General features: G+C 72.7%; 57 protein-coding genes and 3 tRNA genes (2 of these 60 running past the window's edge). 31 read left to right on the top strand and 29 right to left on the bottom strand.

What is annotated here, in order from left to right; all coding sequences use genetic code 11:
• The 3 genes from BIV28_RS08630 to BIV28_RS08620 form a co-directional block, all read left to right on the top strand.
• Positions 1 to 217: the end of a hypothetical protein gene (locus BIV28_RS08630; RefSeq protein WP_207555859.1), read on the top strand. The gene continues 593 nt to the left of window position 1, outside the view; only the last 217 of its 810 coding nucleotides appear in the window; its start codon lies off the left edge, out of view; the stop codon is at positions 215 to 217.
• A 211-nt stretch (positions 218 to 428) separates the two neighbouring features.
• A complete protein-coding gene (gene leuA, locus BIV28_RS08625; RefSeq protein WP_076260992.1) occupies positions 429 to 2,198 on the top strand; it encodes a 2-isopropylmalate synthase in 1,770 nt (589 codons plus the stop codon).
• 16 nt (positions 2,199 to 2,214) lie between these two features.
• Positions 2,215 to 3,819: a hypothetical protein gene (locus BIV28_RS08620; protein WP_076260991.1), complete on the top strand. Its 1,605-nt coding sequence runs from the start codon at positions 2,215 to 2,217 to the stop codon at positions 3,817 to 3,819.
• Positions 3,820 to 3,865: 46 nt separating this feature from the next.
• On the opposite strand, the gene BIV28_RS08615 is transcribed toward BIV28_RS08620, so the two are convergent.
• Both BIV28_RS08615 and BIV28_RS08610 read right to left on the bottom strand, forming a co-directional pair.
• Positions 3,866 to 4,708: a maleylpyruvate isomerase family mycothiol-dependent enzyme gene (locus BIV28_RS08615; RefSeq protein WP_076260989.1), complete on the bottom strand. Its 843-nt coding sequence runs from the start codon at positions 4,706 to 4,708 to the stop codon at positions 3,866 to 3,868.
• 52 nt (positions 4,709 to 4,760) lie between these two features.
• A complete protein-coding gene (locus BIV28_RS08610) occupies positions 4,761 to 5,411 on the bottom strand; it encodes an alpha-ketoglutarate-dependent dioxygenase AlkB (RefSeq protein WP_076260988.1) in 651 nt (216 codons plus the stop codon).
• A 154-nt stretch (positions 5,412 to 5,565) separates the two neighbouring features.
• On the opposite strand from BIV28_RS08610, the gene recO reads away from it, so the two are divergent.
• Positions 5,566 to 6,294: a DNA repair protein RecO gene (gene recO / locus BIV28_RS08605; protein WP_076260986.1), complete on the top strand. Its 729-nt coding sequence runs from the start codon at positions 5,566 to 5,568 to the stop codon at positions 6,292 to 6,294.
• A gap of 34 nt (positions 6,295 to 6,328) precedes the next feature.
• Entirely contained in the window at positions 6,329 to 7,120 is a 792-nt protein-coding gene (locus tag BIV28_RS08600; protein ID WP_076260985.1) for an isoprenyl transferase, read from the top strand.
• Between the two features lie 24 nt (positions 7,121 to 7,144).
• Here the strand turns inward: BIV28_RS08600 and BIV28_RS08595 are convergent, their stop codons facing one another.
• The 6 genes from BIV28_RS08595 to BIV28_RS08570 all read right to left on the bottom strand — a co-directional run bounded on the left by BIV28_RS08595 (position 7,145) and on the right by BIV28_RS08570 (position 11,933).
• Positions 7,145 to 8,095: an SMP-30/gluconolactonase/LRE family protein gene (locus BIV28_RS08595; RefSeq protein ID WP_076260983.1), complete on the bottom strand. Its 951-nt coding sequence runs from the start codon at positions 8,093 to 8,095 to the stop codon at positions 7,145 to 7,147.
• Between the two features lie 183 nt (positions 8,096 to 8,278).
• Positions 8,279 to 8,701 (bottom strand): Fur family transcriptional regulator, encoded by a 423-nt coding sequence (locus tag BIV28_RS08590; protein WP_076260982.1) that lies wholly within the window; start codon positions 8,699 to 8,701, stop codon positions 8,279 to 8,281.
• Positions 8,698 to 9,738 carry a metal ABC transporter permease gene (locus BIV28_RS08585; protein ID WP_083707180.1) on the bottom strand — a complete coding sequence of 347 codons (1,041 nt, stop codon included), beginning with the start codon at positions 9,736 to 9,738 and terminating at the stop codon, positions 8,698 to 8,700. Before BIV28_RS08585 ends, BIV28_RS08590 begins: the two co-directional genes overlap by 4 nt.
• Positions 9,738 to 10,604: an ATP-binding cassette domain-containing protein gene (locus tag BIV28_RS08580; RefSeq protein ID WP_083707161.1), complete on the bottom strand. Its 867-nt coding sequence runs from the start codon at positions 10,602 to 10,604 to the stop codon at positions 9,738 to 9,740. Before BIV28_RS08580 ends, BIV28_RS08585 begins: the two co-directional genes overlap by 1 nt.
• The gene (locus tag BIV28_RS08575; protein WP_076260980.1) at positions 10,601 to 11,599 is read right to left on the bottom strand and encodes a metal ABC transporter substrate-binding protein; all 999 of its coding nucleotides are present in this window, start codon (positions 11,597 to 11,599) and stop codon (positions 10,601 to 10,603) included. Before BIV28_RS08575 ends, BIV28_RS08580 begins: the two co-directional genes overlap by 4 nt.
• A gap of 46 nt (positions 11,600 to 11,645) precedes the next feature.
• Positions 11,646 to 11,933: a DUF6703 family protein gene (locus BIV28_RS08570; protein ID WP_076260979.1), complete on the bottom strand. Its 288-nt coding sequence runs from the start codon at positions 11,931 to 11,933 to the stop codon at positions 11,646 to 11,648.
• Between the two features lie 91 nt (positions 11,934 to 12,024).
• Between BIV28_RS08570 and BIV28_RS08565 the strand changes: the two genes are divergently transcribed.
• Entirely contained in the window at positions 12,025 to 13,419 is a 1,395-nt protein-coding gene (locus tag BIV28_RS08565) for a glycine--tRNA ligase (RefSeq protein ID WP_076260977.1), read from the top strand.
• 194 nt (positions 13,420 to 13,613) lie between these two features.
• On the opposite strand, the gene BIV28_RS08560 is transcribed toward BIV28_RS08565, so the two are convergent.
• On the bottom strand, positions 13,614 to 14,675 hold the full coding sequence (locus BIV28_RS08560) for a hypothetical protein (protein WP_076260975.1): 1,062 nt from the start codon (positions 14,673 to 14,675) through the stop codon (positions 13,614 to 13,616).
• 231 nt (positions 14,676 to 14,906) lie between these two features.
• Between BIV28_RS08560 and BIV28_RS08555 the strand changes: the two genes are divergently transcribed.
• Positions 14,907 to 16,106 carry a S1 family peptidase gene (locus tag BIV28_RS08555; protein WP_076260974.1) on the top strand — a complete coding sequence of 400 codons (1,200 nt, stop codon included), beginning with the start codon at positions 14,907 to 14,909 and terminating at the stop codon, positions 16,104 to 16,106.
• 158 nt (positions 16,107 to 16,264) lie between these two features.
• Complete coding sequence (locus BIV28_RS08550; RefSeq protein WP_083707160.1) at positions 16,265 to 16,828, top strand: HEAT repeat domain-containing protein; 564 nt, start codon at positions 16,265 to 16,267, stop codon at positions 16,826 to 16,828.
• Positions 16,829 to 16,896: 68 nt separating this feature from the next.
• Here BIV28_RS08550 and BIV28_RS08545 read toward each other — a convergent pair whose 3' ends face one another.
• Positions 16,897 to 17,793 (bottom strand): sulfurtransferase, encoded by an 897-nt coding sequence (locus BIV28_RS08545; protein ID WP_076260972.1) that lies wholly within the window; start codon positions 17,791 to 17,793, stop codon positions 16,897 to 16,899.
• A gap of 25 nt (positions 17,794 to 17,818) precedes the next feature.
• Here BIV28_RS08545 and BIV28_RS08540 point away from each other — a divergent pair, with 25 nt between their 5' ends.
• Positions 17,819 to 18,562, top strand: a complete 744-nt coding sequence (locus tag BIV28_RS08540; protein ID WP_242652848.1) for an alpha/beta fold hydrolase — start codon at positions 17,819 to 17,821, stop codon at positions 18,560 to 18,562.
• Between the two features lie 19 nt (positions 18,563 to 18,581).
• The gene (gene dusB, locus BIV28_RS08535; RefSeq protein WP_076260971.1) at positions 18,582 to 19,808 is read left to right on the top strand and encodes a tRNA dihydrouridine synthase DusB; all 1,227 of its coding nucleotides are present in this window, start codon (positions 18,582 to 18,584) and stop codon (positions 19,806 to 19,808) included.
• A gap of 15 nt (positions 19,809 to 19,823) precedes the next feature.
• Here dusB and BIV28_RS08530 read toward each other — a convergent pair whose 3' ends face one another.
• Positions 19,824 to 20,558 carry a hypothetical protein gene (locus BIV28_RS08530; RefSeq protein ID WP_242652846.1) on the bottom strand — a complete coding sequence of 245 codons (735 nt, stop codon included), beginning with the start codon at positions 20,556 to 20,558 and terminating at the stop codon, positions 19,824 to 19,826.
• Between the two features lie 46 nt (positions 20,559 to 20,604).
• On the opposite strand from BIV28_RS08530, the gene BIV28_RS08525 reads away from it, so the two are divergent.
• Positions 20,605 to 21,243, top strand: coding sequence for a YdeI/OmpD-associated family protein (locus BIV28_RS08525; protein WP_076260969.1), 639 nt, complete (start codon positions 20,605 to 20,607; stop codon positions 21,241 to 21,243).
• 70 nt (positions 21,244 to 21,313) lie between these two features.
• Here the strand turns inward: BIV28_RS08525 and BIV28_RS20425 are convergent, their stop codons facing one another.
• Positions 21,314 to 21,445: a hypothetical protein gene (locus tag BIV28_RS20425; RefSeq protein ID WP_278247767.1), complete on the bottom strand. Its 132-nt coding sequence runs from the start codon at positions 21,443 to 21,445 to the stop codon at positions 21,314 to 21,316.
• A 174-nt stretch (positions 21,446 to 21,619) separates the two neighbouring features.
• On the opposite strand from BIV28_RS20425, the gene BIV28_RS08520 reads away from it, so the two are divergent.
• From BIV28_RS08520 to BIV28_RS08495, 6 genes are all read left to right on the top strand, one after another.
• The gene (locus BIV28_RS08520; protein WP_076260967.1) at positions 21,620 to 22,159 is read left to right on the top strand and encodes a SigE family RNA polymerase sigma factor; all 540 of its coding nucleotides are present in this window, start codon (positions 21,620 to 21,622) and stop codon (positions 22,157 to 22,159) included.
• A complete protein-coding gene (locus BIV28_RS08515; RefSeq protein ID WP_076260966.1) occupies positions 22,156 to 23,442 on the top strand; it encodes a hypothetical protein in 1,287 nt (428 codons plus the stop codon). The genes BIV28_RS08520 and BIV28_RS08515 overlap by 4 nt, the downstream gene beginning before the upstream one ends.
• A 26-nt stretch (positions 23,443 to 23,468) precedes the next feature.
• Positions 23,469 to 24,698, top strand: coding sequence for a deoxyguanosinetriphosphate triphosphohydrolase (locus BIV28_RS08510; RefSeq protein WP_076260964.1), 1,230 nt, complete (start codon positions 23,469 to 23,471; stop codon positions 24,696 to 24,698).
• Positions 24,699 to 24,748: 50 nt separating this feature from the next.
• A complete protein-coding gene (gene dnaG, locus BIV28_RS08505) occupies positions 24,749 to 26,677 on the top strand; it encodes a DNA primase (RefSeq protein ID WP_076260963.1) in 1,929 nt (642 codons plus the stop codon).
• Positions 26,677 to 27,192 (top strand): hypothetical protein, encoded by a 516-nt coding sequence (locus tag BIV28_RS08500; protein ID WP_076260961.1) that lies wholly within the window; start codon positions 26,677 to 26,679, stop codon positions 27,190 to 27,192. Before dnaG ends, BIV28_RS08500 begins: the two co-directional genes overlap by 1 nt.
• A gap of 151 nt (positions 27,193 to 27,343) precedes the next feature.
• Positions 27,344 to 27,416 (top strand) — tRNA-Asn (locus tag BIV28_RS08495).
• A 168-nt stretch (positions 27,417 to 27,584) separates the two neighbouring features.
• Here BIV28_RS08495 and BIV28_RS08490 read toward each other — a convergent pair.
• From BIV28_RS08490 to BIV28_RS08465, 6 genes are all read right to left on the bottom strand, one after another.
• A complete protein-coding gene (locus BIV28_RS08490; RefSeq protein WP_076260960.1) occupies positions 27,585 to 28,478 on the bottom strand; it encodes an amino acid ABC transporter permease in 894 nt (297 codons plus the stop codon).
• Positions 28,475 to 29,152 (bottom strand): amino acid ABC transporter permease, encoded by a 678-nt coding sequence (locus tag BIV28_RS08485; protein WP_076260958.1) that lies wholly within the window; start codon positions 29,150 to 29,152, stop codon positions 28,475 to 28,477. Before BIV28_RS08485 ends, BIV28_RS08490 begins: the two co-directional genes overlap by 4 nt.
• Before the next feature lie 80 nt (positions 29,153 to 29,232).
• On the bottom strand, positions 29,233 to 30,063 hold the full coding sequence (locus BIV28_RS08480) for a glutamate ABC transporter substrate-binding protein (protein ID WP_076260956.1): 831 nt from the start codon (positions 30,061 to 30,063) through the stop codon (positions 29,233 to 29,235).
• Between the two features lie 128 nt (positions 30,064 to 30,191).
• Positions 30,192 to 30,920 carry an amino acid ABC transporter ATP-binding protein gene (locus tag BIV28_RS08475; protein WP_207555868.1) on the bottom strand — a complete coding sequence of 243 codons (729 nt, stop codon included), beginning with the start codon at positions 30,918 to 30,920 and terminating at the stop codon, positions 30,192 to 30,194.
• A gap of 242 nt (positions 30,921 to 31,162) precedes the next feature.
• Positions 31,163 to 32,482 carry a M23 family metallopeptidase gene (locus BIV28_RS08470; RefSeq protein WP_076260953.1) on the bottom strand — a complete coding sequence of 440 codons (1,320 nt, stop codon included), beginning with the start codon at positions 32,480 to 32,482 and terminating at the stop codon, positions 31,163 to 31,165.
• A gap of 274 nt (positions 32,483 to 32,756) precedes the next feature.
• Positions 32,757 to 33,428 carry a winged helix-turn-helix domain-containing protein gene (locus BIV28_RS08465; RefSeq protein ID WP_076260952.1) on the bottom strand — a complete coding sequence of 224 codons (672 nt, stop codon included), beginning with the start codon at positions 33,426 to 33,428 and terminating at the stop codon, positions 32,757 to 32,759.
• A gap of 60 nt (positions 33,429 to 33,488) precedes the next feature.
• Here BIV28_RS08465 and BIV28_RS08460 point away from each other — a divergent pair, with 60 nt between their 5' ends.
• The 3 genes from BIV28_RS08460 to BIV28_RS08450 all read left to right on the top strand — a co-directional run bounded on the left by BIV28_RS08460 (position 33,489) and on the right by BIV28_RS08450 (position 35,263).
• Positions 33,489 to 34,082: a dienelactone hydrolase family protein gene (locus BIV28_RS08460; protein WP_076260950.1), complete on the top strand. Its 594-nt coding sequence runs from the start codon at positions 33,489 to 33,491 to the stop codon at positions 34,080 to 34,082.
• 111 nt (positions 34,083 to 34,193) lie between these two features.
• Entirely contained in the window at positions 34,194 to 34,670 is a 477-nt protein-coding gene (locus BIV28_RS08455) for a hypothetical protein (RefSeq protein ID WP_076260949.1), read from the top strand.
• 185 nt (positions 34,671 to 34,855) lie between these two features.
• A complete protein-coding gene (locus BIV28_RS08450) occupies positions 34,856 to 35,263 on the top strand; it encodes a DUF7144 family membrane protein (protein ID WP_076260947.1) in 408 nt (135 codons plus the stop codon).
• A 112-nt stretch (positions 35,264 to 35,375) separates the two neighbouring features.
• Here the strand turns inward: BIV28_RS08450 and BIV28_RS08445 are convergent, their stop codons facing one another.
• Together BIV28_RS08445 and BIV28_RS08440 are read right to left on the bottom strand one after the other, a co-directional pair.
• Complete coding sequence (locus BIV28_RS08445; RefSeq protein ID WP_076260945.1) at positions 35,376 to 36,560, bottom strand: IS481 family transposase; 1,185 nt, start codon at positions 36,558 to 36,560, stop codon at positions 35,376 to 35,378.
• Positions 36,561 to 36,670: 110 nt separating this feature from the next.
• A tRNA-Ile gene (locus BIV28_RS08440) sits at positions 36,671 to 36,747 on the bottom strand.
• Positions 36,748 to 36,949: 202 nt separating this feature from the next.
• Here BIV28_RS08440 and BIV28_RS08435 point away from each other — a divergent pair.
• The 6 genes from BIV28_RS08435 (at position 36,950) to BIV28_RS08415 (ending at position 40,838) form a co-directional block, all read left to right on the top strand.
• Entirely contained in the window at positions 36,950 to 37,291 is a 342-nt protein-coding gene (locus tag BIV28_RS08435) for a non-heme iron oxygenase ferredoxin subunit (RefSeq protein WP_076260944.1), read from the top strand.
• A gap of 218 nt (positions 37,292 to 37,509) precedes the next feature.
• Positions 37,510 to 38,022, top strand: a complete 513-nt coding sequence (locus BIV28_RS08430; protein ID WP_076260942.1) for a DUF3145 domain-containing protein — start codon at positions 37,510 to 37,512, stop codon at positions 38,020 to 38,022.
• Positions 38,023 to 38,293: 271 nt separating this feature from the next.
• Positions 38,294 to 38,440: a hypothetical protein gene (locus tag BIV28_RS19970; RefSeq protein WP_207555858.1), complete on the top strand. Its 147-nt coding sequence runs from the start codon at positions 38,294 to 38,296 to the stop codon at positions 38,438 to 38,440.
• 109 nt (positions 38,441 to 38,549) lie between these two features.
• On the top strand, positions 38,550 to 39,128 hold the full coding sequence (locus BIV28_RS08425) for an HNH endonuclease (protein WP_083707158.1): 579 nt from the start codon (positions 38,550 to 38,552) through the stop codon (positions 39,126 to 39,128).
• Positions 39,125 to 39,493: a WhiB family transcriptional regulator gene (locus BIV28_RS08420; RefSeq protein ID WP_076260941.1), complete on the top strand. Its 369-nt coding sequence runs from the start codon at positions 39,125 to 39,127 to the stop codon at positions 39,491 to 39,493. The genes BIV28_RS08425 and BIV28_RS08420 overlap by 4 nt, the downstream gene beginning before the upstream one ends.
• Before the next feature lie 136 nt (positions 39,494 to 39,629).
• Positions 39,630 to 40,838 (top strand): RtcB family protein, encoded by a 1,209-nt coding sequence (locus tag BIV28_RS08415; RefSeq protein ID WP_076260939.1) that lies wholly within the window; start codon positions 39,630 to 39,632, stop codon positions 40,836 to 40,838.
• Positions 40,839 to 40,905: 67 nt separating this feature from the next.
• Here BIV28_RS08415 and fabF read toward each other — a convergent pair whose 3' ends face one another.
• From fabF to argG, 8 genes are all read right to left on the bottom strand, one after another.
• A complete protein-coding gene (gene fabF / locus BIV28_RS08410; RefSeq protein WP_076260938.1) occupies positions 40,906 to 42,156 on the bottom strand; it encodes a beta-ketoacyl-ACP synthase II in 1,251 nt (416 codons plus the stop codon).
• 19 nt (positions 42,157 to 42,175) lie between these two features.
• Entirely contained in the window at positions 42,176 to 42,349 is a 174-nt protein-coding gene (locus BIV28_RS19965; RefSeq protein ID WP_207555857.1) for a hypothetical protein, read from the bottom strand.
• Positions 42,350 to 42,361: 12 nt separating this feature from the next.
• On the bottom strand, positions 42,362 to 42,610 hold the full coding sequence (locus BIV28_RS08405) for an acyl carrier protein (protein ID WP_076260936.1): 249 nt from the start codon (positions 42,608 to 42,610) through the stop codon (positions 42,362 to 42,364).
• A gap of 75 nt (positions 42,611 to 42,685) precedes the next feature.
• Positions 42,686 to 43,741, bottom strand: a complete 1,056-nt coding sequence (locus BIV28_RS08400) for a beta-ketoacyl-ACP synthase III (RefSeq protein ID WP_207555856.1) — start codon at positions 43,739 to 43,741, stop codon at positions 42,686 to 42,688.
• Between the two features lie 31 nt (positions 43,742 to 43,772).
• Complete coding sequence (locus tag BIV28_RS08395; protein WP_076260935.1) at positions 43,773 to 44,780, bottom strand: ACP S-malonyltransferase; 1,008 nt, start codon at positions 44,778 to 44,780, stop codon at positions 43,773 to 43,775.
• Positions 44,781 to 44,924: 144 nt separating this feature from the next.
• Positions 44,925 to 46,088 (bottom strand): PucR family transcriptional regulator, encoded by a 1,164-nt coding sequence (locus BIV28_RS08390; RefSeq protein ID WP_076260933.1) that lies wholly within the window; start codon positions 46,086 to 46,088, stop codon positions 44,925 to 44,927.
• Between the two features lie 102 nt (positions 46,089 to 46,190).
• Positions 46,191 to 46,907 (bottom strand): class I SAM-dependent methyltransferase, encoded by a 717-nt coding sequence (locus BIV28_RS08385; protein WP_076260931.1) that lies wholly within the window; start codon positions 46,905 to 46,907, stop codon positions 46,191 to 46,193.
• 91 nt (positions 46,908 to 46,998) lie between these two features.
• On the bottom strand, positions 46,999 to 48,423 hold the full coding sequence (gene argG, locus BIV28_RS08380; RefSeq protein ID WP_076260930.1) for an argininosuccinate synthase: 1,425 nt from the start codon (positions 48,421 to 48,423) through the stop codon (positions 46,999 to 47,001).
• Between the two features lie 12 nt (positions 48,424 to 48,435).
• Between argG and BIV28_RS08375 the strand changes: the two genes are divergently transcribed.
• Complete coding sequence (locus tag BIV28_RS08375) at positions 48,436 to 49,611, top strand: type IV toxin-antitoxin system AbiEi family antitoxin domain-containing protein (RefSeq protein ID WP_083707157.1); 1,176 nt, start codon at positions 48,436 to 48,438, stop codon at positions 49,609 to 49,611.
• Positions 49,612 to 49,762: 151 nt separating this feature from the next.
• Here the strand turns inward: BIV28_RS08375 and aceE are convergent, their stop codons facing one another.
• On the bottom strand, positions 49,763 to 52,534 hold the full coding sequence (aceE, locus tag BIV28_RS08370) for a pyruvate dehydrogenase (acetyl-transferring), homodimeric type (protein ID WP_076260926.1): 2,772 nt from the start codon (positions 52,532 to 52,534) through the stop codon (positions 49,763 to 49,765).
• 304 nt (positions 52,535 to 52,838) lie between these two features.
• On the opposite strand from aceE, the gene BIV28_RS08365 reads away from it, so the two are divergent.
• From BIV28_RS08365 to BIV28_RS08350, 4 genes are all read left to right on the top strand, one after another.
• The gene (locus BIV28_RS08365) at positions 52,839 to 53,255 is read left to right on the top strand and encodes a DUF3052 domain-containing protein (RefSeq protein ID WP_076260925.1); all 417 of its coding nucleotides are present in this window, start codon (positions 52,839 to 52,841) and stop codon (positions 53,253 to 53,255) included.
• Between the two features lie 97 nt (positions 53,256 to 53,352).
• A complete protein-coding gene (locus BIV28_RS08360; RefSeq protein WP_076261139.1) occupies positions 53,353 to 53,874 on the top strand; it encodes a peroxiredoxin in 522 nt (173 codons plus the stop codon).
• Positions 53,875 to 53,917: 43 nt separating this feature from the next.
• A tRNA-Val gene (locus BIV28_RS08355) sits at positions 53,918 to 53,990 on the top strand.
• 1 nt (position 53,991) lies between these two features.
• Positions 53,992 to 54,317 carry the start of a Nif3-like dinuclear metal center hexameric protein gene (locus BIV28_RS08350; protein ID WP_076260923.1) on the top strand. The gene runs 577 nt beyond the window's last position, so the window shows 326 of its 903 coding nt (coding positions 1-326); its start codon is at positions 53,992 to 53,994; its stop codon lies off the right edge, out of view.

The following is a 54,317-nucleotide window of genomic DNA, read 5'->3' as shown; positions in this document are numbered from 1 at the left end:
GGTGCGTCAGCGCGTGGTCCGGGCCGTCTCCGGGCTCTTCGTTCTCGCGGCCGTGACCCTCGGCGTGGTGTCCGGCCTCGCCCCGGTCCTGCGTCACTGGTCCTGGATCTGGGTGCTCCTCGCGTCGGCCCTGCTCGTGGGCGCGGCGAGCCTGGCCCATGGCTGGCTGGTGCGGACAGTGTCCTACGTGCGCTGGATCCGGCCGGGCTTCCGGTAGCGGCGGCTGCGGGTCAGGACGCGGGTCTCACGATGCGGGCACCGGTCCCGAGGGGTGGACGGCGACGCGTCGACCGGCATACCGTGAAGCCGTGCGTGCGGTGAGCCTCCTCCTTCGCTGCCGCGACGAGGCCTGATCCCGGCCCTCCTCGTCGCGGAGTTTCCCGTGTCCGGCCGGACACCGAGCGAAACGCAGACGAGAGAGTGACGCGATGATCCACCCCCAGCAGACGTCGGGAATGCCGTTCGGCAAGTACGTGCCCTTCCACGAGCAGATCCCGTTCGACCTGCCCGACCGCACGTGGCCGACCAGGCGCATCGAGCAGGCCCCGCGCTGGTGCGCCGTCGACCTGCGTGACGGCAACCAGGCCCTCATCGACCCGATGAACTCCGAGCGCAAGCTGCGCATGTTCCAGCTGCTCGTGAAGATGGGCTACAAGGAGATCGAGATCGGCTTCCCGTCGGCGAGCCAGACCGACTTCGACTTCTGCCGCGAGCTCATCGACGGCGGCCACATCCCCGACGACGTGACGATCCAGGTGCTGACCCAGTGCCGCGACCACCTCATCGAGCGGACCTTCGACGCCATCCGTGGCGCGAAGGAGGCGATCGTCCACTTCTACAACTCGACCTCGATCCTGCAGCGCCGCGTCGTTTTCGGCCTCGACCAGGACGGCATCATCGACATCGCGGTGCAGGGTGCGCGCCTCATCAAGAAGCTCGAGGAGACGATCCCCGACACGACGATCTACTACGAGTACTCGCCGGAGTCCTACACCGGCACCGAGCTCGAGTTCGCGATGCGCATCTGCAACGCCGTCATCGACGTCATCGACCCGACGCCGGACCACAAGATGATCGTCAACCTGCCGGCGACGGTCGAGATGATCACCCCGAACGTCTATGCCGACTCGATCGAGTGGATGGTGCGCCACCTCGACCGGCGGGAGTCGCTCGTCGTCAGCCTGCACCCGCACAACGACCGCGGGACCGGCGTCGCCGCCGCCGAGCTCGGCTACCTCGCCGGCGCCGACCGCATCGAGGGGTGCCTGTTCGGCAACGGCGAGCGTACCGGCAACGTCGACCTCGTCACCCTCGGCATGAACCTCTTCAGCCAGGGCATCGACCCGCAGATCGACTTCAGCGACATCGACGAGATCCGCCGCACCGTCGAGTACTGCAACCAGCTGCCCGTCGGCGAACGCCACCCCTACGGCGGCGACCTCGTGTTCACCGCCTTCAGCGGCTCGCACCAGGACGCCATCAAGAAGGGCTTCGAGGCCATGGAGGTCGAGGCCAAGGAGAAGGGCACGAGCGTCGACGACCTCGTCTGGGGCGTGCCCTACCTGCCCGTGGACCCGCACGACCTCGGCCGCTCGTACGAGGCCGTCGTGCGCGTCAACAGCCAGTCCGGCAAGGGCGGCGTCTCCTACATCATGAAGTCCGAGCACCAGATGGACCTGCCGCGCCGGCTCCAGATCGAGTTCTCCGGCGTCGTGCAGCGCGGCGTCGACCAGGACGGCGGCGAGGTCGCCCCGGCCGAGCTGTGGGGACGCTTCCAGGACGAGTACCTGCCCGACCCGGCGAAGCCGTGGGGCCGGTTCGAGCTCGTCAACGTCGTCACCGACTCGACCGTCGACGGCGAGAGCACCATCGAGGCCACGGTCACCGACGGCGGTGAGCCGGTCACCATCACGGGTCGCGGCAACGGCCCGATCGCGGCCTTCCTCGACGCCTTCATGACGATCGAGGGCGCCCCCGACATGCGCGTCCTCGACTACGCCGAGCACGCCCTGTCGGCCGGTGGCGACGCCCGCGCCGCGGCCTACGTCGAGTGCGCGATCGGGCCGCGCGTCCTCTGGGGCGTCGGCGTCGACTCCTCGATCGTGACGGCCTCGCTCAAGGCGGTCGTGTCGGCCTGCAACCGCGCCTACCGCGACCGCGTCGCCGAGGAGGCAGCCGCCGCCGGCGCCGCGGGGTGAGATAGCGTCACGGTCCATGGACTCCGCCCTCGGCCGGACGCTGCTCCGGCTCGTCGGCGCCTGTCTGCTCGCCGTGGCCGTCGTCGGACTCGTCGCGCCGCGAGCCGTCAACACCCCGTACCGCTGGTACGTCGTCGTGCCGGCCTGCGTCGCGCTGCTGGCCGTCGCAGCGTTCGCCCGCTCACCGCGGTGGGTGCGCGCGCGCTGGGTCGGGCCGGTGCTGGCCGTGGTCGGCGGGGTGGTCGCCACGCTCGTCGGCCTGGCCGGGCGCTACGACTACGGGTGGGACGCCCGCGTCGTCATGGACCTCGCGCGGGCGCTCCACGCCGGCCGCCCCATCGGCGACGGCGGCTACGACTACCTGTCGCTCTACCCCAACAACCTGCCGCTCCTCGCGATCGACCGGGCCGGCGTCGAGGTCGGCGCACGGCTGGGCTGGTCACCGGACGCCGTCCTCATCGTCATCACCGGCGCGTGCGTCGCGGCGACGCTGCTCGCCGTCGACGCGCTCGTGCGCCGGGTGCGCGGGCCCGGGGCGGCGGTCGGCGCCCAGCTGGTGACGCTCGTCCTCGTCGGCACGAGCCCGTGGCTCGCGGTGCCGTACACCGACTACTTCGCGATGCCGTTCCTCGCGGCCGGGGTGGCGCTCGCCGCGCGCGCCCTGCTGCCCGGGGGCGAGAGCGCCGGCGAGGTCTCCGCGCGCGCCCGCACGGTGCGCGTCCTCACGTGGGTGGCGGCCGTCGTCTGCTACGGCCTCGCCTACGCGATCAAGACGACGCCGGCGGTCGTCGTCATCGCCACGGTGCTCACCGTGGTCGTGGCCGTGTTCGACGGCAACCACGCCCCACGCGGCCGCGCCATCGCGCTGGCCGGCTCCGTCGTGGCCGTGGGCGTCTTCCTCGGGATCGCCCTGGCCACCCCGGTCGTGTCGGCGCGGGCCGCGGGCGTCGACCCCGGCCGGCTGCGCGCCGACGTGACCCCGCCAGTCCTGTGGTGGCTTGCCAACGGGATGAACGAGCAGGTCGCGCCCGACGGCGTCGTCAACTACGGCACGTACTCCCGCGAGATGGTCGTCGCGATCGACGGGCTCACCCCCGAGCAGATGACCGACTATGCGCGCACCTACATCGCCGACCGCTGGGCCGAGCGCGGTCCCGGCGGGACGCTCGCGTTCTACGCCGACAAGGTTGCCTGGAACTGGGGCGACGGCATGTTCTGGGCCTGGGGGGAGGGCCCGGACTCCCTGCCCGGGCGGTTGGCCGACGCCGACGGTGTCGTGGGGGTCGTCCACTCCCTCAACGGGTTCCACGGTTCGGCCTACGACTGGCGGGCCGACGTGACCCAGGCGCTGTGGCTCGCCGTCCTCGTCGTCGCGGGCGTCGGCCTGCTCCGCGCGCCCTATCGGCGTGACGTGCTGCTCGTGGCGCTCACGGTGCTCGGTATCGCGACGTTCACCCTGCTGTTCCAGGGCCGGTCGCGCTACGTGTTCACCTTCGCGCCGCTCGTCGTCGCGCTCGCGGCCATGGTGCGGGTGCGCGCCGGGACGCGGCGGCGACGACGTCTCGGCGCCGCCACCGCCGCGTCCGGGAGCGCGACCGGCATCACGTCCGACGCCGGCTGAGCCGGCCCTCCGAGGACCGGCCCAGCCGGACGCGTCGAGGCGGCGGTCAGTCGATCGAGCCGCGCAGCACCGAGTCGACGGCCGCGAGCGCGGCCGGGTCGCCGGAGCGGCTCAGCTCGCCGGCCACCGGCCGGTTCCACAGCCAGCAGTCGAGGTCGGCGGCGGTGCCGCACACCTCGGGGGCCGACGCGTCGGGGCCCTCGCCCGCGGCCGGGCCGTCGGCGACGAGGAAACGCAGCAGGTCGATGTCGCGACCGTCGTAGGTGCCGGTGACCCGGACCGGGGTGACGGTCCACGCGTGCATGGTGTCGACCGTTGCGATGGTGACCGGCGCGCCGAGCTGCTCGTGCGACAGCCCGGGCTCGGGCTCGTACCCGCGCATGATCCGCAAGGCCTCGTCGACGCCGTCGGCCGCCAGTCGCGCGTCGATGGGGGCGCGGTCGGCCGGGTCGATGCCCGCCGTGGCCTCGGCGTCGAGGCGGTGGACGAGTGCCTCGTGGGCCTGGCGGCGCCGGATGTAGCCCGCCGTGTGCTCGTCGGCCCACATCCACAGCTCGGTGTCGGGGGACAGCTGCGAGAGCTGCTCGTGGAGGCGGGCGCTCGACCCGTCGAAGGCGGCGAGCAGCCCGGCGCGGTCGGCCGGGCGCTCCGGGCGGCTGTCGCCGTGGGCCTCGACCTGCTCGGACGTGGTGAGGCGACCCTCGGCGATCCCGCCCCAGAACCACTGCACGTCGGCGAGGTGCCACAGCAGGTCGTCGGTGTCCCAGTCGGGGCACGTCGGGACGGTGGTCCCGGCGGGTGCGTCGGCCAGCACGTCGCGGAAACGCGCCGACTCGGAGGCGAGGTGGTCGAGGAAGGGAAGGTCTGCACCCGACGGGGCAGAGGGCATGCGTGCTCCTGTGATGGTGAGGCGGTTGACGTCGTGAGCGGGCGAGGCGAGGTCAGCGGACCCCGGCGACGCGGAACTGCACGGAGATGCGCGGTCCCATCGGCTCGGACGTCTTGGGGACCGCATGGTCCCACGTGCGCTGGCAGGAGCCGCCCATCACGACGAGGTCACCATGGCCGAGCGGGTAGCGCAAGCTCTTTTGCGTCGTGCCGGGGATGCCGCCGCCGTCGCGCGGGCGCAGCGCGAGGACGCGGGGCGAGCCCAGCGAGAGGATCGCGATCATCGTGTCGCTGTCGCGGGAGCGGCCGATGCGGTCGCCGTGCCAGGCGACGCTGTCGCGGCCGTCGCGGTAGAGGCACAGGCCCGCGGTGACGAACGGCTCGCCGAGCTCGGACGCGTAGTGCGCGCTCAGGGCGTCGCGGGCGCGGTCGAGGAGGGGGTGGGGGAGGCGCTCGCCCGCCGCGTAGAACTTGGTGAGCCGGGGGACGTCGACGACGTTGTCGTACATCTGTCGCCGTTCGGCGTGCCACGGCACGTCGTGCAGCAGCGCCGCGAAGAGCTCGTCGCCCGCCGCGAGCCAGCCGGGACGCACGTCGACCCAGGCGCCGCGGGCGAGGGGGTGCCGGCGCATCCCGGTGCCGACGTCGCGCAGCGTCATCTCGTCGGTGAGGTCGAGCAACGACCCCTGCAGGGTGAGGTCCATGCCGCCAGCCTAGCCCAGAATGTCGAACAGGTGTTCGATCCTCGCGGTGTCGCATCCGGGGGCCCGTCCGTCCGAGGCCCCGAGGCCCCGACGCGTCCGCCCCCTCCGGCGCGTGCGGTGCCCCGCGGCGTCGGTGGCGGGGGAGAATGGGCGCATGCCCCTCTATCGCGACGAGGCGATCGTCCTGCGCACCCACAAGCTGGGCGAGGCCGACCGCATCATCACGATGCTGACCCGCACCCGCGGGCGCGTGCGTGCCGTCGCCAAGGGCGTGCGTCGCACGAAGTCGCGCTTCGGCTCCCGGCTCGAGCCCGGCATGGTCGTCGACGTCCAGTGCTACGAGGGGCGCAACCTCGACACCGTGACCCAGGTCGAGACCCTCGCGCCGTACGGCGACGCCATCGCCCGCGACTACGCGGCCTACACGTGCGCCACCTCGATGCTCGAGACCGCGCTGCAGCTGACCGAGGAGCACGAGCCGCAGACCCAGCAGTACCTGCTGCTCTCCGGGGCGCTGCGCTCCCTCGCCGAGCGCAGCCACGACCCCGGGCTCGTCCTCGACGCGTACCTGCTGCGCTCGCTCGCGGTCGCGGGCTGGGCGCCGAGCTTCGTCGACTGCGCCCGCTGCGGCGCCGACGGCCCGCACCGGGCCTTCAACGTCCAGGCCGGTGGGGCGGTCTGCTCCTCGTGCCGCCCGCCCGGCTCGACGGCCCCCGCACCCGAGACGTTCGAGCTGCTCGCGGCGCTGCTCTCGGGCGACTGGGAGCTCGCCGACGACAGCGACCCGCGCCACCGGCGTCAGGGCAACGGTCTCGTCTCGGCGTTCCTCCAGTGGCACGTCGAGCGGGGGCTACGCTCTCTGCGGCTCGTCGAACGCGCCTGAGCCGCAAGCCCATCCGACACCGACCCGGAGAGCCATGACCCCAGCGACCCCGTACTCCCGCCCCTTCGCGCACCCGTCGGGCGCCACCGCTCCGGTCATCCCGGCCGACCTGCTCCCGAAGCACGTCGCCATCGTCATGGACGGCAACGGCCGGTGGGCCAACCAGCGCGGGCTGCCGCGCACCAAGGGGCACGAGGCAGGCGAGGCGTCGCTGCTCGACGTCGTGGCCGGGGCCATCGACGTCGGCGTGACGCACCTGTCGGCGTACGCCTTCTCGACGGAGAACTGGCGGCGCTCGCCCGAGGAGGTGCGCTTCCTCATGGGTTTCAACCGCGACGTGATCCGCCGCCGGCGCGACCAGCTGCACGAGTGGGGCGTGCGGATGCGCTGGGTCGGCCGCGCGCCGCGGCTGTGGCGCTCGGTCATCAAGGAGCTCGAGATCGCCCAGGAGCTGACCCAGCACAACACCGGGCTGACCCTCTACTTCTGCGTCAACTACGGCGGCCGGGCCGAGATCGCCGACGCCGTGCAGCGGATCGCCCATGACGTCAAGGACGGTCGCCTGCGACCCGGGTCGGTCGACGAGAAGACGATCAAGAAGTACCTCGACGAGCCGACGATGCCCGACGTCGACCTCTTCGTCCGCTCCTCCGGCGAGCAGCGCACGTCCAACTTCCTGCTCTGGCAGTCGGCCTACGCCGAGATGGTCTTCCAGAACCGCCTCTGGCCCGACTACGACCGGCGCGACCTCTGGGCCGCGATCGAGGAGTACGTCGCCCGCGACCGACGCTACGGCGGCGCGGTCGACACCCCGACCTCGTCCTGAGCCGACCCGCGCAGGGCTGGCGCGTCAGCGGTCGACGACGTTGACCTCGTACTGGCTGGCCGTGGGCGGGAACCCGGTGTCGAACTTCGCGTTGACGACGGCGAGCCGGTCACCGAACCGCGCGACGGTCGTGGGGGTCTCGAACAGGGGGCTCGTGACCGTCTTGAGCAGGCGGCCGGACGCCAGGTTGCCCGCGAGCCGGTACTCCGTCACCTGGTTGGAGAAGTTCTGCACGGCGTAGACCGTGCGCCCCTCGAGCAGGATGCCGTCCACGTTCGGCACGGAGACCCCGGCGATCGTCGCGCTGGCGCCCGTCCTCGGGTCGACGGTGTTGAGCACGGCGGAGTTGGTGTGCGCGACGACGAGCGTGTGGCCGTCGGCGCTCGCCTGGATGCCGTTGTTGTTGAAACCGGGCAGCAGCACCGCGGCCGGCCCGTGCAGGCGTAGCGTCCGGGCGGCGCCGAGAGCCCCGCTGCGGCTCACCGGGACGAGGTAGAGCTGGGCCTGCGAGGAGTCGGTGAACCACGCTCCGTCGCTCGTCACCGCCACGTCGTTGATGACCGGGTTGACGGTCGGGTCGGCCGGCGTCAGCTGGTAGGAGGCCAGGGACCTGCCGGTCCTCAGGTCGTAGACGTAGGCCTGCCCGGTGAACCCACCCGCGACGAACAGCAGCGAGTGGGCGAGGTCGACCCGTAGCCCGAGCGCCATGCGTCCGGCCGGTGCGTGGATGAACAGGGACGCCCTGCCGGTCCGCACGTCACCGCGGTAGATGTTGCCGGTGAAGAGCTCCCCGGCGTAGAACGTCGACCCCGCCCCCCGCGCGATGCCCTCGGCCGAGTGCGCGCCCGGCAGGACGATCTGCACCTGCCGGTGGACGGCCTGCGCCGGGGCAGCCACCCCGGCGAGCAGCACCAGCCCGATGAGCCCGATCGCGGCGCAGACGACCGACGCCAACCGCTTCGTGAGTCCCCTCATCCTCGACACCCCTCTCGCGCGGCGTCGCAGGAGGGCGCCACTGGAACGAACCCGAGACCGCGGCGGTTGGGACCGCCACCGTCCTCCAGCGTCCGCCGCTCCGGCCGCCGCGACAAGATGGCGAACTGCCCCATAGCGGGCCGGTTGCCGACCGGTTGCCGACCTGTTGCCGACCGGGCGTCGTCAGGTCGTGCGGCAGTCGGCGCAGGTGCCGAAGATCTCGAGGGTGTGCGTGACCTCGGAGAAGTCGTTCTCGGCGGCCACGGCGTCGGCCCACCTCTCGACGGCCGGGCCCTCGACCTCGACGGTGCGCCCGCACTGCCGGCAGACGAGGTGGTGGTGATGGTGGGTCGAGCAGGCCCGGTAGACGGCCTCCCCGTCGTCGGTGCGCAGGACGTCGACGGTGCCGGCCTCGACCATCGACTGCAGCGCCCGGTACACCGTCGCGAGGCCGACGCCCTCGCCGGCGTCGCGCAGCCGCGCGTGGACGGTCTGGGCCGAGGTGAACTCCTCGGAGCGGCCGAGCATCTCGGCGACAGCGGCCTGCTGACGCGTCGGGCGACGCGTGCCGCTCGCGCCCTGGCCCGCGCTGGTCGTCCTGCTCATCGGGTCGTCCTCGTCATCGTGTCGTCGTGGTGGTCGGGGCCGCCGGGCGTCTCCGCGCCCGCAGGCGCGCCGCCGGAGCCGTGCTCGTCGTAGTGCCCCTCGTGCGCCGCGTGCCGGTGCCCGTCGTGGACGTAGTCGACGTGGTCGCCGTGCGGGATCGCGGGATGCCCGCACTGGGCGCCGTGCTCGTGCGGGTGCACCTCGGCCACGGAGTGCCGTCGACCGCGCACCCGGGCCCGCAGGCCGGTGACGGCTGCGACGACGACGAAGATCGCGACCGACAGCAGCACGATCGAGCCGCCGGACGGGGTGTTGAGGGGGTAGGACACGACGACCCCACCGACGCTCGCGACGAGGCCGAACGCGACCGCCCAGCGGACGCCGCTGCCGAACGAGCGGGCGACGAGCTGTGCGGCGGCGTTCGGCACGATCATGAGCGCGCTGATGAGCAGCAGCCCGACGACGCGCATCGCGACGACGACGGTCGTGGCCGTCAGGACCGCGAGCACGATGTTGATCGGCAGCACGGGGATGCCGACGGCGCGGGCGTACTCCTCGTCGTTGGCGACGGCGAACAGGCGCGGCCGGAGCACCCACGTCGTCACCGCGACGACGACGGCAAGACCGGCGAACACCCAGATGTCGCCGCTCGTCGTCGTGAGGATCGAGCCGAAGAGGTACTTCATGAGGTTGGCCGGCGTGCCATCGGGGGAGCGGCTGATGATGACGACGCCGCCGGCGATGCCGCCGTAGAAGATGACGGCGAGGGCGACGTCGCCGTTGGTGCGCCCACGGGCCCGCAGCAGCTCGATGACGACGGCGGCGATCACCGCCGCGACGAGTGCCGTGAGCACCGGGGCGGTGCCGCTGACGAGGCCGATGGCGACGCCGGCCAGGGCGACGTGGCCCATGCCGTCGCCGATGAGCGAGAGCCGGCGCTGCACCAGGAAGATGCCGACCATCGGGGCGACCGTGCCCACGAGCAGCGCGGCGACGAGCGCCCGCTGCATGAAGTCGACGGTGAGGATGTCGCTGATCACGCGTCGCCTCCTCGGGCGTCGTCGAAGGGCCCTCGGCCCAGGACCGGCCGGGCCGTCTCGAGCTCGAGGTCGTGGTGGTGGCTGTCGTGCTCGTGGTGGACGGCGTCGCGGGAGGAGGCATACGCCTCGGGCGTGCCGTCGAAGACGATGCGCCCGGCGTCGACGACGACGATGCGCGTCAGCAGCCGTTCGAGGGCGCCGAGCTCGTGCGTGACGACGACCATGGTCACGCCGCGCTCGACGAGACGCTCGAGGACGTCGGCGAGCACGTGCTGGCTCGCGGCGTCGACACCCGCGGTCGGCTCGTCCATGACGAGGACGTCGGGCTGTCCGGCGAGGGCACGGGCGATGAGGACGCGACGCTGCTGACCACCCGAGAGCGTGCTGACCTCGGTGGCCGCGCGGTCGCCGAGGCCGACGACCTCGAGCGAGCGGGCGACGACCTGCCGGTCGGTGGCGCGCAGGCGCCCGAACCAGCCGAGCCGCGGCAGCCTGCCGGTCTCGACGATCTCCTCGGCGGTGGCACTGACCGACGCCGAGAGGGTGTGGCGCTGCGGCACGTAGCCGATCCGGGCCCGGTCGTGGAAGTCGTCGGCCGGGACGCCGAAGAGGGTGACCGCCCCCTCGGTGCGCTCGTTGAGGCCGAGGATGCCCTTCATGAGGGTCGACTTGCCCGAGCCGTTCGGCCCGACGACGGCGACGATCTCACCCCGTCGCACCGTGAGGTCGGCGCCGTGCAGGACGGTGCGCTCGCCGTAGCCGAAGCCGGCGCCCCGGACGTCGATGACGACGTCCGCAGAGCCTGCGGCCTGGACGGTGGGGGAGGCGTCCGGCGTCGGGGCCGGTGCGTCGGTGGCGCTCACTTGCACCCCAGTCCCGTCCGGAGGGCGGTGAGGTTGCTGCGCATGACCTCAAAGTAGTCCGTGCCGGCCGACGCCCCGGTGATCCCCTCGACGGGGTCCAGGGTGGCGACGGTGGCCCCGGTGGTGCGGGCGACGGTGTCGGCCAGCTGCGGCTCGGTGAGCGTCTCCTGGAAGATCGTCGTGACGCCCTCGGAGTGCACGAGGTCGCTCACCTCCTTGAGCCCGGCGGCGCTCGGCTCCGCCTCGGGGGAGATGCCCGCGATGCCGTGCTGGTCGAGGCCGTAGCGCTGGGCCAGGTAGCCGAAGGCGGCGTGGCTCGTGACGAGGACCGTCGAGCGGCACGACGCGAGACCGGTGCGGTAGTCGGCGTCGAGGGCGGTCAGCTTGTCGACGAACGCGGCGGTGTTCTTGGCGTAGGCCGCGGCGTTCGCGGGGTCGTCGGCGGAGAGCCGGGCCCCGATGGCCCTGGCCACGTCGGCGTAGCGCGTCGGGTCGAGCCAGAAGTGCGGGTCATCGGCCCCGTGGTCGTGGCCGTCACCGGAGGCATGGTCATCGCCGGCGGGTGCCCCGCCCGACGCGTCCGCCGGCGCCTCGGCGCCCTCGCCCGAGTGGTCGTGCCCGTCCTCGCTCGCCGGGAGGGTGAGCCTGGCGGGTCCGGCGACGTCGAGGACCCGGGCGGGGTCGACCTGGCCGATGCCGTCGTCGACGGCGGGCTGGAACCCGTCGGCGTAGACGACGAGTCGGGCCTTCGTCATCGACGCGAGGTCCTGGGGCGCGAGCTCGAGGTCGTGCGGCTCGGCGCCCGGCTTGGTGAGGACCCCGACCTGCTGGCCGCCGCCGACGATCTGCTGCGTCGCGAACTGCAGCGGGTAGAAGGAGGTGACGACGCCGCCCGACGCGGTCGACCCGGTGCTGCTGCACGCCCCGGCGGTCAGGACCACGAGAGAGAGGACGGGCAGGGCGGACAGGGTGGGGCGGAGTCGGCGCGGGGTCACATGACAATGATTCTCAAAGTGAGAATCATTGTCAAAACGGGGTCCGTCAGGCGGGCACGATCCGCACCACGGCGACGGCGAGGGCCAGCAGCAGGACCGCGCCGCGCATGAGGCGCTCCGGCAGCCGCAGCCGCTCCCACGTGAGGAAGAGGAACCACCCGAGCACGACCGCGACGAGCGCGAACGCGATGCCGCCCCAGGGGCGCGGGGCGAGCACACCGGCCACGAGGACGACGGCGAGGAGGCCGAGCGACACGGCACGCGGCACGCGCGCGAGGCGCTCGAGGAGCGGGTAGGACGCGTGCTCGACGCGGGAGCGGAAACTCAGGGCCACGCATCGAGCCTAGGGGACCGGCGCCGGTGCCCCCGACCGACGGGAGGGCAGGTGGAGAATGCACTGGCGCCAGCCCGATAACCTGTCCCGCATGGCCAAGCAGACATCCACCGTGGACACCGTCGTCAGCCTCTGCAAGCGCAGGGGCTTCGTCTTCCCGAGCGGTGAGATCTACGGAGGTACCCGGTCTGCGTGGGACTACGGCCCCCTCGGTGTCGAGCTCAAGGAGAACATCCGCCGCCAGTGGTGGAAGGCGATGGTGACGAGCCGCGACGACGTCGTCGGCCTCGACTCCTCGATCATCCTGCCGCGCGAGACGTGGGTGGCCTCGGGCCACGTCGGCACCTTCACCGACCCGCTCGTCGAGTGCCTCAACTGCCACAAGCGCCGCCGCCAGGACCACCTGCAGGAGGCGTACGCGGAGAAGAAGGGCCTCGCCGACCCCGACGCCGTGCCGATGACCGAGATCGTGTGCCCCGACTGCGGCACCAAGGGCCGCTGGACCGAGCCGCGCGACTTCCAGATGATGCTCAAGACCTACCTCGGCGTCATCGAGGACGAGTCGGGCCTGCACTACCTGCGACCCGAGACCGCCCAGGGCATCTTCGTCAACTTCCTCAACGTCATGCAGGCCTCGCGCAAGAAGCCGCCCTTCGGCATCGCCCAGACCGGCAAGAGCTTCCGCAACGAGATCACGCCGGGCAACTTCATCTTCCGCACCCGCGAGTTCGAGCAGATGGAGATGGAGTTCTTCGTCAAGCCGGGCGAGGACGAGCAGTGGCTGCAGTACTGGCTCGACGAGCGCACCCGCTGGTACACCGACCTCGGCATCAACCCCGACAACCTGCGCCACTTCGAGCACCCGGCCGACAAGCTGTCGCACTACTCCAAGCGCACCGTCGACATCGAGTACCGGTTCAACTTCGCCGGCTCGGAGTGGGGCGAGCTCGAGGGCATCGCCAACCGCACCGACTTCGACCTCGGCACGCACTCGAAGCACTCGGGCACCGACCTCGTCTTCTTCGACCAGACCACGGGGGAGCGCTACACCCCGTACGTCATCGAGCCGGCAGCCGGTCTGTCGCGCTCGCTCATGACCTTCCTCGTCGACGCCTACACCGAGGACGAGGCGCCCAACACCAAGGGCGGCGTCGACAAGCGCGTCGTGCTCCGCCTCGACCCGCGCCTGGCCCCGGTCAAGGCCGCGGTGCTCCCGCTGTCGCGCAACGCCGACCTCTCGCCGAAGGCCCGCGACCTCGCCGCCACGCTGCGTCGTCACTGGAACATCGACTTCGACGACGCCGGCGCGATCGGCAAGCGCTACCGCCGCAACGACGAGATCGGCACGCCGTTCTGCATCACGGTCGACTTCGACACCCTCGAGGACCAGGCCGTCACGATCCGCGAGCGCGACTCCATGGCCCAGGAGCGCGTCGCGCTCGACAAGGTCGAGGGCTGGCTGGCCCAGCGCCTCGTCGGCTGCTGACGCAGCCGCACCGGCTCCCGTCGCCACGCCGTCGCCCGTGACCACCACGGGCGGCGGCGTCGTGCGCGACGGGACGGGCGTCCGTGCCGAGCACCCCGCCGGGGTGGTCGACGCGGACGTGGGTGGTGGTCACGGTGCGCGGCGGTCCCGGTCAGGGTGGCCGCCGCCGCACCGGTGACCCCTCGTGCCGGGAGTCAGGCCGGCGGCGCGAGCAGCTCGGCGAGCTCGTCGCGCCGGTGACGCGTGCCCGAGCGGGCGTCGAACGCCTCGGCGAGCGCGTGCGCGCGGGCTGCCGCCGTGCGGCGCAGGTCCTCGACCGCCTCGGGCAACGGCCGTGCCCCGGGGCTCCCGGGAGCACGGTGCAGCGCGCAGGCCACGGCCGAGGAGAGCAGGTAGGCCTCCAGGTCGTGCCCCGAGAAGGTCGGGTGCCCGGCCAGGACGAGCGCGCGCCGCCCGGCGGCCCGCCGGCGCCCGCGCAGGGCCAGGCCGACGACGTGGCCCGCCGCGGCCGCGGGGGCGTCCTCGCCGCGGTCGAACCAGGCCAGCACCGCGGGCCGGCCCCGGCGGGAGGCCCACCGGGCCAGGGCCTCGTCCCCGCCCCGGGCCGCGAGGGCGTGGAGGAGGCCGAACGACATGCGTGGTTCCTGGTGGCAGGCGCGTGGGGCATCGACGGCCCGGCGCAGGTCGGCGACCCCGCGCCCACGGTCCGAACGCACCCGGACCAGGGCGACCTCCCTCGCCTCGCAGGTCGGGCAGTCGGCGAGGGCATCGACGGGCAGGGCAGCTGCTGCGGCGAGGAGCAGGTCGGCCGCGGCGGCGTCCCCGCGCTCGCCCGCGCACCGGGCCCGCACGAGCGCGATGCTGCGCGTGCTGAGCCCGGCCGCGGTGGCGAGGCGTTCTGCCCGATCGGCGAGCTGCTCGACCGCGTCGAGGCCGCAGGCCGGCGTCGCCAGCATGGTGTCGAGGGCGCACTTGGCACGCCAGAGCACGGCCAGCCGCTCGGCGTCGTCGGCCTCTGCCGCCTCGACGCGGTCGAGCATCCACGTGACGTGCTCGAGGTCGGCGACCCGCTGCGGGAGACCGTGGCCCGCGTCGATGACGTGCATGCGGACCCACAGCTCGTCGTGAACGTCACGACCGCGCACCCGGTCGAGGAGCGCGTCGGCGGCCTCGCGGCGACGGGCGCCGGGCGGCAGGGCGTCGAGCCGGCGCAGCGCGTCGGCGACGTCGGCGGTGAGCCGGTTCTCGGGGTGCATGGGCGCATGGTGCCACGTCGCCACGCGCGGGCGCGCGAATCATTCCCCGCGACAAGGAGATCCGCATCCGGAGACGTTCGTCCTGACGATGAAAGTGGTTTCCAGACCTCCTCTTGACCGAACCATCGACCAAGCCGGGAACGCTCCTTGGACCGGTCTGGAGGCGCGCTTCCTAGGTTTCTCCACGCCGGCCGGTAACCACGGCCGGGAGACCGAACAGGAGAAGCTCACATGATCCGGACCCGTCTCACCGTGCTCGCCGCCACCGCGGCGGTCGCGACCGCCCTGACCACCCTTCCCGCGGCCGCGTCGACGCTCGCTGCCGACGCACCGTCGCCGACCCCCTCCGCCTCCACCGACTCCGGCCTGTCCGTCGCCGAGATGTCGGCGCGGTGGCTGGCGAAGGACCGCGGCATCACCCTCGCCGCCGCCCGCGACCGGGTCGCCGCCCAGGACGGCCAGGCCCGCACCTCCGCCGCCCTCGAGCGCTCCCTCGGGGCGCGCGCCGGCGGCTCGTACATCGACGCCGGCACCGGCCGCCTCGTCGTCAACGTCGTCGACGCCCGGTCGGTGGCTGCGGTCCGGCAGGCCGGCGCCACGGCTCGCGTCGTCGACCGCTCCTCGGCCGCCCTGGGCGCCGTCGAGCACGCCGCCCGCCAGCGCGCCGGGTCCGACGTCGTCGCCTCCTACGCCGACCCGGTGACGAACTCGGTGGTGCTCACGGTCCCGGCCGCCCGCGTCACGGACGTCCGTGGCGACGTCGCCGGCCTCGACGGGGTCCGCGTCGAGGGCACGACGGCCCGGACGACGACGCAGGCCAACGTCTACGGCGGCCAGCAGATCGAGTTCTCCGGCTACGTCTGCTCGCTCGGCTTCAACGCCACCCGCGCCGGCTCGCCCGTCTTCATCACGGCAGGCCACTGCGGCGAGGGCTACCAGACCTTCAGCAAGGGCGGCGTCACGCTCGGCTCGACGCAGGCCTACTCCTTCCCGGGCAACGACTACGCGTACTCGACGCTCACCTCGAGCTGGACCGGTGTCGGGGCCGTCGACCTCTACGACGGCGTCAACGCCCGACGCGTCACCGGCTACTCGAACGCGCCCGTCGGCACCGCGATCTGCAAGTCCGGCCGCACGACCGGCTGGACGTGCGGATCGGTGCAGGCCAAGAGCGTCACGGTCAACTACAGCAACGGTGACGGCACCTTCAGCACGGTCAGCGGCCTGACCAAGAGCAACACGTGCACCGAGGGCGGCGACTCGGGCGGTTCGTGGATGGCCAGCACGACCGCGCAGGGCGTGACGAGCGGTGGCGCCGGCTACGGCGCGAACTCGGTCTGCGGCGAGAAGGTCGGGCAGCCGAACATCGCCTACTTCCAGCCCGTCGACGAGATCATCTCGGCCTACGGCCTGACCCTCAGGACGTCGTGACGCGCTGACGTCACGACCCGCGCCGCACCCGTACCCCCTGGCGGGCGGCGGCAGCGACGGAACGGCCCGCATCGCCTCGGCGCGGTGCGGGCCGTTGCCGTACGCGCCCCTCCCGCGCTTCACCCCACGGTGTCGGACCCGACGAGCAGACTTCGAGCATGACCCCCGACGAGGTCCTCGACGCGACGCCGGCCGACCGGGCCACGGCCGCCGCCGACGCGCTGGGCGACGACGCACTCGTCCCGTGGTGCGCCGACCTGCTCACCGGCCGGAGCGCGTGGGGCGAGCCGGGGTCGCCCGACCTCGGCTGGGTCGGGGGCCGGGCCTCGCGGACGTGGGGCGCACCCGACCGGCTCGTGGGCGAGCGCGACTACTGGGCGCGGGTGTGGGCGGCTCGCACGCTGCTGTACGTCTGGGACGACCGCTACGGCGGCGACGTCGTCGCGGGGCTGGGCGACCCGGCGTGGCGGGTCCGCGAGATGTGCGCGAAGGTGGCCGCACGCTGGGGCGTCGGCGAGGCCGGCGAGGCGTGCGCGCGCCTCGTCACCGACGACGACACGACGCGCGTCCGGGCGGCCGCGGCGCGGGTGCTCGGGGCGGTGGGGGAGGCGGAGCACGCGCCCGCCCTCCACGAGGCGCGGGCGGATGCCGAGGAGTCGGTCAGGGTCGCCGCCGAACGCGCGCTCGTCCGGATGCGACGCCGCCTCGACCGCGACGTCTGAGCGCGACGCCTGACCGCGACGATTTACCGCGACGGCTGACCGTGTCCCGCCGCGTTCGCCGGCGGCGCTCAGCCGGGGGTGCGTCCGGTGGCCACGGGGCGCGACGCGTCGCGGATCCACTCGCTCCACGAGCCGGGGTAGAGCGTGGCGTCCACCCCGATCTCGGCGAGCGCCAGCACGTGGTGCGCCGCGGTGACGCCGGAGCCGCAGTAGACGCCGACGGCCCGGCCGTCGGAGGGCGCGTCGGCACCCGCGTCGGCACCCGCGTCGGCACGGCTGGGCGCCTCGGCGGCGACGACCCGTGCCCAGTGCTCGGCGAGGTCGTCGCGGAACCGGCCGTCGGGACCGACCAGCGCGGCCGTCGGTGACGTGACGGCACCGGGGACGTGGCCGGCGACGGGGTCGATCGGCTCCACCTCGCCCGCGTACCGCTCGGTGGCGCGGGCGTCGACGAGCAGGCCGGCGCGGGCGAGCGCGGCGGCGCCGTCGGCGTCGAGCGTCGGCAGGCTGCCGAGGTGCACGGTGCCCTCGCCGTGCCGGTCGGCCGGCTCCTCGGTGCTCACCGGCAGCCCGGCGGCCGTCCAGGCCGCGAAACCACCGTCGAGCACCCGGACGTCGGGCACGCCGGCCCAGCGCAGCACCCACCAGGCGCGGGCGGCGGCCATGGCGTCGCGGGCGTCGTAGACGACGACGCGCGAGCCGGGGCCGATGCCGCAGCGCCGGACGAGCCGCTCGAGGGTCGCGGCGTCGGGCAGCGGGTGCCGCCCTCCCTCGCCGGGTGCCGCGGCGAGCTCGCTGTCGAGGTCGACGAAGAACGCGCCCGGCACGTGGCCGGCGTCGTAGCCGGGGCGCCCGACGGGCCCTTCGGTGGCGGCGCGACCGGCAGTGAGCGCCCAGCGGACGTCGAGGACGACGACGTCCTCGATCTCGTGGGCGAGCTCGGCGGCGGAGATGAGGTGGCTCACCGCGCCATCGTGGCATCCTCGCGGTGTGCCCGCCGACCCGACCCGACCGCAGCTGGTCCTCGTCCACGGGTCACGCCTGTCGAGCGCGCAGTGGCTGCCGCAGCTGCCCCTGCTCGAGCCGCACGCGGACGTCCGGCTCGTCGACCTGCCGGGGCACGGTGCGCGCGCGGCCGAGGCCTTCACCCTCGACCGGTGCGTCGAGGTCGTCGACGAGGCGGTGCGGCGCAGCGGCGCCCGGGGCCCGGTCGTGCTCGTCGGGCACTCGCTGGGCGGCTTCGTCGCGATGGAGTACGCGGCCCGGCACGGAGACGCGCTGGCCGGGCTCGTCCTCGCCGGCGCGAGCGCGCGGCCGCAGGGTGCCGGGGCTGCCGCGTACCGCGTCGTCGGGGCGCTGACCGACCGGCTCGGCCCCGCCCGGATGACCCGGGTCAACGACCGCGTGCTGCACCGCCTCTACCCGGCCGAGCGCATCGACCCGGTGATCGCCGGCGGCTACTGGTTCGCCCCGACGACGACCGCCTGGCGCGAGGTCATGGACGCCTGCCGGCCCGCGTCGCTGGCCCGTCTCGCGTGCCCCGTGCTGCTGCTCAACGGCCGGTGGGACCAGTTCCGCCTCGGCGTCCCAGGGTTCCGCCACGACGTCCCCGCGGTCCGCGTCGAGACGATCCGGGGGGCCGGGCACCTGGCCAACCTCGACCAGCCCGAGGCGTTCGCCGAGGCGCTGCTGCGCTTCACCAGGGAGGCCGCCGATTCGGCCCACGGCGCCTGATGCGGGACAATCGGTCCTCGTGACCGACCTGCTGAGCCCGCCCGCCGCACCCACCGGACCCGTCCCGGTGCTGCCGCCGCTGCGCATCGGTCGCCACGTCATCGAGTCGCCGGTCGTGCTCGCGCCGATGGCCGGCATCACCAACCGGGCCTTCCGCCGGCTGTGCCGCGAGTACGGCGACGAGGGAACGGCCCTGGGTGGCGCGTCGGGGGCGACCAGCCTCTACGTCAGCGAGATGATCACCTCGCGGGCCCTCGTCGAGCGCACCCCCGAGACGATGCGCCTCATCGAGCACGACCCCGAGGAGAACCCGCGCTCGATCCAGCTCTACAGCGTCGACCCGGCCACGGCCCGCGCGGCCGCCCGGATCCTCGTGCAGGAGGACCGCGCCGACCACATCGACCTCAACTTCGGCTGCCCCGTCCCGAAGGTGACCCGCAAGGGCGGCGGCTCGGCGCTGCCGTGGAAGAAGGACCTCTTCCGCCGCATCGTCGGCGCGGTCGTCGAGGAGGGCTCGCGCCGCGACATCCCGGTCACCGTCAAGATGCGCAAGGGCATCGACGACGACCACATGACCTTCCTCGACGCTGGCCTGGCCGCCGAGCAGGAGGGCGTCGCCGCCGTCGCGCTGCACGGGCGGACGGCCTCGCAGGCCTACTCGGGCACCGCCGACTGGTCGGCCATCCGGGCGCTCAAGGAGACCGTCAGGACCGTGCCGGTGCTCGGCAACGGCGACATCTGGTCGGCCGAGGACGCCCTGCGGATGGTCGAGGAGACCGGCTGCGACGGCGTCGTCGTGGGCCGGGGCTGCCTGGGCAGGCCGTGGCTCTTCACCGACCTCGCGGCCGCCTTCGCCGGGTCGAGCGTCAGGGTCACGCCCACGCTCGGCGAGGTGGCGCGCACGCTGCGGACCCACGCCGTGTACCTCACCGACTTCTACGGCGAGGAGGACCGGGCCTGCCGCGACATCCGCAAGCACATCGCGTGGTACCTCAAGGGTTTCCCGGCCGGTTCGACCATCCGCAACTCGCTCGCGCTCGTCGACTCGCTCGCCGCCCTCGACACGCTGCTGGCCTCGCTCGACCCCGACGCCCCGTGGCCGGGTGACGCTGCCGAGGGCCAGCGCGGCCGCGCCGGCTCGCCGCGCCGCGTCGCCCTGCCCGACGGCTGGCTCGACTCGCGCGACTTGTCGCCGGAGCACGAGCGCACCATCGCCGAGGCCGAGCTGTCGGTCAGCGGCGGCTGAGCGCGCCGCCGCGGCTCACTTCAGCCAGACGCTGAGCGGGCCGAGCAGCTCGCACCCGGCCGCGGTCGCGGCCTCGACCCCCGGCCCGGCCTCCCACCCGACGAGGGGGAGCGCGCCCACGACGTCACGGCCGGCCGCAGCCGCGGCAGCCCACGTGGCGGCCTCGTCGCCCGCGCGGGCGAAGACGTTGCTGAGGCCGGCGACCGCGTCGGGACCCTTGCCGGTCACGTTGACGACGGCGCCGGCGACGACCCGCGCGTCAGACGCCGTGGACGCGTGGGCGGCGAGGACGTGGACCCCGGGCTCGTCGAGCAGGGAGGGGCGCAGGATCGCCTCGGCCTCCGGGTCGGTGGCCCAGGCGCGCACCCACGCGGCCATCCCGGCCGCACTGTCGACGCGTCGCCACACCGGGCCGGTGGGCGCCGTGACGGGCGTCGCCGGGTCGAGCCACACCCACTGGCCGACGACGATGCGGGCGAAGTCCTCGAGCGAGAGGTCGAGGCGGTTCCACGAGTCCTTGACCGAGCAGCCGTCCGAGTCGTCGACGCGCGCGAGCACGTTGTACTCGCCGACCGTGGGGGAGAGGGTCACGGCATCCGGGTAGTACGGCGGGGTGCGCGTCGCCGCCGTCCACGCGTCGGCGTCGGTGCTCGTGGTGACGCCGTGCGAGCGGGCCACGGCGTCGCACCAGAGGGCGTTGTTGAGCGCGGCGAGGGCGATGCGGTCGGTCACGTCAGGCACTCCGGTCACGCGCACGATCCTCCCAGCGTCGGTGTCGGCTGGCAGGATCGGGGTCATGCGACAGGGTGGATCACCGGAGCGGCCGGCGACGTTCTTCGAGGACGCAGCCGACTTCCGGGGCTGGCTCGAGGCCAACCACGCGTCGGCGACCGAGCTGTGGATGGGCCTGAACAAGAAGCACGTCGAGCCGCGCGGCCTGCAGTGGGCCGAAGCGGTCCGCGTGGCGCTGTGCTTCGGCTGGATCGACTCCGTGGCCCAGCGGATCGACGACGACGCGACGCGTCAGCGGTGGACCCCGCGCAAGCCCGGCAGCAACTGGAGCACCATCAACATCAACGCCGTCGCCGAGCTGACCGCTGCGGGCCTCATGCACCCCGCCGGCGTCGCGGCCTTCGAGCGGCGTCGCGAGGACCGGTCGGGCGTGTACGCGTACGAGAACCGCGAGCGCACGTGGCCCGAGGCGTACGAGGCGATGCTGCGTGCCGACGCGCGCGCCTCGGCGTTCTGGGACGCCGCCACCCCCTCCTACCGCAAGGTCGCGACGAACTGGGTCGTCACGGCCAAGCAGGAGGCCACCCGCGACAAGCGCATGGCCGAGCTGATCGACGACTGCGCGCACGGCCGCCTCATCAAGACCCAGCGCTACGGCACCGAACCGGCCTGGGTGCGGCGCGTCCGCGACGAGCTCGGCTGAGCCGGACCGGCCGCCCGTCCGGTGGCCGTGCCGGCCCCGACCGGCCCCGACCGGCCCCGACCGGCGCGGCTCAGCGGCGCCCGCGTGGCGGGATGATCTCCGTGTGGGCGGCCTTCTGCTCCTTGGCGTGCTTCTCGGCGCGCTTCTCCTTGATCGACTTGCCCTTCTGGGACATGTGCGATCGGGGTGACTTGTCGGCCATGACGAGCTCCTGCCCGCTCCGGGAGCCGTGAGCCGGCCCCACCTCGCCAGTGTGCGCCGGGTGGGCACGCACCCGCCACGGTGTTTTCGGCAGGTTGACCGTGCAACCTTTCGCGCCGTGCCGGCGTGAATCGGGTGTCACGATGAGCCGTCATCGAACAGGGGAAGGATCTCGATGCGCGACTGCGAGGCCGACGAGGAGTTCAGCTCCTTCGTCGCCGGCCACTCGGCGAGCCTGCTCAGGCACGCCTACCTGCTCACCGGATGCGCCGCCGACGCCGAGGAGCTGCTCCAGGACACCCTGGAGCGCGTCTACCTGTCGTGGGACCGCGTGATCCAGCGTGGGATGCCGCTGGCGTACACCCGGGCGGCCCTGGCGCGGAACCACGTTTCCCGCTGGCGCCGGCTGACCCGTAGGCGGGCGACAGAGCAGCGCACCCTGCTGGACCGTTCGGTGGCACGTGGCGAACGCGGCGACACCTTCACGGCCAGAGCCGAGGAGCGCGACGCGATGTGGAGCCTTCTGGCCACGCTGCCGCCCCGACAGCGCGTCGTGCTCGTGCTGCGGTTCTACGAGGACCTCCCGGAGAGGGCGATCGCCGAGGCGCTCGCCGTCTCGGTGGGCACCGTCAAGAGCCAGCTCTCGCGAGGCCTTGCCACGCTGCGCACCCAGCACGCCCTCGCCGACCGCCCGCTTCAGGAGGAGCTGCGATGACCGACCGCACCACGACGGCGCTCGCCGAGGCGCTCCGCGAGCATCACGGTGACGCGCTCGACGGGGGACCGACCGCCGCGACGGTGATCAGCGGAGCGCGTCGGCGGCGCACCCGCCGCCGGGTCGGGACGGTGGTCGGCGCGCTCGGCGCCGCCGCGGCCACCGTCGCGGTCGTCGTGCTCGCAGCCCACGGCCCGCGCCTCGCGGCGCCCGTCCCGGCCTCCACGAGCCCCGTCACGTCCCCGTCGAGGACGACGCCCACCGCCAGTGCTGAGCCCACGGCCCGCGATGCGCGCCGCGAGGCCTACGCCTGGGCGTCGGCCCTGCCGCTCGGTGGACCGTTCCAGCCGGTCGGCGCCCCGGTGGTGGAGGCCGGCGTCGACGGGCGGCTCAGGTACCGGGACAAGGCCGGCTCGGTCATGCTCGGCCACGAGCCGATGACGCTGCAGCACTCGCTACGCCTCGGCCTCGGCGAGAACTGGCCGACGACCACGTTCGTCGTGGGTCGAGGCCCGGACTCCTCGAGCGTGTGGGCGGTGCGTGAGAGCGCCTCACGCGCCGCGTCCAAGGTGTGGAGCGGGCCGCGGGTGCTCGACGTGCTGGGTGGCGCACGTGGGATCGCCCTCATCGAAGGGGACGCGCAGGAGGCACCGACCAGGCTCGTCACCATCGACGTCGAGTCCATGGCTGTGCGGTCGGTCGCACTGCCGCCGGACGGACCGCAGCGACCCCGCCTCGCCACGTGGGCGCAGGACGTCGTCACGATCGTCGACGGCCAGGACCCGCTCGAGCCCGCCTCCGCCGCCGAGAGCCTCTCCTACAGCTGGTCCCCGACGTCGGGCTGGCGGCCCGGTCAGCGGCAGCGGTGGTTCGGGGCCGCGGCGCCGGGCTCCGAAGCAGCCGACGCCGGTCGCAACGTCGTCCTCGTCGGTTCGGGAGGCGAGGTCTGTGCGCGCGTCATGGTCGCCTCGACCCTCGACCCCGGCACGCTCACCTGCGCGCCGGGCCTTGATGCGCAGCGCGCTCCCGACGGCAGCCTCGTCCTCGTGAGCCGCTTCCTCGGTGGGGGCGCCGGCGTCGTCCCAACGGTGTTCGACGTCGCCGACGGTTCGGCGAGGGAGCTGCCCGTGGGGCCGCTGCCCTCCCCGTTGCGCTGGGAGTCCAACCTCGCCCTCGCCGGCCAGGTGCCGGATGCCACGGGACAGGAGTCGCTCGCCTTCCGCGTCGACCTGGGCAAGGCGCACCGCCACGAGCGCCTCCCGGCCCCTCTGCCGCAAGGGTGAGGGCCCTAGCACCTAGAGTCGGGCGCGTGGGGTACTCCGAGAGCGATCGCGAGCGGTGGGTCGCCGAGGACCCTGCCCAGAAGCGCGCCGACCGCGACGACTTCGCCCGCGACCGGGCGCGCGTCGTGCACTCGTCGGCCCTGCGTCGCCTCGCCGCCAAGACCCAGGTGCTCGCACCCGGCCACGACGACTTCGTCCGCAACCGGCTGACCCACTCGCTCGAGGTCGCACAGATCGGTCGCGAGTTCGGGGCGGCGCTCGGCTGCAACGCCGACGTCGTCGACACGGCCTGCCTGTCGCACGACCTCGGGCACCCTCCGTTCGGCCACAACGGCGAGACCGTCCTCGACGAGATCGCTTCGGACATCGGCGGATTCGAGGGCAATGCCCAGACGCTGCGCCTGCTGACACGCCTCGAGGCCAAGCGGGCCCACCCCGACGGCACACCGGCCGGGCTCAACCTGACTCGCGCCACCCTCGACGCCACGACCAAGTACCCGTGGGGGCGCGGCGACGGTCCCCGCCCGACGACGAAGTTCGGCGTCTACGCGTCCGACCTGCCGGTCTTCCGATGGATCCGCGACGGCGCCGAGCCGCGACGCCGCTGCCTCGAGGCCGAGGTCATGGACTGGTCCGACGACGTCGCGTACTCGGTGCACGACGTCGAGGACGCCATCGCCTCCGGGTGGCTCGACCCGCGGGTCCTGCGCTCCGACGACATGGCCGGGGTGCTCGACGTCGCGGGCCGCACGTACGCGCCCGACCTCGACGCCGACGTGCTCGGCGGCGCGCTCGAGCGGCTGCTCGCCGCCGACGCCGTGCCCTCCGGCTTCGACGGCTCCCGCGGCGACCTCGCCCGCCTCAAGGACATGACGAGCCGGCTCATCGGCCACTTCGTCCTCGTCGTCGAGCAGGCCACCCGCGAGCGGCACGGACCCGGCGCGCTGTGCCGCTTCGAGGCCGACCTCGTCGTGCCCGACGCCCTGCGCGCCGAGTGCTCGGTGCTCAAGGCGATCGCCAACCACTTCGTCATGACCACGGACGTCCGGCTCGCCGTCATGGCCGAGCAGCGCGACGTCGTGCGCGACCTCGTCGCCGCCTACGCGTCGGCCCCCGAGGAACGCCTCGACGCGCCCTTCCGCGCCGACCACGCGGAGGCCGACGACGACGCGTCGAGGCTCCGGGTCGTCGTCGACCAGGTGGCCTCGCTCACCGACGTCCGCGCACTCTCCCTCCACAGCCGGTGGTGCCGCTGACGGGCCGGGTCGTACCGACGACCTAGAATCGCGGCAGCGACAGGAGGCAGATGGCGGGGCTGATCAACAGCGAGGACATCGCGACGGTGAAGGCGCGCACGTCCATCGAGGACGTCGTGCGCGAGTACGTCACCCTGAGGTCGGCCGGTCCCGGCTCCCTCAAGGGACTGTGCCCCTTCCACGACGAGAAGACGCCCTCCTTCAACATCCGGCCCGCGGTGGGGGCCTGGCACTGCTTCGGGTGCAGCGAGGGCGGCGACGTCATCTCGTTCGTCCAGAAGGTCGACCACCTGACCTTCAGCGAGGCCGTCGAGCGGCTGGCCCAGAAGCTCGGCATGGAGCTGCGCTACGAGGACGGCCAGCGTCCACGCGAGGAGGGCCTCGGCCGGCGCACCCGGCTCATCGAGGCGCACCGCGTCGCCCAGGAGTTCTACGCCGACGCCCTCATCAACCTGCCGGCGGCCCGCGCCGGCCGCGACTTCATGCGCGCCCGTGGCTTCGACGGCGCGGTCGCCAAGCACTTCGGCGTCGGGTTCGCGCCGCGCGGGGGGGAGGACCTCGTGCGCCACCTTCGCGACAAGGGCTTCAGCGACGACGAGATCGTCACCGGCGGCCTGGCCGGGCGCGGCTCGCGCGGCCTGTACGACCGGTTCCGCGGGCGCCTCGTCTGGCCGATCCGCGACATCACCGGCGACACCGTCGGGTTCGGCGCGCGTCGCCTCTTCGACGACGACCGCATCGAGGCCAAGTACCTCAACACGAGCGAGACCCCGATCTACAAGAAGTCCACCGTCCTCTACGGGCTCGACCTCGCGAAAAAGACGATCTCCAAGGAGCGGCGCGCCGTCGTCGTCGAGGGCTACACCGACGTCATGGCCTGCCACCTCGCCGGCGTCGAGAACGCCGTCGCGACGTGCGGCACCGCCTTCGGCGCCGACCACACCAAGGTGCTGCGCCGGATGATGCGTGACGAGGCCGACCTCGCGCCGGCGCGCGTCATCTTCACCTTCGACGGCGACGCTGCGGGCCAGAAGGCCGCCATGCGGGCCTTCGCCGACGACCAGAAGTGGGCCTCGCAGTCGTTCGTCGCCGTGGAGAAGTCGGGCAAGGACCCGTGCGAGCTGCGCCAGTCGGGCGGCGACCCGGCCGTCCAGGCGCTCATCGAGGACGCCGTGCCGATGTTCGAGTTCGCCGTCCGCACGACGATCAAGCGGTTCGACCTCGGGACGGCCGAGGGCCGGGTCCAGGCGGCCCGCGCCGTCGCGCCGATCGTCGCCTCGATCCGCGACCAGTCGCTGCGCCCGGAGTACACCCGTGAGGTGTCCGGCATGCTCGGCCTCGACGTCGAGCAGGTGGCGCGGGAGGTCTCGCGCGCCGGCCGGCTCAAGGTCGACGACGACCCGCGCGACGCCCGTGACCGCCGCGACGGTGGCGGCGACGACGCCGAACCGGCTGCAGGAGAAGGCGACTCGGGGATGCCAGCACCCGACCGGCGTGACCCGGTCGTCATGGCCGAACGGCAGCTGCTCCAGGTCATCCTCCAGTTCCCGACCGTCTTCGCCCCCAACGCGCTCGACCTGCTGACGCCTGACGCGTTCTCGGCGCCGGCGCACCGCGCCGTCTTCGACGGCATCCGCATCGCGCACGCCTCCTCCGAGACCTCTAGCGTCCGGGCCTGGACCTCCGCGGTCACCGAGGCCGCCCCGTCGCCGGTCGCGGGTCTCGTCAGCGAGCTCGCCGTCGACACCCTGCCCACCCGGATGGACGCCGTCACCGGACTGCCGACCTCGCGCTACGTCGAGGAGCTGTTCAACCGGGTGCGCACCATCGCGTTGACCCGGCAGATCGCCGACGCGCTGAGCGAGATGCGCCGCATCGAACACTCGGACGAGCCGTCCCCCGACCGCAGCCGTGAGCTCGGGCTGCACCTGCAGACCCTCCAGCGCGAGCTCGCGACGATCAAGGCGGGAATGGTCTGATGCCCCTGTTCGAACGGCGCCGCCGGGCGCCGCTGCCCTCCGACGTGCGCGACGCCGTGCCGCTCGCCGGTGGCGAGAAGGTCCTCGCGTGGGCCCGCGACGAGGAGAGCGGCGGGCACGTGCTCGCCACGACCCACCACCTGGCGTTCGTCGACGCCGGGGGCGCCCTCGTGTGGGAGCGCCCGTGGCACGAGGCCGAGTCGGGCACGTGGAAGGGCGAGACCGGGCTGCTCACCGTCCTGTGGGTCGGGCACCGGCCGACGCAGTGGCGGGTCACCGAGCCCTCGCTGCTCCAGCAGACCCTCCGGGAGCGCATCCAGGCCAGCGTCGTGCTCGCCGACGAGTTCCGCACCCGGTCGCGGCGCACGGTCCGGGTCGTCATCCGCCAGGACCTCGCCACGGGCCGTCTGGTCGAGCAGGCGATCCCGGGCAAGGGGGCGAGCCTCGAGGACCCCGAGGTGGCTGCGGAGGCCGCCGAGCGGCTCTCCCGGCTGCGCACCGAGGTCGGTCTCTGAGGTGTGCCTCTGCCCCTCGTGGAGGGCTCCCGACGGGGCCCGCGGTGGGGCTCGCGGAGGCCTCTGCGCGGGCCGAAAAGTGCCGGATGCGCCTCCCGCGGAGCCGATTTAGTCCCTGCGCGATCCTTTGCTATGGTTGCGCAGCAGCCATTCCCCTGTAGCTCAACTGGCAGAGCAGCCGGCTGTTAACCGGCAGGTTGTTGGTTCGAGTCCAACCGGGGGAGCGCCCAGTACGAAGGCCCCGACACCCATGGTGTCGGGGCCTTCGTCACGTCCGACGAGAGCCTCCCCGACGCGGTCCGGTACCGCCCGCAACCCGGTCCTCCCGCGGACGCGCGACGCCCCCGCGACCGGTCCGGTGGCGGGGGCGTCGTGCGTGAGGTGTCGGCGCGTCAGGAACGTGGTCCGGCGCTCAGGGCGCTGGCGTCGTCCATGACGCCGGGGACCGTGGCCGTGCCCTGGCGCGGGCCGCGACCGCGCCGGTTGAGGCGCCGTTCCACGCGTCCGGCCAGAGCCGTCAGCCCGAAGTTCAGGCTGATGAAGACGGCCGCGGCGAGCAGGTAGGCGGGCAGCACCGTCGCGTAGGCCGTGCCCATGTCGCGCATGCTCTGCAGCAGCTCCGGGTAGGTGATCGCGGCGCCGAGCGCGCTGTCCTTGAGGATGACGACGACCTGGCTGACGAGCGCCGGCAGCATCGCGGTCAGCGCCTGCGGCAGCTGGATCGAGCGCAGCGTCTGCCCCGGCGTCAGGCCGATGGACAGTCCCGCCTCGCCCTGCCCGCTCGGCAGGCCGTGGACCCCGGAGCGCACGAGCTCGGCGATGACCGAGCCGTTGTACAGGGTCAGAGAGATGACCACGGCCATGAACGAGTTGAGGCTCGCCACGAAGACGTTGTTGTAGGCGAAGAGCTGGAAGAGGAAGTACATCATCAGCAGCACCGGGACGGCCCGGAAGAACTCGACGATGATGCCGCTGACCCAGCGCACCGCACCGTTGTGCGAGAGGCGTCCGAGGCCGAAGACGATGCCGAAGGCGATCGCCGCGACGATGGAGACGACGGCGGCCTTGAGCGTGTTGACGAGGCCGGGGAAGACGTAGGAGGTCCACACCTCGGGGTCGACGAGCGGCTTCCACAGGTCGGCGGTCAGCTGGCCCTGGGCGTTGAGCTTCCACACGATGGCGCCGAGCGTGGCGATCGCGAGGAGCGCTCCGAACGCGGTGAGGACGGCGTACCGACGCCGGGCCCGGGGCCCGGGGGCGTCGAACAGGACGGTCTGGGTGCTCATCGCTTCACCGCCAGTCGACGAGAGAGGGACGTGAAGAGGACGCCGATGGGCAGCGTCAGGATGACGAAGCCGAGCGCGAAGACGAGGAAGACGCCGACGCTCGCCGTCTCGTTCTCGAAGATGACCTTCATGAGGGCGGACGCCTCGGCGACGCCGATGACCGACGCGACGGTCGTGTTCTTCGTCAGGGCGATCAGCGTCGAGCCCAGGGGCGCGATGGCGCCGCGGAAGGCCTGGGGGAGGATGACCTCGCGCAGGCTCTGGCCGAACGTCAGGCCGATCGAGCGGGCGGCCTCGGCCTGGCCCACCGGCACCGTGTTGACGCCGCTGCGCAGCGCCTCGCAGACGAAGGCCGCGTGGTAGACCGAGAGGGCCACGATGGCCCACCGGATCGCGCTGTCGCGCACCGAGGTCGGAGAGCTCGGGTCGGCAAGGTTGATCTCGAGGATGATCCCCACCCCGGCGAGTGCGAAGAACATGATGAGGGTCAGCGGCGTGTTGCGCACGATGTTGACGTAGACGGCGCCGAGCCGGCGCAGCACCGGGACCGGTGACACCCGCATGACGGCGACGACGGTGCCGATGACGAGAGCGCCGATCGCCGAGAAGACCGTCAGCCTGATGGTCATCCAGAACGCGCCGAGGACGTCGTAGTTCGAGAGGATGTCGAGCATGTCCCTCCTTCACGCACAAGGGATCTGGCCCGCAGGAGCCGCGGCGTCGGTGACGCCGCGGCCCCCACGGGCGCGGGCGGTCAGGAGCAGGCGGCCGGGGTGGGCGGGTTGCCGGCGCCCGGCTTGTAGCCGGCCGGACCCAGGTTGGCGTCGAGCGCCTTCTGCCACGAGCCGTCGCTGATCATCTTCTTGACCGCGTCGGTGATCTTCGTGCACATCGCGGTGTCGCCCTTCTTGAGGCCGATGCCGTAGTTCTCCTCGGAGAACGGCTTGCCGACGACCTTGAACTTGCCCTTGTACTGCTCCTGGGCGGCGTAGCCGGCCAGGATCGTGTCGTCGGTGGTCAGCGCGTCGATGGCGCCCGTCTGCAGCGCCGGGAGGCACTCGGAGTACGTGCCGAACTCCTGCAGCTGGACGCCCGGGTACTTGTCCTTGACCTTCTGGGCCGAGGTCGAGCCGGTGACCGAGCAGAGCTTCTTGCCGGTGAGGCTGTCGGGGCCGGTGATCGAGGAGTCGTCGGCGCGCACGAGCAGGTCCTGGCCGGCGATGAAGTACGGGCCGGCGAAGGAGACCTCGTTCTTGCGCTTGTCGGTGATCGAGTACGTCGCGACGACGAAGTCGACCTGACCGCTCTTGATGAGCGTCTCGCGCTGGGCGCTCGGTGCCTGCACCCAGGTGATCTTGTCCTCGGACGTGCCGAGCTCCTTGGCGACGTACTTGGCGACCTCGACGTCGAAGCCGCTGTACTCGGTGCCCTTCTTCAGGCCCATGCCGGGCTGGTCGAACTTGATGCCGATCTTCAGGCCGTTGTCACCGCCGCCGCTGGCGCCGGGCTGACCGGATCCGCAGGCGGCGAGCGAGACGGCCAGGGCCGTCGCCGCGAACGCCACGCCGATGCGTCGTGCCTTCATGTGAGTTCCTCCTGTTGTTACCGGGTGGGTTGCTCGTGGCATGCCGGTGTGCATGCCGTCCCTGTGTGTGTCGGGTCGTTCGTGCGGCGACGCGTCGGCAGGGGCGACGGCGCCGGTGTCGAGGGCGGTCAGTGGGTGAGGATCTTGCCGAGGAAGTCCTTGGCACGCTCGCTCTTGGGGCTCGTGAAGAACTCCTCCGGCGTGCCGACCTCGACGATCTGCCCGTCGCTCATGAAGACGACGCGGTCGGCGGCCTTGCGGGCGAAGCCCATCTCGTGGGTCACGACGATCATCGTCATGCCCTCCTTGGCCAGGCCCACCATGACGTCGAGGACCTCGTTGACCATCTCGGGGTCGAGGGCCGAGGTGGGCTCGTCGAAGAGCATGACCTTGGGGCCCATAGCGAGCGAACGGGCGATGGCGACGCGCTGCTGCTGACCACCGGACAGCTGGGCCGGGTACTTGTCGGCCTGCGCCTCGACGCCGACCCGCTTGAGCAGCTCGCCGGCCTGGGTGTCGGCGTCGGACTTGGACTTCTTGCGCACCTTGATCGGCCCGAGGGTCACGTTGTCGCGGATCGTCTTGTGCGCGAAGAGGTTGAAGGACTGGAAGACCATGCCGACGTCGGCGCGCAGCTGGGCGAGGGGCTTGCCCTCCTCCGGCAGCGGCTTGCCGTCGATGGTGATGGACCCCGACTCGAAGGTCTCGAGGCGGTTGATGGTGCGGCAGAGCGTCGACTTGCCCGAGCCCGAGGGGCCCAGGACGACGACGACCTCGCCCTTGCCGACGGTGAGGTTGATGTCCCGCAGGACGTGGAGGTCACCGAAGTGCTTGTTGACGCCCTCGATGACGACCATGGGCTCGCGGTGGTCCGAGGCGTGTTCGGCGGTCGCCTCGGCAGCAGGTTTCACGTCGTCCATCCGTGCAACCTATCGGCTCGGGTCCCCGGCAGGTACCTACCGGGTCCCCGACGTGCCCTAATCGTGAGTTCCGCCGTGGCGCCCCGACGCGTGAGGCCCCGTCCTCGTGGACGGGGCCTCACGCGACCCGAGCGGGTCTGGTACGGGTGCCGGACGCGTCGGCCCGGCGGCCGGGTCGGTCAGCCCGCGGCCGCCGTGGTGGCGTCGGTGGTCGTGGCCGGGTCGCTGGCGCTCGCCGCGCTCGTCGCGATCTCGCCAACCGCCTTGGCGACTGCCGTGGCCGTCGCGGTGGCCGTGGCGACGGCCGTCTGCGTGGGCGTCGGCTCGGCCGGCGGTGCGGCGGAGGTGGTCGGGTCGGCGGGCGGGTCGGACGTCGCCGGTGCCGACGTCGTCGGCGGTGGCGGTGGCGGCGGCGTGGTGGTTGTCGTCGACGGCGCCGGGGTGCCCGTGCTCGTCGTCGGGGCCGGCGTCGTCGTGCCCGTCGACGGGGCCGTCGTGGTCGTGGACGGCGTCGGCTTCGTCGTGGTCGGGACGGGCGTGCCGGTGGTCGTCGTCGGGGCCGGGGTGTTGGTCGTCGGCTTCGGAGCCGGCGAGGTGGCCGGCTTCGGCTTGCTCGTCACCGGGGTGCCGGCCGCCGACGCCGGGTCGACGTCGGAGAAGGGCACGTCGCCGTCGGGAACCGTCTGCGAGGCCGAGGTGACGACGCTGCCGCCACCGGGGAAGTAGTTCGGCACCATGCCGTAGGTCGAGGGCGCGGACGTCGAGGCCGGGAAGCCGAGGTAGGGCGCCGGGTCGACGTAGTGGTCGTTGACGATGACGTCGAAGTGCAGGTGGCAGCCGGTGGACCACCCGGTCGTGCCGACGAGGCCGATGACCTGGCCCTGCCTGACGACGTCGCCCTCCTTGACGAGGAACTTCGACTGGTGCCCGTAGGCCGTCTTGAGCGTCGGCGTGTGCTGGATCATCGTCCGCAGGCCCCACGAGGGCGTGACCCGTGCGTAGACGACCTTGCCCGAGGCGGCTGCCCGGATCGGAGTGCCGCAGGCGGCCTGCAGGTCGATGCCGGTGTGGAACATCGGCCGGTGCAGCAGCGGGTGGATGCGCGGGCCGAACCCGGACACCTCCGCCCCGGGCACCGGGTGGATGAAGCCGGGCACGCCGGCTCCGACAGGGGCCGCCACGGCCATCGCGGCGAGCGGCGTCAGCCCGATCTCGGGGAACACCAGCCCGCCACCGAGCGCGTTCGACACGGCGATGCCGGTCGGGTCGATGCCGCCGCCGAGCGCCGCGGCGGCGATGGCCGCGACCGTGCTGTCACTGCCGGTGAGCGCGTCGCGGGCGCTCTCGACGCCGTCGACCGCGGTGTCCACCGCGGCACGGTCGCCGGCCGCGAGAACCACTGCGGCGCGGGCGCCGTCGTCCGGCGTGCTGGCGCTGATGAAAGGCAGGAGCGCGAAGACCACGGTCGACGCGGCGAACGGCACGAACCGCCCGCTCATGCGCACCGTGAGGACTCGCGGTCCACTTCGTTGTGTCTCGTCCTGCACCTTAAGGCCACCCCCCTCGAGGCTGAGTTCGTCAGGCAGGGTTCTGGCCATGCCTCGACCCTAACCACCTGTTGCGCCCCCCGCAGCCGGTGGTCTCGATGTCGACCACCATAGGTGGACAGGCCGGACAGCGGGCCGTTCTCGCCGAACTCCACATCAACGGGTGACGGATGTGGCCGGTGTGGCTGATGTCGCGAACGTCTCGTCTGCGCGGTGCCTCGGAGCGTCAGCCGGTGGCGTCCGGAGTGCCTCGTCCGCCGGGGGCGGGTTCGTCGGGCCGGTCGGCGTCGTCCGCCCCGGTGGGCTCGGGCAGCGTCGGGGCGTCGGTGGGGTAGAGGCCGGCCGCGAACCCGAAGACCTGGTCGCCGCTGCGGGGGATCTGCGCGAACTCGCGCGCCAGCTGCTGGACCTGCGTCCAGAACTCGCGGGCGTGCTCCAGCGGGATGCGCGCGTGCGTCAGGGTGCAGCGCAGCTCGTCGGCGGCATGGGCGGCGGCCGACTCGGCCGCGGCCTCGGCCAGGCCGTTGACCCCGGCGACGAGCTGCTGGTCCTCCGGCCGGCCGAGCGCACCGATGTACAGGGTCCGGGCGACGCGTCCGTAGAAGCGCTCCTCGATGGCCCGGACGCGCCGGGTGCGCACGACACGGAGCAGGCCGGCATCGACGAGCTGCCCGACGTGGTAGGCGACGGTGCTCTTGGGCCGGTTGACGGCGGTGGCGAGCTCGGTGACCGTGGCAGCGCGCTCCAGGAGCAGCTCGAGCAGGCTCGAGCGCAGGGGGTCGGCGAGGGCCCGCAGCTGGGCGGGCGCCGTGACGACGAGCAGCTCGTCGAGGTCGTAGTCCGGGATGCGGGGCGCGCCCTGGTTGGCTTCCGACCGGACCCCATCATTGACCGACATCACTCGATCATTCTACTGTTGTGGATCATTCCGCACACTCCGATCGACGAGGGGCCAACCATGGCAGAGATCATCCTGTTCCACCACGTCCAGGGGCTGACCGACGGCGTCCACGCATTCGCCGAGTCGCTCCGCGCGGGCGGTCGGCACACCGTGCACACGCCGGACCTCTTCGACGGTGTCGTCGCCCCGAGCATCGACGAAGGCTTCGCGCACATGAAGTCGATCGGCGACGAGGAGCTCGACGCCCGGGTCGCGGCCGCGCTCGCCCCGCTGCCGGACTCCCTCGTCTACGCCGGGATCTCGTTCGGCGTCGGCCGCGCCCAGCAGCTCGCGCAGACGCGGTCCGGTGCCCGTGGCGCGCTCCTCTACGAGGCCTGCTTCCCGGTCACGGGGGAGTGGGCGTTCGGCCCGTGGCCCGACGGCGTCCCGGTGCAGGTGCACGGCATGGAGAAGGACCCCTTCTTCGGGCTCGAGGGCGACGTCGACGCGGCGCGTGAGCTCGTGCAGCTGGCCGGCGCCGACACGGCCGAGCTGTTCGTCTACCCGGGCGACCAGCACCTGTTCACCGACGCGTCGCTGCCGTCCCACGACGCCGACGCCACCGCTCTCGTCGTGGAGCGCTCGCTGGCCCTGCTCGACCGGATCGGCTGACGTCAGCGGGTCGCGCCGGCGCGCTCGCGCCGGTCCCGAGTGAACGGGCGTCGGCGTCCTGTCGTCCTCGTCTGGGGAACCCGTCCCCAGCAACGTCGGCAGGAGTGTGACATGCACCGAATCTCCCGTACCGCATCGTTCGTCGCAGGCCTCGTCCTCGGGGTCGGCGCCCTCGCCGCGACCGCGAGCGCCTCCGCGGACGGCGGCGGCGTCCCCCGCAGCGACATCCTGCGGGCCCCGCTGCAGGGCAGCCAGCTGTCCGACCCGCCCCTCTTCGGCCTCACCCGCGGAGGGGCGCCCTGGGTCATCTCGGAGGGCACCGCGCGGCTGCGCGCGAACGGCGACCTGCGCGTCGAGGTCGAGGGCCTCGTCATCCCGACCACGGGCGTCAACCCCGTGCCGCGGCTGTCGGCCACCGTGGCGTGCAACGGCGTCGCGCTGCCGCCCACGGCCACGGTGCCCTTCTCCACGACCGGCGACGCGGTGATCGAGGCCCACGTGTCCCTGCCGCCGCGCTGCCTGGCGCCGGCCGTCCTGCTCGACCCGAACGGCAACGCCGCCGTCTACATCGCGGCCACCGGCCGCTGAGCCGTGCACCGGGAGGCCGGGTCGCGCGTCGGCCCGGTCTCCCGGCGTGTCCCGGCGTCCCTCGACGCTGACCGGGCCGCTCGGCATTTCAACCCGGAAGGATGAGTGGGGCGCCGATCCGCGCGGCTAGCGTCGAATCACGGGCAGGCGAGGGGCGTGCCGGTGACAGAGAAGGGGACGGACCGATGTCGAGTCAGCCGTCATCGACCAAGATGGCGTGGGCCGAGGGCCTCACGCTGGCGGGCGCATCGCTGCTCGTCATGGTCGGCATCTTCCAGGCCCTGCAGGGCCTGGCCGCCATCGTCAACGACCAGCGCTTCGTCGTGACGGGCAGCTACATCTACAAGTTCGACACCACGACGTGGGGCTGGGTCCATCTCGTGCTCGGCCTGGTCGCGATCGGGCTGGGCGTGGCCATGATCATGAACCAGGGCTGGTCGTTCGTCGTGGCGATCATCGTCGCGATTCTGTCGGCCGTCTCGCAGTTCATGTGGCTGCCCTACTACCCGGTGTGGGCGATCGTCATCATCGCTCTCGACGTCGCGATCATCTGGGCCCTCGTCGCCCGGCTCCGCGGACCCCGAACCATCTGACGACGCGTGACGGCCTCGTCCGGGCCGATCGGTGCGGTGCGTGGTGGGGCTGTTGACCTTCGGCTGATGGGCGACAGTGCTGTGCCGGTTGATCCTTGCCGCTCGTGTCTGTTCAGTTTGCCGTGTTGTTGCGGGTCTTGGTCGTGGCGCCTCCCAGGGGTCTCTTGTTGCGTACGGGCCCGGTGCTGCTGCGCTTGACGGTGCGCAGGAGTTCGTTGCCGATCCAGAACTGCAGGATGTCGGGCGCGACGTGCACGTCGCAGCGTTCCCCGGCCCGGTGGCGCCCGACCGACACCTGTTGCCAGGACACGCACACGACCCCGCACGTTGACACCTTCCGGGCCACCCACTCCGGACCGGTGCGGTCGGGTTCGGGGCTCAGGGCACGCCGGGGGCCGGTGCCGTACCGCTCCGCTGGGGTGTGCATCTCGAGCGCCTGATGGGGGCGGTCGTGGTTGTAGGTGCCGACCCAGGCATCGAGCCGGGCCTGGGCCTCGGCCAGGTCCTGGAACACGGCTCCGGTGAGGAACTCGGCCCGCAACGACCGGTGGAACCGCTCGATCTTGCCGGTGGTCGTCGGGGAGCGCGGCTGGGTCAGCAGGTGCTCGATCCCGTTGGTCCGGCAGATCCGGTCGAACAGCACTTCCACCGGCGGATGGTTGAACCGGCCGGTGAAGACCCGGCCGTTGTCGGTCAGGACCTGCTCGGGCACCCCGTGGGTCGACAACGCGAGTGTGAACGCGTCACACACCGGCTGCATCCGTTCCTTGACCAGCAGCCGCGCCGACACGCAGAACCGGGAGTGGTCATCGACTCCGGTCAGGCACTTGAGCGTGGTGCCGTCGGCCAGCAGGATCCCGCCCACGACGTCCAGCTGCCACAGCTCGTTCGGGCGGGCTCGTTCCCAGCGGCGCCAGTCGCGCTGCTCACGCCGTCGCAGGCCGGGCTCGATGAGCCCGGCCCGCCGCAACGCCCGGTACACCCCGGACTCGCTGGCCACCACGCCACCCTTGCCGAGCTCGAACACGATCCGCCGCGGACCCCAGCCCGGATGCCGACGCCGCGCCTCCAACACGGCCACCTCCACCCCCGGGTCCATCTGGTGCGGACAGGACACCGGCCGGTGGGACCGATCCGCCAGCCCCTCCAGGCCCTCGGCCTCATACCGGGCCAGCCACGCATGCAGCGTCTGCCGGGACACACCCCAGGACGCCGCGACCTCGCTGACGGTCCGGCCATCGCCGATGACCGCCAGCACCGCCTTGTACCGCTGCTCCGCCACGCTCATCTCCCTCATCAAGGGAGCGTCAAGGATCAGCCGGAACAGCTGTCAAGCATCAGCCGAAACATCGTCAGGCATCACCCGAAGCCCAAACGTCAACCAACAGGCGAAGTCATACAGGTGCGTGGTGGGGCAGCAGGGGCTTGAACCCTGGACCGACGGATTATGAGTCCGCTGCTCTGACCGGCTGAGCTACTGCCCCGGGACCCGGCCGTCGACGTGGTGCCGGCGTCGGGTCGGCACGGAGTCTAGCGACCGGCGTGCCCGGGACCGCGGGTCGGTCCGGGGCACTGCCGGCTGTGTCGCGACGACCCTCTAGGCTCGCTCGCGGGACGGCTCGACCCGTCCTGCCGGGCGCGCGACCGCGCCCGGACCGCGACCGGGACGGCGAGGGGCGAGAACGCATGAGTGACGGCATCCGCGTGGCGGCGGTCGACGACGTCGAGCCGGGCGAGGCGCTCGTCCTGCCGACCGACCTCACCGGCACCGACGAGCCGATCTCGCTGTTCCGTGACGACGACGGGACCTACTACGCGCTCGACGACACGTGCTCGCACGAGGACGCCTCGCTCGCCGACGGCTGGATCGAGGCGGGGGAGGTGGAGTGCCCGCTGCACGCGACACGCTTCTGCCTGTCCGACGGCCGGCCGATGTGCCTGCCGGCGACGCGTCCGGTCGCCACGCACCGCGTCGAGGTCCGCGGCGAGGACGTCGTGCTCTTCCCCGGCGTCCCAGCCGGCTCCTGACCGGTCGCTGATGCGCACGCCCGCCCGGCGATGACCGGTTTGGGCGAAGTGCTGGTGCGCGTGTGTCTCGTGGGGCACAATGGGCGAGTGCTCCGTGCCGGAGCACGGTGAGCACGACCACATCAGACATATCGGACACTGAGTACGACCGCGCGACGGTTCCGGCTCCCAGGTGGCAGGCGTTGGGGAAGACGTCCCTGCAACTGGAGGAGGTTCGGATGTCTGTCATGCCGCGAACGGTCACTCGAGGTGTCGTGTTCGTCCACGGGGCGCCGGCGCCGCTGTGCCCGCACATCCAGTGGGCCATCGAGGCCGTGCTCGACCAGCGCGTCGCGCTCGACTGGATCGCCCAGCCCGTCGCGCCCCGGATGGTGCGCACCGAGCTGGCGTGGACGGCGGCGCCCGGCACGGGTGCCGAGCTGGCCAGCGCCCTGCGGGGTTGGGACGGCCTGCGCTACGAGGTCACCGAGGACGCGTCGGTGGGCTGCGACGGCGCGCGGTGGTCCTACACGCCGCGCCTCGGCATCCACCACACGATGACGTCGGTCTCGGGCGATGCCGTCGTCCAGGAGGACCGGCTCCGCGAGGCGATCCTGCGCACGCGCGGCGACGCCGAGGCGCTGCAGGACGAGATCGACCTGCTGCTCGGCGTGCCGTGGGACGAGGAGCTCGAGCCGTTCCGGTGGGCCGGCGACGGCGCGCCCGTGCGCTGGCTCCACAAGGTCGGCTGACACACCTCTCGCCGGCCACGGCCTCCAGCGTGGTGACGGCGGGACGACGAGGGCCCGGGCGGTTCGTGCTCCCGGGCCCTCGTCGCGTCCTGGTCACGCCGACAGCGCCGCAGTCCGGGCACGACCGAGCCGACGGAGCCGTCCCTGCCACGGAAAACCACTGGGCCGCGGAGGGTGCCGGCTGTCATCATCGACCGGGCGCCGCACCCACGTGAGCGCCACGACGGCTGCCACGAGCACCAGGCGAGTACGAGACGAGGGGAGGGCGGACATGGCCACGGCACTGACCTGCAACGCGAAGCACCGCGGGTGCCGCGTCGACGCGTCGTACCCGTTCGCGGGCGAGCGACTCATCGACGCCCCACCGGCCACCCCCGAGCATCCCCTTCGCGTCCTCGCCGACGTGCGACGAGCCTGACCGCTCCCGCCCACCGAGCCGCCACCGGATGTTCCGGTAGGCGGCTCTTCGCATGTGTCCCCAGCACCACGACGCGCACCGGCGCACGAGACGGAAGGAGCAGGCCGCCATGACCCAGGTCGAGGTGTGGAACGCCGACGAGACGCTGCTGCACCGCGTCACCGTCCGGCACGCGATCGCGATGATCTGGCGCGGCGTCGCGACCCCGGTCTCGGTGCACGACACCGAGCGCTTCGGGCCCTACCAGGTGCCGCTCGCCGTGCGGCTCGTGCGCTACGTCGAGCAGCGGTGGCTCTACAGCCGCACCCGAGCCACGTACTCACGCGAGGGGGTGCTGCTGCGCGACCGTGGCCGGTGCGCGTACTGCGGGCGGTTCACCGCCACGACGATGGACCACGTGCAGCCCCGGTCCCGCGGCGGGGCGACGTCGTGGGCCAACGCCGTCGCGGCCTGCGAGCCGTGCAACGCCCGCAAGGGCGACCGGACGCCGGAGGAGGCCGGGATGCCGCTGCGCTGGCGGCCGTACGTGCCCACCCGCGTCGAGCTGCACTTCGCGCGTCAGGCCGGGCTCGACACCGCCATCTGCGGCGCCGCCGCCGGGGCCACGAGCCGGACCGGCGTCACCACGTCCGTCACCACCACCGTCACCACCGCCGTCACCACCGCCGGGAAGGAGCCCGACCGATGACCAGGAACCGCACGACCCTTCGCCCCCAGTCCCTCGGACAGGTCGGGCTCCGGCCCGGGACGCCCGCGCCCGGACCCGACGCGTGGACCTACCGCGCGGCGTCGGAGCACCCCTTCGACGTCGGGGCGGCGCAGCCGGTCTGCGCCGGGCACGACCCGGAGCTCTTCTGGCCGGCCACGCCCGCCGAGGCCGACGCCGCGCGTGCGATCTGCCGTGCCTGCCCGCTCGCGCAGTCCTGCCTCGCAGTGGCGCTGCAGCGCCGGGAGTGGGGGGTGTGGGGCGGGCAGCTGCTCGCGAGGGGCAAGCCCACCGACGAGCTGCCGGGCAACGTGCGCCCCGAGGCGCAGCGCGCCCGCATCGCCTGACGCGTCCGGCACCCCGGCACCCCGGCACCCCGGCACCCCGGCGCCGTCACGAGCGCCGTCACGCTCAACCACCACCGTCACGACCGCGACTCTCCGGCCCCGGACCCGGGGCCGGAGAGCAGAGAGGATCACGACCATGACCACCTTCCCTGTCGCGCTGCCCGGCGCGCAGGCCTCCACCCTCATGTGGGCCGACCCCGCCGAGGTCGAGCCCGCCGCCCTCGAGCAGCTGCGCACCATCAGCCGCCTGCCCTGGGTCCACGGCCTGCGGGTCATGCCCGACGTGCACCTCGGCAAGGGCGCGACCGTCGGTTCGGTCATCGCCATGCGCGACGCCGTGTCGCCGGCCGCCGTCGGCGTCGACATCGGCTGCGGGATGACCGGCGTGCGCACCGACCTCACCGCCGCCGACCTGCCCGACGACCTCGGCCCGCTGCGCGCAGCCATCGAGGCCGTCCTGCCCGTCGGGTGGAACGCCAACGACGGCACGGCACCGGTGCTCTCGCGCGACGCCGGGCTCGCCTCGCGGTTCGACTCGCTCATGGGCCGGTTCACCCACCTGCGGGCGCCGAAGATCGCCGACCGGGCGGGTCGCGCTGCGGCACAGTGCGGTTCGCTCGGATCGGGCAACCACTTCGCGGAGGTGTGCGAGGGCGACGACGGGCACCTGTGGCTCATGCTGCACTCGGGCTCGCGCAACATCGGCAAGGAGCTCGCGGAGCGGCACATCGCCACGGCCAAGACGCTCGAGCACAACCTCGGGCTGCCCGACCGTGACCTCGCCGTGTTCCTCGCGGGCACTGACGAGATGGCGGCCTACCTCCACGACCTCTACTGGGCGCAGGAGTACGCGCTGCTCAACCGTGAGGTCATGATGACGACGATCCGCGAGGTCGTGCGGGGCCACTTCCCGCACGTCGCGTTCGACGAGCCGGTGCGCTGCCACCACAACTACGTCTCGGAGGAGACGTACGACGGTGTCGACGTCGTCGTGACCCGCAAGGGCGCGATCCGGGCGGGGCTCGGCGACCTCGGGCTCATTCCCGGGTCGATGGCCACGGGCTCCTATGTCGTGCGCGGTCTCGGCAACGACGCCTCGTTCGCCTCGGCGAGCCACGGCGCCGGACGCCGGATGTCGCGGAACGCGGCCAAGCGGCAGTTCACCGTCGAGGACCTCCGGGCCCAGACGGCGGGGGTGGAGTGCCGCAAGGACGCCGGGGTCATCGACGAGATCCCCGCCGCGTACAAGGACCTCGAGGCGGTCATCGCGGCCCAGGCCGGTGGCCCGGACCCGCTCGTCGAGGTCGTCGCCCGGCTGACGACGCTGCTCTGCGTCAAGGGCTGACGCCGGGGCACACGGCACGCGCCCACCCGACCTGCCGGCCGGGTGGGCGCGTGCTCACGCGAGGGCGTCAGACGCTGCGGATCGCGAGGGCGACGTTGTGGCCGCCGAAGCCGAACGAGTTGTTCAGCGCCGCGATGTCGCCGTCGGGCAGCTTCTGCGCCTCGCCCGTGACGACGTTGAGCGGGATCTCGGGGTCCTGGTCGTCCAGGTTGATCGTCGCCGGCACGAGCCGGTTGTGGATCGACTGGATCGTGATGACGGCCTCGAGCGCCCCGGCGGCACCGAGCAGGTGGCCCGTCATCGACTTCGTGGCCGTGACCGAGAGGTTCTCGGTGTGGTCGCCGAAGGCCCGCTTGATGGCGTTGTACTCGGCGACGTCACCGACCGGCGTCGACGTGGCGTGCGCGTTGATGTGGATGATGTCGGACAGCGACAGGTCGGCGCGCTCGACGGCGTACGTCATGGCGCGTGCCGCACCCGAGCCGTTGGGCTCGGGGGCCGTGATGTGGTGGGCGTCGGCGGACATGCCGACGCTGGCGAGCTCGGCGTAGATGCGGGCGCCACGGGCGCGGGCGTGCTCCTCGGACTCGAGCACGATGACGGCCGCGCCCTCGCCGAGCACGAAGCCGTCGCGACCGGTGTCGTAGGGGCGCGAGGCCTTCTCGGGCTCGTCGTTGCGCGTCGAGAGGGCCTGCATGGCCGCGAAGCCGGCGATCGGCAGGGCGTGCACGGCGGCCTCGGTGCCGCCGGCGACGACGACGTCGGCGCGCCCGGTGCGGATCATGTCGATGGCGTAGCCCATGCTCTCGGCGCCCGACGCGCAGGCGCTGACCGTCGTGTGCGCCCCGGCGCGCGCGCCGAGGTCGAGCGAGACGGCCGCGGCGGGTCCGTTGGGCATGAGCATCGGGACCGCGAGCGGGTAGACGCGTCGGGGGCCCTTCTCCTTGAGCACGTCCCACTGGTCGAGGAGGGTCCAGACGCCGCCGATGCCCGAGCCGATGGCGGCGCCGAGGCGCTCCGGGTCGATCTCGGGGGCGCCGGCGTCGGCCCAGGCCTCGCGGGCGGCGATGAGGGCGTACTGGCTCGACGGGTCGAGACGGCGCGTCTCGACCTTGGCGAGGACCTCGACCGGAGGCGTCGCGATGGTCGCGGCGAAGGTGACCGGGAGCTCGTACTTGGCGACCCAGTCGTAGTCCATCGGGCGGGCGCCGGAACGCCCCGCGAGCAGGGCCTCCCAGGTCTCGGGGGCCGTGCCGCCGAGCGGCGTCGTGGCGCCGAGACCGGTGACCACGACGCGTCGGTCGCGATTGGAGGTCATGTGACGTGCTCCTGTCGAGTCAGGTGTGCGGATGGTGCGAGGGGTGCCGGACGGTGCTGCGGGTCGGGCGGGTGCTGCGGGTGCTGCGGGTGCTGCCGGTGACGCCGGCCGTCGTGGCCGGGCCGAGCTGGTCGGCCCGGCCACGACGCGGCTCCCGGGAGCGGGTCGTGCGGGTCGGCCGGCGGTCACCCACCAGCCGTCCGCATCAGGACTGGGCGCCCGAGATGTACGTGACGGCGTCGCGGACGGTCTTGAGGTTCTTGACCTCGCTGTCCGGGATGCGCACGCCGAACTTCTCCTCGGCGTTGACGACGATCGTCATCATCGAGAGGGAGTCGATGTCGAGGTCCTCGGTGAAGGACTTGTCCATCTCGACGGACTCGGTGTCGAGGCCCGTCTCCTCGTTGACGATCTCGGCAAGACCCTCGAGGATCTCCTGCTCGGACTGAGCCATCTGTCTGCTCCTTGTGGTTGGGATCCGTGTCGTTCCGTTGGCCCGAATGACCCGTCGGGACCGGCGGGAGCTGGGTCAGGGGAGGACGACGACCTGGGCCGCGTAGACGAGGCCGGCGCCGAACCCGATCTGCAGCGCGAGGCCGCCGCTCGGGATCTCCTTCTCGGCGAGCATGCGCGTCGTCGCGATCGGGATGGAGGCGGCCGAGGTGTTGGCCGTCGTGACGATGTCGCGCGCCACCGGGATGTCGGCGGGCAGCTTGAGCTGCTTGACCATCGCGTCGATGATGCGGATGTTGGCCTGGTGGGGGATGAAGGCGTCGAGGTCGTCGGCCTTGATGCCGGCTTTGTCGATGGCCTGCTGGGCCACCGGGGCCATGCCCCAGACCGCCCACCGGAACACCGTCTGGCCGGCCATCCCGATCGCGGGCCAGGCGTTCTTGTCGGCCTGGGCGTCCTGCCACGACTCGCGCAGGTCGGTCCACGCCTGCTTCTGGGTGATGGCGTCGCGCTGCGTGCCGTCGGAGCCCCACACCGTCGGGCCGATGCCCGGGGTGTCGCTCGGGCCGACGACGCAGGCGCCCGCGCCGTCGCCGAAGATGAACGCGCTGCCGCGGTCGTAGGGGTCGGTGAAGTCGCTGAGCTTCTCGACGCCGACGACGAGGACGTAGTCGGCCGAGCCGCCCTTGACCATGTCGCTGGCCATGGCCACGCCGTAGCAGTAGCCGGCGCAGGCGGCCGAGATGTCGAGGGCCGGGGCCGTGGACCCGAGGCGGGCGGCGAGCTCGGGGGCCGAGGCCGGGGTCTGGTACGGGTGGGTCACGGTGGCGACGAGGACGAAGCCGATCTGCTCGGGCGCGATGCCGGCGTGCTCGAGGGCCTGCCGGGCCGCGTGCTCCGACATGTCGATGACGCTCTCGTCGGGTGCCGCGAAGTGTCGGCTGACGATGCCGGAGCGCTCGCGGATCCACTCGTCGCTCGAGTCGATCTTGTCGACGATCTCGGCGTTCATGACGACGCGCGCGGGGCGGTAGGCGCCGACGCCGAGGATGCGGGAGTGGCGGGCGGCCCCGGTGTCGACGAGGGTGCCGGTGCCCTTGGGCTGCGGTGCGGTGCCGGGTGCGGTGGTCACGGTGCCTTCTCTGTGGTCGCGGGGGTGAGGGTCAGGACGCGGACGGGCGGGCGTCGGAGGCCGAGGGGGTGGCGTCCGGGGTGGCGTCCGGGGTGGCGTCCGGGGTGGTGGACGCGGCGGCACCGTGCTCGGAGATCATCCGGCGCGCGGCCTCGAGGTCGTCGGGCGTCTTGAGGGCGAGGGTCTCGACGCCGCGCATGGCGCGCTTGGCGAGGCCGACCAGGGTGCCGGCGGGCGCGAGCTCGACGAGGCCCGTGACGCCGAGGGACAGGAGCGTCTCCATGCAGAGGTCCCAGCGCACCGGGTTGCTCACCTGGCTGACGAGGCGCGCGAGCGCATCGGTGCCCGAGCCCACGGCGGTGCCGTCGGCGTTGGACAGCAGCGTCACGGACGCGTCGCTGGGGCTGACCTCGGCCGCGCGGGCCGCGAGGGCCTCGACGGCGGGGGCCATGTGGTGGGTGTGGAAGGCGCCGGCGACCTGCAGCGGGATGACGCGTGCCTTGGCAGGAGCGTGGGCGGCCAGCGCGGCGACCTGCTCGAGGGTGCCGGCGGCCACGACCTGGCCGGCGCCGTTCATGTTCGCGGGCGTCAGGCCGTGGCGCTCCAGGGCGGCGAGGACCTCGTCGGGGTCGCCGCCGAGGACGGCCGCCATGCCGGTCGGGGTGACGGCGCTGGCCTCGGCCATCGCACGGCCGCGGACGCTGACGAGCGACATCGCCTCGGTGGGGGCCAGCACGCCGGCCGCGGCGGCCGCCGTGAACTCGCCGACGGAGTGGCCGGCCACGACCGTGGACGAGGGGAGCGTCGCGCCGTCGAGCAGGGCGCTCAGGGTCGTGAGGCCGGCGCCGACGATGAGCGGCTGGGCGACGGCGGTGTCCTTGATCGTCTCGGCGTCGGACTCGGTGCCGTGGGCGACGAGGTCGACGCCGGCGGCCTCGCCGAGCGAGGCGAGCAGCTCGCGCTGACCCGGCAGCTCGAGCCACGGGGAGAGGAAGCCGGGGGTCTGGGAGCCCTGTCCAGGGCAGACGATCGCTAGCACGTGTCCAACACTTCCCGGTTACCGGTCAGGACCTCGCCACCGAATGTCACCAACTCGGTCGCGATTGTTTGGAGGATACCTCCAAGGGAGAACGAGCGTTCGGTCGAGAATCCTCTGGGCCGCGTCGGTCGCGGGGCGCGAGGGTCAGGCCAGTCGGCCGAGCGCGAGCGCGACCCGGGCCGCCCACGCCTCGCGAGGCGTCGTCAGGTCGTAGCCGGTGGCATCGCCGATCCGCCCGAGGCGGTACCGCACCGTGTTGGGGTGCACGAAGAGGGCGCGCGCGGTGGCCTCGAGGCTGCCGCCGTTCTCGAGGTAGGCGGTGGCGGTGTCGAGCAGCGGTGCCTGCTGGGGCCCGCGCAGGGGCCGGTGGATGCGCTCGACGAGGATGCGCCTGGCACTCGCGTCGCCGGCCAGGGCGCGCTCGGGCAGGAGGGCGTCGGACTCGACGACGCGCGGCGCGTCGGGCCACGCCGACGCGGCGGAGAGTCCGCTCAGGGCAGCGCGCGCCGAGCGTCCCGCGGCGAACAGGTGTGGCACGGTGGGCCCGACCACCACGGGTCCGGGGCCGAAGCGGTCGGCCACCGCGCCGACGACGGCGAGCGGCTCGCGGGTGCCGCCGACGACGGCGATGAGGCGGGTGCGCTGGACGAGCACGAGCGCCTCGACACCCTCCTTGCGCACCGCCCGACGCAGCTCGTCGACCGCCGGAACGGTGCTGGCCCGTGCCTCCGGGGTGGTCCCGACCACGAACGTCACGTGCGACACCTCGCCCCACCCGAGGGCCGTGGCCCGCGACTGCATCGACTCGTCCGCCTCGCCGCGGAGCACGGCGTCGACGACGAGGGCCTCGAGGCGGGCGTCCCACGCACCGCGGGCCTCCGCCGCTCCGGCGTAGACCTCGGCCGCGGCGAAGGCGATGTCACGGGAGAACCGCAGCACCGACTCGCGCAGCAGCTGCTCGTCGCCGGGGCCGGCGAGGCTCTCGACGTGCGACTCGACGACGTCGACGACGGTGCGCACGAGGTCGAGGGTCTGGCGCAGGCTGACCGACCGCGTCAGCTCCTGGGGTGCGTTGGCGAAGATCGAGATCGCCGACGGCGCGTGGCCCTCGGACCGGAACCAGGCGATGAACTGCGAGATGCCGGCCTGGGCCACGAGGCCCACCTGCGAGCGCTCCTCGGCCGACAGGCGTCGGTACCACCCGAGGTTCTCCTCCATGCGACGCGCCGCGAGCGTCGACAGCTCGCCGGCGCTGCGCTCGACGGTGCGCGTCGTGGCGTCGCTCGGCTGGACGGGTCGGTCGGTCACGGCGCCAGCCTAGGACGCGTCGGCACCCTCGCTTTGTACGGCGCTCACAAACCGCTTCGCCCGGGCGCGCAGGCGGCCTCGTGACGGGTGGGGCTGGTGGCGTCAGTGGGCCGTGAGGATGCAGGAGCGCCCGACGTAGGCGCGCGGGCCCTCGAAGTGGGGGAGGGCGGCCGCGAGGTCGGCGGCGAACGTCGACAGGTAGGCGACGGCAGCCGCGTGGTCGGGGAACGTCGCGCGCGTCTCGACGTCGCGACGCGACACGTGCTCGAAGTGGCGCGACAGCGCCTCCTCGGCGTTCTCGGCCGTGAACTGCGAGGCGACGGGCTCGCCGCCCGCCTCGCGCAGCAGGTCGCCCAGGTGCTCCTCGCCGTTCGTCGCGACGCTGAGCCGTCCACCGTCGCGCAGCACGCGTCGCAGCTCGGCGAGCGTGCCGTCGAGGTCGGGCACGTGGTAGAGCATCCACGCCGCGACAGCCCCGTCGAAGGTGTCGTCGGCGAAGGGGAGCGCGTCGCCGGGCACCTGGCGGGACGGGACGCCGAGCGAGGAGGTGGCCTCGACCATGGCGGCCGAGATGTCGGTGGCGAGGTAGTCGACGTCAGGCAGCGCGTCGATCACCGACCGAGCGAAGTGGCCTGTGCCGCAGCCGATCTCGATGACCTTCGCCGGGCGGGCGGCCACGACCGAGCTGACGAGCACCTCGGTGGGGGAGACGCCCTCGGGACCGGGACCCCACACGTCGCGTCGCGTCCGGAGGTTGTCGGTGCGCGCGTACTGCGCGTCCACGGTGTCGCGGTCGGTCATGGCGTCGGTCGGCTGCATGGCGCCCGACCCTACCCGCCGCCGCCGGACCTCGCGCGGCCGGCGGGTGGGTGGGATGGCCGGCGGCGCGAGGTGGTCGGTGGACGTCGACTCAGTCGGTGCCGAACTCCATGGCGGCGCGGTCGAGCGCGTCGTCCTGCTCGTCGACGTCGGCCGCGGACGGGTTGGCCGCGATGGCCTGCGCGCCGCCGGGGGCCAGCTCGCCGACGAGGTCGGTGGCGTCGGAGCCGAGCAGGCCCTGACTCGCGTACAGCTCGAGCTTGGCGCGCGAGTCGGCGATGTCGAGGTTGCGCATCGTCAGCTGGCCGATGCGGTCGACCGGGCCGAACGCGGCGTCCTCGGTGCGCTCCATCGACAGCTTCTCGGGGTGGTAGCTGAACGCCGGGCCGGTCGTGTTCACGACCGACCAGTCGTCACCGCGGCGCAGGCGCAGCGTGACCTCGCCGGTGACGGCGCTCGCGACCCAGCGCTGCAGCGACTCGCGGAGCATGAGCGACTGCGGGTCGAGCCAGCGGCCCTCGTAGAGGAGGCGGCCGAGGCGTCGGCCCTCGGCGTGGTAGGCCGCGATGGTGTCCTCGTTGTGGATGGCGTTGAGGAGCCTCTCGTAGGTCAGGTGCAGCAGGGCCATGGCGGGCGCCTCGTAGATGCCGCGCGACTTGGCCTCGATGATGCGGTTCTCGATCTGGTCGCTCATGCCGAGGCCGTGGCGGCCGCCGATGGCGTTGGCCTCCATGACGAGCGAGACGGGGTCCTCGAAGGTGACGCCGTTGATGGCGACCGGGCGGCCGCGCTCCCAGCGCACGGTGACGTCCTCGGTCTCGATGGCGACGGCGGGGTCCCAGAACCGGACGCCCATGATCGGCTCGACGACCTCCATCGACTCGTCGAGGAACTCGAGGGTCTTGGCCTCGTGCGTCGCGCCCCAGATGTTGGCGTCGGTCGAGTAGGCCTTCTCCGCGGAGGCGCGGTAGGGCAGCTCGCGGGCCGTCAGCCACTCCGACATCTCGTGCCGGCCACCGAGCTCGGTGACGAAGTCGGCGTCGAGCCACGGCTTGTAGATGCGCAGCTGCGGGTTGGCGAGCAGGCCGTAGCGGTAGAACCGCTCGATGTCGTTGCCCTTGAAGGTCGAGCCGTCGCCCCAGATGGAGACGCCGTCCTCCTGCATGGCGCGCACGAGCAGCGTGCCCGTGACGACGCGGCCGAGCGGCGTCGTGTTGAAGTACGTCTTGCCGCCGCTGCGGATGTGGAAGGCGCCGCACGCGATGGCGGACAGGCCTTCCTCGACGAGCGCCTGGCGGCAGTCGACGAGCCGGCTGATCTCGGCGCCGTACTGGCCGGCGCGGCCGGGGACGGAGGCGATGTCGGGCTCGTCGTACTGGCCGAGGTCGGCCGTGTACGTGCAGGGCACCGCGCCCTTCTCACGCATCCACGCGACGGCCACCGAGGTGTCGAGGCCACCGGAGAAGGCGATGCCGACGCGTTCACCGACAGGGAGGGAGGTCAGTACCTTGGACACGAGTGCAAGTATATGCACAGTCGCGCATACCTATCCAATCGGCCGAGCCGGTTCGCTCTTGGGCACCGGCTGCTCTTCGGGGCACCGGTCGCCGGGGCCCGCGCGTCGGGTGCCCCGAAGTGCGCTTTGTGGGCGAGCGGCGCTGGCGTGCCGCCGTCCACATCCCCAGCCCCGAGGTCGCGACGTTCCACAGGCCGCCCGAACCCGTGGATCGCGACCCGGCTCCACGGGCACCGTCTTGCCACGGACCTACGACTGCTGGCGCGCGACGGCGTCTTCTCGACCCCCGACGCCGAGCGCCACGGCCTCGACCGCCACGCCCTGACCCGCCTCTGCCGAGCAGGCCGGATCGTGCGACTGACTCGCGGTTGGTACGCGGTCACCGACGGTGCAGCGCCTGACGGTGAGGCCCTGCACCGCCTCTGCGCGCTCGCGCTCGGGAGGCAGTTCCGGTCCCGCGCCGTCATCAGCCACCACTCGTTGCTCCTGTGCCGCGGCCTGCCGACCTTCCGGGCCGATCTCGCGACGGTCCACCTGGCGTCGGTCGACCCAGGTACCTCCGGGTCGCCCGGCCGATCGAGCCGTGGCGCCGGCGTCCGACGCCCCGGACTGGTCATGCACCGACCGGTGAGAGGCCTGGGCCTGAGCGCGCCGTCGGTCGAGGACCACCGTCCCGCCGGGATGCCGCTGGAGCACGCCATCGTGCAGGCGGGACTGCTCGGCGGGCCCGAGGCCGCTCTGGTGCCGGCCGACGCTGCCGTGCGCGCGGCGTCGGTCGATGCCGCCCGGCTCGAACGCGCCGTGGCCGACCTGCGAACCCACTCGGGCATCGGTCCGGTGCGGGCGGCGCTGGCGTTCGTCGACGGCCGGCACGAGTCGCCCGGTGAGACGCGTACGGCCTACGTGCTGCGCTGCCTGGGCTTCGAGCTCGAGCCCCAGTACGAGGTGCGGGCGGAGGGGCGGCGGTTCCGCGCCGACTTCCGCGTCCTGGGCACGCGCGTGCTCGTCGAGTTCGACGGCGCCTCGAAGTATGCCGACGGGCGCCGCGAGACCCTCTTCGAGGAGAAGCGTCGAGAGGATGCCCTCCGACGCGCGGGGTGGGTCGTCGTACGTCTCATGTGGGCCGACCTCGACCGACCCGAGCAGGTCCGACGGCTGGTGGCCGAGGCCGTGGCATGCGCCGCCTGAAGCGTCACCGGCTGCCTTTCGGGGCAGGAACGGTCGGGGGCCGCGCGACTCGTGACGCGAACCGCAGTCGCTGCCGCGGAACGCCGGCGGCCCGGCCCCCGTCATCGGGGCCGGGCCGCAGGCGTCGGTCAGTGCGCTCGGCGGGGGAGCGTCAGCTCTCGCCGCCGGCGTTGCCGGACGTGCCGGCGGTGACGTCGTCGAGGCGGTACTTGTCCGCGGCCTTGGCCGGGATGTCGGCGTCGATCTTGCCGTCCTTGGCCAGCAGCTGCAGCGTGCGCACCGCGACCGAGGGGCCGTCGATGTGGAAGAAGCGGCGGGCGGCCGGTCGGGTGTCGGAGAAGCCGAAGCCGTCGGCACCGAGCGTCGCGTACGTGCCCGGGACCCACTCGCGGATCTGGTCCTGAACGGCCCGCATGTAGTCGGACACACCGACGACCGGGCCCTCGGTGCCCTCGAGGCACTGCGTGACCCACGGGACGCGCCGGTCGCCGTCGGGGCCGAGGAACTCCTGCTCGTCAGCGGCCAGGCCGTCGCGACGCAACTCGTTCCACGAGGTGACCGACCAGACGTCGGCGGCCACGCCCCAGTCGTCGGCGAGCAGCTGCTGGGCCTCGAGCGCCCACGGCACCCCGACGCCGGAGGCGAGGATCTGGGCCCGCGCCGGCGTGTGCTGCCAGCCCTCGGTCTTCGCCTCCGAGATGCGGTGCATGCCCTTGAGGATGCCCTCGACGTCGACGTCGGCCGGCTCGGCGGGCTGCTGGATCGGCTCGTTGTAGACGGTCAGGTAGTAGATGAGGTTGGACTCTTCGGGAGTCTGTCCCTCGCCGTACATCCGACGCAGGCCGTCCTGCATGATGTGCGCGATCTCGTAGGCGTAGGCCGGGTCGTAGTGCACGACGGCCGGGTTCGTCGCCGCGAGGAGCGGGCTGTGGCCGTCGGCGTGCTGCAGGCCCTCGCCGGTCAGGGTCGTGCGGCCTGCCGTGGCCCCGATGAGGAAGCCGCGGCTCATCTGGTCGGCGGCCGCCCAGATCGAGTCGCCGGTGCGCTGGAAGCCGAACATCGAGTAGAAGACGTAGATCGGGACCATCGGCTGGCCGTGCGTGGCGTACGACGTGCCGGCGGCCGTGAACGCGGCGAGCGAGCCCGCCTCGTTGATGCCGAGGTGCAGGATCTGACCCTGGGTGTTCTCGCGGTAGGCGAGCATCAGCTCGGCGTCGACCGGCGTGTAGTTCTGCCCGTTGGGGTTGTAGATCTTGATCGTCGGGAAGAACGCGTCCATGCCGAAGGTGCGCGCCTCGTCGGGGATGATCGGCACGATCCGCTTGCCGAACTCCTTGTCGCGCAGGAGGTCCTTGAGCAGCCGGACGAACGCCATCGTCGTGGCGACCTCCTGCTTGCCCGAGCCCTTCTTGACCTGGGCGTAGGCCTCGTCGCCGGGCAGCTTGACGGTCTCGAACCGGACGCGTCGGCTCGGCAGCGTGCCCCCGAGTTTGGCGCGGCGGTCGACCGAGTACTTGACGACGTCGTTGTCCGGCCCCGGGTGGTAGTACGGCGGCTGGTAGGGGTTGGCCTCGAGCTGCTCGTCGGAGATCGGGATGCGGAGGCTGTCGCGGAAGGCCTTGAGGTCCTCCAGCGTCATCTTCTTCATCTGGTGCGTGGCGTTGCGGCCGGCGAAGTGCGAGCCGAGGCTGTAGCCCTTGATCGTCTTGGCGAGGATGACGGTCGGCTGGCCGGTGTGCTCACGGGCCGCCTGGTAGGCCGCGTACACCTTGCGGTAGTCGTGGCCACCGCGCTTGAGGTCCCACCAGACCTGGTCGTCGGTCCAGCTCTCGACCATCTTGGCGGTGCGCGGGTCGCGGCCGAAGAAGTGGTCGCGCACGTACTTGCCGTCGTTGGCGCGGAAGGTCTGGTAGTCGCCGTCGCTCGTGGAGTTCATGAGGTGCACGAGCGCGCCGTCGCGGTCGCCGGCGAGGAGCGGGTCCCAGCCACGGCCCCAGACGACCTTGATGACGTTCCAGCCGGCACCGCGGAAGAACGCCTCGAGCTCCTGGATGATCTTGCCGTTGCCGCGGACCGGTCCGTCGAGACGCTGCAGGTTGCAGTTGATGACGAACGTGAGGTTGTCGAGCTCCTCGTTGGCCGCGAGCTGGAGCAGGCCGCGCGACTCGGGCTCGTCCATCTCGCCGTCGCCGAGGAAGGCCCAGACGTCCTGCTGGCTGGTGTCCTTGATGCCGCGGTTGTGCAGGTACTTGTTGAACTGCGCCTGGTAGATGGCGTTCATCGGGCCGATGCCCATCGACACCGTCGGGAACTCCCAGTAGTCCGGCATGAGGCGCGGGTGGGGGTAGGACGGGACGGCGCGGATCTTGCCGTCGACGATGTGGCTCTTCTCCTGGCGGAAGCCGTCGAGGTCGGCCTCGCTCAGGTGGCCCTCGAGGAAGCTGCGGGCGTACATGCCGGGGGAGGCGTGGCCCTGGAAGTAGACCTGGTCGCCGCCGCCCTCGTGGTCCTTGCCGCGGAAGAAGTGGTTCATGCCCACCTCGTAGAGCGTCGCGGCGCTCGCGTACGTGGAGATGTGGCCACCGACGCCGATGCCGGGGCGCTGGGCGCGGTGCACCATGACCGCGGCGTTCCAGCGGATGTAGCGGCGGAACTCGCGCTCCACCTCCTCGTCGCCGGGGAACCAGGGCTCACGCTCCGGCGGGATGGTGTTGATGTAGTCGGTGGCCGTCAGCGACGGCACGCCGACCTGCTGCTGACGGGCCCGCTCGATGAGCTTGAGCATGATGTAGCGCGCCCGCGTGCGGCCCTTCTCGTCCAGGACGGCGTCGAGGGAGTCGAGCCACTCCTGGGTCTCCTCGGGATCGATGTCCGGGAGCTGACTGGGGATGCCGTTGAGGATCGGGCCGGCCTCGGAAGCCACGTCGTGGGTCCTTTCTCGTCGCGTCGCGGCGCCCTCGGACCGGGTGGTCGGGGCGCTGCTCCCTTCCATCCTCTACCAAACCGTGGTAGCCGTCACACTCGGGTCCGGCAGTGGGACACCGACGCGTGTTGTAGGGCGTTGGGCCCGTTCCGCCACACCTTGCGCGATACCGTCGGAGCGAGTGCACTGGTACCCGGTGGCGTCGCCCCGCCTCACGGCGCGACCCGGCGACCACCTGCCAGCACGACGTGAACGACCGGCCCGGGCGACCTGCTCGGGCCCCCGACGGAGAGGACCGGTGACAGTGAGCGCGACCGCGGGAGCGGCGTCCCTCAGCAAGCTCGGATTTGCCAAAGGGCAGGTCATCCAGGAGTTCGGCTATGACGACGACGTCGACGACGACCTGCGGTTCGAGGTCGAGGACGTCATCGGTACCGAGCTCGAGGACGAGGAGTTCAACGACGGGGCCGACGGTGTCATCGTCTGGTACCGCGACGGCGACGAGGATCTCGTCGACCTCATGGTCGATGCCCTGACGAAGCTGTTCGACCAGGGTTTCGTCGTGCTGCTGACGCCGAAGGCGGGACGGGACGGCCACGTCGATGCCGCCGTCGTCGAGGAGGCCGCCTCCACGGCGGGCCTCGTGACGGGCGGGCAGGTCAACGTGGCGACCAACTGGACCGCCTCGCGCCTCATGCCACCGAAGGGCCCCCGCCGCTGACCCGCCCGGGTGCCGGTGGTCGTGCCGGTCCCGGTACCCGCGGGGGTGTGAGTGGGCGTGGCAGCGGGCGTCCGCGCGAGGTGCGACACTCGTGGGCATGACGAACGCGCCCTCGCTCCACGCGTCCGCCCAGCCGGCCGTCGGCGACCTCGCTCCCGACTTCACGCTGGTGGATCAGTACGGCGTCGACGTCAGCCTGTCGTCGGTCCGCGGCCGCAAGAACGCCGTCGTCGTGTTCTACCCGGCCGCGTTCTCGGGCATCTGCCGCGGCGAGCTGCGCGAGATCCGCGACGGCCTCGAGGACTTCCAGACCGACGACATCCAGGTGTTCGCCGTGTCGTGCGACTCGATGTACACCCTGCGCACGTGGGCCGACGCCGAGGGGCACTTCTTCCCGTTGCTGTCCGACTTCTGGCCGCACGGGGAGGTCGCCCGGCGCTACGGGGTGTTCAGCGACGACGACGGCTTCGCCCTGCGCGGCACGTTCCTGCTCGACCGCTCCGGTCGGGTCGTGTGGTCTGAGGTGCGCGGCATCGGCCAGGGCCGCGACTTCCGCGAGTACCGGGAGGCGCTGGCCCGCCTGCGCGCCTCGGACGCGCCGGACGCGTCGGCCCGCTAGGCTGTCCGCCGCCCGACCGGACGCTCCGCGCCCCGCCGGGAGGGGGCCTGTAGCTCAGCTGGTAGAGCACCGCGTTTACACCGCGGGTGTCGTCGGTTCGATCCCGGCCGGGCCCACGTGGTTGACGTGACGCTGCGCGACGTCGTCGCGGTCCTCGAGTCCCTGTACCCGCCCGAGACCGCGGCCGACTGGGACCGCGTCGGCCTCGTCGCCGGCGACCTCGACCAGCCGGTCCGCACCATCCTCTTCGCCCTCGACCCGACGCTCGCCGTCATCGACGAGGCGGTGCGCTGCGAGGCCGACCTGCTCGTCACCCACCACCCGCTCCTGCTGCGCGGCGTCCACTCGGTGGCCACGACGACGGCCAAGGGCGCGTCCGTCACGGCGCTGCTGGCCGGTGGGGTCGCGCTCTACGTCGCGCACACCAACGCCGACGTCGCCGA

The organism is Intrasporangium flavum, from assembly GCF_001956915.1.
In the GTDB taxonomy this organism is placed as follows: domain Bacteria; phylum Actinomycetota; class Actinomycetes; order Actinomycetales; family Dermatophilaceae; genus Monashia; species Monashia flava.
Note: the sequence above shows the minus strand (reverse complement) of the source record. Positions and strands in the feature narration are given on the sequence as shown.

What these genes read in the sequence shown, in the direction of transcription:
- BIV28_RS08385 (WP_076260931.1), bottom strand. Translation starts at nt 46,907, where the DNA reads ATGCAGCCGACCGACGCCATGACCGACCGCGACACCGTGGACGCGCAG.
- fabF (WP_076260938.1), bottom strand. Translation starts at nt 42,156, where the DNA reads ATGACCTCCAATCGCGACCGACGCGTCGTGGTCACCGGTCTCGGCGCC.
- BIV28_RS08525 (WP_076260969.1), top strand. Translation starts at nt 20,605, where the DNA reads ATGCGACAGGGTGGATCACCGGAGCGGCCGGCGACGTTCTTCGAGGAC.
- BIV28_RS08435 (WP_076260944.1), top strand. Translation starts at nt 36,950, where the DNA reads ATGAGTGACGGCATCCGCGTGGCGGCGGTCGACGACGTCGAGCCGGGC.
- BIV28_RS08555 (WP_076260974.1), top strand. Translation starts at nt 14,907, where the DNA reads ATGATCCGGACCCGTCTCACCGTGCTCGCCGCCACCGCGGCGGTCGCG.
- BIV28_RS08590 (WP_076260982.1), bottom strand. Translation starts at nt 8,701, where the DNA reads ATGAGCAGGACGACCAGCGCGGGCCAGGGCGCGAGCGGCACGCGTCGC.
- BIV28_RS20425 (WP_278247767.1), bottom strand. Translation starts at nt 21,445, where the DNA reads ATGGCCGACAAGTCACCCCGATCGCACATGTCCCAGAAGGGCAAGTCG.
- BIV28_RS08485 (WP_076260958.1), bottom strand. Translation starts at nt 29,152, where the DNA reads ATGCTCGACATCCTCTCGAACTACGACGTCCTCGGCGCGTTCTGGATG.
- BIV28_RS08375 (WP_083707157.1), top strand. Translation starts at nt 48,436, where the DNA reads ATGCACAGTCGCGCATACCTATCCAATCGGCCGAGCCGGTTCGCTCTT.
- BIV28_RS08600 (WP_076260985.1), top strand. Translation starts at nt 6,329, where the DNA reads ATGACCCCAGCGACCCCGTACTCCCGCCCCTTCGCGCACCCGTCGGGC.
- dnaG (WP_076260963.1), top strand. Translation starts at nt 24,749, where the DNA reads ATGGCGGGGCTGATCAACAGCGAGGACATCGCGACGGTGAAGGCGCGC.
- BIV28_RS08460 (WP_076260950.1), top strand. Translation starts at nt 33,489, where the DNA reads ATGGCAGAGATCATCCTGTTCCACCACGTCCAGGGGCTGACCGACGGC.
- BIV28_RS08565 (WP_076260977.1), top strand. Translation starts at nt 12,025, where the DNA reads ATGGCCAAGCAGACATCCACCGTGGACACCGTCGTCAGCCTCTGCAAG.
- BIV28_RS08475 (WP_207555868.1), bottom strand. Translation starts at nt 30,920, where the DNA reads ATGGTCGTCATCGAGGGCGTCAACAAGCACTTCGGTGACCTCCACGTC.
- BIV28_RS08560 (WP_076260975.1), bottom strand. Translation starts at nt 14,675, where the DNA reads ATGCACCCCGAGAACCGGCTCACCGCCGACGTCGCCGACGCGCTGCGC.
- BIV28_RS08520 (WP_076260967.1), top strand. Translation starts at nt 21,620, where the DNA reads ATGCGCGACTGCGAGGCCGACGAGGAGTTCAGCTCCTTCGTCGCCGGC.
- BIV28_RS08455 (WP_076260949.1), top strand. Translation starts at nt 34,194, where the DNA reads ATGCACCGAATCTCCCGTACCGCATCGTTCGTCGCAGGCCTCGTCCTC.
- BIV28_RS08595 (WP_076260983.1), bottom strand. Translation starts at nt 8,095, where the DNA reads ATGAGGGGACTCACGAAGCGGTTGGCGTCGGTCGTCTGCGCCGCGATC.
- BIV28_RS08470 (WP_076260953.1), bottom strand. Translation starts at nt 32,482, where the DNA reads ATGAGCGGGCGGTTCGTGCCGTTCGCCGCGTCGACCGTGGTCTTCGCG.
- BIV28_RS08610 (WP_076260988.1), bottom strand. Translation starts at nt 5,411, where the DNA reads ATGGACCTCACCCTGCAGGGGTCGTTGCTCGACCTCACCGACGAGATG.
- BIV28_RS08620 (WP_076260991.1), top strand. Translation starts at nt 2,215, where the DNA reads ATGGACTCCGCCCTCGGCCGGACGCTGCTCCGGCTCGTCGGCGCCTGT.
- BIV28_RS08490 (WP_076260960.1), bottom strand. Translation starts at nt 28,478, where the DNA reads ATGAGCACCCAGACCGTCCTGTTCGACGCCCCCGGGCCCCGGGCCCGG.
- BIV28_RS08425 (WP_083707158.1), top strand. Translation starts at nt 38,550, where the DNA reads ATGACCCAGGTCGAGGTGTGGAACGCCGACGAGACGCTGCTGCACCGC.
- BIV28_RS08430 (WP_076260942.1), top strand. Translation starts at nt 37,510, where the DNA reads ATGTCTGTCATGCCGCGAACGGTCACTCGAGGTGTCGTGTTCGTCCAC.
- BIV28_RS08480 (WP_076260956.1), bottom strand. Translation starts at nt 30,063, where the DNA reads ATGAAGGCACGACGCATCGGCGTGGCGTTCGCGGCGACGGCCCTGGCC.
- BIV28_RS08615 (WP_076260989.1), bottom strand. Translation starts at nt 4,708, where the DNA reads ATGCCCTCTGCCCCGTCGGGTGCAGACCTTCCCTTCCTCGACCACCTC.
- recO (WP_076260986.1), top strand. Translation starts at nt 5,566, where the DNA reads ATGCCCCTCTATCGCGACGAGGCGATCGTCCTGCGCACCCACAAGCTG.
- BIV28_RS08500 (WP_076260961.1), top strand. Translation starts at nt 26,677, where the DNA reads ATGCCCCTGTTCGAACGGCGCCGCCGGGCGCCGCTGCCCTCCGACGTG.
- BIV28_RS08550 (WP_083707160.1), top strand. Translation starts at nt 16,265, where the DNA reads ATGACCCCCGACGAGGTCCTCGACGCGACGCCGGCCGACCGGGCCACG.
- BIV28_RS19970 (WP_207555858.1), top strand. Translation starts at nt 38,294, where the DNA reads ATGGCCACGGCACTGACCTGCAACGCGAAGCACCGCGGGTGCCGCGTC.
- BIV28_RS08515 (WP_076260966.1), top strand. Translation starts at nt 22,156, where the DNA reads ATGACCGACCGCACCACGACGGCGCTCGCCGAGGCGCTCCGCGAGCAT.
- BIV28_RS08360 (WP_076261139.1), top strand. Translation starts at nt 53,353, where the DNA reads ATGACGAACGCGCCCTCGCTCCACGCGTCCGCCCAGCCGGCCGTCGGC.
- BIV28_RS08465 (WP_076260952.1), bottom strand. Translation starts at nt 33,428, where the DNA reads ATGTCGGTCAATGATGGGGTCCGGTCGGAAGCCAACCAGGGCGCGCCC.
- leuA (WP_076260992.1), top strand. Translation starts at nt 429, where the DNA reads ATGATCCACCCCCAGCAGACGTCGGGAATGCCGTTCGGCAAGTACGTG.
- BIV28_RS08450 (WP_076260947.1), top strand. Translation starts at nt 34,856, where the DNA reads ATGTCGAGTCAGCCGTCATCGACCAAGATGGCGTGGGCCGAGGGCCTC.
- BIV28_RS08445 (WP_076260945.1), bottom strand. Translation starts at nt 36,560, where the DNA reads ATGAGGGAGATGAGCGTGGCGGAGCAGCGGTACAAGGCGGTGCTGGCG.
- BIV28_RS08420 (WP_076260941.1), top strand. Translation starts at nt 39,125, where the DNA reads ATGACCAGGAACCGCACGACCCTTCGCCCCCAGTCCCTCGGACAGGTC.
- BIV28_RS08405 (WP_076260936.1), bottom strand. Translation starts at nt 42,610, where the DNA reads ATGGCTCAGTCCGAGCAGGAGATCCTCGAGGGTCTTGCCGAGATCGTC.
- BIV28_RS08415 (WP_076260939.1), top strand. Translation starts at nt 39,630, where the DNA reads ATGACCACCTTCCCTGTCGCGCTGCCCGGCGCGCAGGCCTCCACCCTC.